At 70.6% G+C, this 55,259-nt stretch carries 59 protein-coding genes, 1 tRNA gene and 2 pseudogenes (1 of these 62 only partly in view); 30 read left to right on the top strand and 32 right to left on the bottom strand.

From position 1 onward, the window contains the following. From AB0C12_RS23070 to pdxH, 3 genes are all read right to left on the bottom strand, one after another. On the bottom strand, positions 1–761 hold the 5' portion of the coding sequence (locus AB0C12_RS23070; protein WP_360551072.1) for an aldose 1-epimerase family protein. It extends 169 nt beyond the left edge of the window; the window shows 761 of its 930 coding nt (coding positions 1–761); the start codon lies at positions 759–761; its stop codon lies off the left edge, out of view. 10 nt (positions 762–771) lie between these two features. Then, positions 772–2,019 carry an MFS transporter gene (locus AB0C12_RS23065; RefSeq protein WP_360551947.1) on the bottom strand — a complete coding sequence of 416 codons (1,248 nt, stop codon included), beginning with the start codon at positions 2,017–2,019 and terminating at the stop codon, positions 772–774. A gap of 71 nt (positions 2,020–2,090) precedes the next feature. Beyond that, positions 2,091–2,747, bottom strand: coding sequence for a pyridoxamine 5'-phosphate oxidase (gene pdxH, locus AB0C12_RS23060; protein ID WP_360551070.1), 657 nt, complete (start codon positions 2,745–2,747; stop codon positions 2,091–2,093). Between the two features lie 175 nt (positions 2,748–2,922). Here pdxH and AB0C12_RS23055 point away from each other — a divergent pair, with 175 nt between their 5' ends. From AB0C12_RS23055 to AB0C12_RS23045, 3 genes are all read left to right on the top strand, one after another. Further along, a complete protein-coding gene (locus AB0C12_RS23055) occupies positions 2,923–4,029 on the top strand; it encodes a citrate synthase 2 (protein WP_360551068.1) in 1,107 nt (368 codons plus the stop codon). A 29-nt stretch (positions 4,030–4,058) separates the two neighbouring features. Further along, on the top strand, positions 4,059–5,180 hold the full coding sequence (gene serC, locus AB0C12_RS23050; RefSeq protein ID WP_360551066.1) for a phosphoserine transaminase: 1,122 nt from the start codon (positions 4,059–4,061) through the stop codon (positions 5,178–5,180). Between the two features lie 139 nt (positions 5,181–5,319). Then, a complete protein-coding gene (locus AB0C12_RS23045; protein WP_360551064.1) occupies positions 5,320–6,501 on the top strand; it encodes a histidinol-phosphate transaminase in 1,182 nt (393 codons plus the stop codon). On the opposite strand, the gene AB0C12_RS23040 is transcribed toward AB0C12_RS23045, so the two are convergent. Beyond that, entirely contained in the window at positions 6,498–6,944 is a 447-nt protein-coding gene (locus tag AB0C12_RS23040) for a GNAT family N-acetyltransferase (protein WP_360551062.1), read from the bottom strand. The two genes, AB0C12_RS23045 and AB0C12_RS23040, sit on opposite strands and share 4 nt — an antisense overlap. 209 nt (positions 6,945–7,153) lie before the next feature. Between AB0C12_RS23040 and sepH the strand changes: the two genes are divergently transcribed. Then, a complete protein-coding gene (gene sepH, locus AB0C12_RS23035; protein WP_360551060.1) occupies positions 7,154–8,239 on the top strand; it encodes a septation protein SepH in 1,086 nt (361 codons plus the stop codon). On the opposite strand, the gene thpR is transcribed toward sepH, so the two are convergent. The 3 genes from thpR to AB0C12_RS23020 all read right to left on the bottom strand — a co-directional run bounded on the left by thpR (position 8,240) and on the right by AB0C12_RS23020 (position 10,545). Beyond that, positions 8,240–8,722 (bottom strand): RNA 2',3'-cyclic phosphodiesterase, encoded by a 483-nt coding sequence (gene thpR, locus AB0C12_RS23030; protein ID WP_360551059.1) that lies wholly within the window; start codon positions 8,720–8,722, stop codon positions 8,240–8,242. It abuts the gene before it with no gap. A 17-nt stretch (positions 8,723–8,739) separates the two neighbouring features. Then, positions 8,740–9,195 (bottom strand): hypothetical protein, encoded by a 456-nt coding sequence (locus AB0C12_RS23025; protein ID WP_360551058.1) that lies wholly within the window; start codon positions 9,193–9,195, stop codon positions 8,740–8,742. An 84-nt stretch (positions 9,196–9,279) separates the two neighbouring features. Continuing rightward, positions 9,280–10,545: an MFS transporter gene (locus AB0C12_RS23020; RefSeq protein ID WP_360551057.1), complete on the bottom strand. Its 1,266-nt coding sequence runs from the start codon at positions 10,543–10,545 to the stop codon at positions 9,280–9,282. Between the two features lie 22 nt (positions 10,546–10,567). Here AB0C12_RS23020 and AB0C12_RS23015 point away from each other — a divergent pair, with 22 nt between their 5' ends. Further along, positions 10,568–11,242: an FCD domain-containing protein gene (locus AB0C12_RS23015; RefSeq protein ID WP_360551056.1), complete on the top strand. Its 675-nt coding sequence runs from the start codon at positions 10,568–10,570 to the stop codon at positions 11,240–11,242. A 2-nt stretch (positions 11,243–11,244) separates the two neighbouring features. On the opposite strand, the gene AB0C12_RS23010 is transcribed toward AB0C12_RS23015, so the two are convergent. The 3 genes from AB0C12_RS23010 to AB0C12_RS23000 all read right to left on the bottom strand — a co-directional run bounded on the left by AB0C12_RS23010 (position 11,245) and on the right by AB0C12_RS23000 (position 14,691). After that, positions 11,245–12,561: an MFS transporter gene (locus AB0C12_RS23010; RefSeq protein ID WP_360551055.1), complete on the bottom strand. Its 1,317-nt coding sequence runs from the start codon at positions 12,559–12,561 to the stop codon at positions 11,245–11,247. Positions 12,562–12,661: 100 nt separating this feature from the next. Next, positions 12,662–13,108, bottom strand: coding sequence for a MarR family transcriptional regulator (locus AB0C12_RS23005; protein WP_360551053.1), 447 nt, complete (start codon positions 13,106–13,108; stop codon positions 12,662–12,664). A gap of 104 nt (positions 13,109–13,212) precedes the next feature. Continuing rightward, complete coding sequence (locus AB0C12_RS23000) at positions 13,213–14,691, bottom strand: NCS2 family permease (protein ID WP_360551051.1); 1,479 nt, start codon at positions 14,689–14,691, stop codon at positions 13,213–13,215. 223 nt (positions 14,692–14,914) lie between these two features. On the opposite strand from AB0C12_RS23000, the gene AB0C12_RS22995 reads away from it, so the two are divergent. Then, positions 14,915–15,127, top strand: a complete 213-nt coding sequence (locus tag AB0C12_RS22995; RefSeq protein ID WP_360551945.1) for a DUF2530 domain-containing protein — start codon at positions 14,915–14,917, stop codon at positions 15,125–15,127. On the opposite strand, the gene AB0C12_RS22990 is transcribed toward AB0C12_RS22995, so the two are convergent. Continuing rightward, positions 15,124–15,945: a DUF3027 domain-containing protein gene (locus AB0C12_RS22990; protein ID WP_360551049.1), complete on the bottom strand. Its 822-nt coding sequence runs from the start codon at positions 15,943–15,945 to the stop codon at positions 15,124–15,126. The two genes, AB0C12_RS22995 and AB0C12_RS22990, sit on opposite strands and share 4 nt — an antisense overlap. 102 nt (positions 15,946–16,047) lie before the next feature. Between AB0C12_RS22990 and AB0C12_RS22985 the strand changes: the two genes are divergently transcribed. From AB0C12_RS22985 to AB0C12_RS22975, 3 genes are all read left to right on the top strand, one after another. Beyond that, positions 16,048–18,186 (top strand): MFS transporter, encoded by a 2,139-nt coding sequence (locus tag AB0C12_RS22985; RefSeq protein WP_360551047.1) that lies wholly within the window; start codon positions 16,048–16,050, stop codon positions 18,184–18,186. Positions 18,187–18,422: 236 nt separating this feature from the next. Continuing rightward, positions 18,423–19,064 (top strand): futalosine hydrolase, encoded by a 642-nt coding sequence (locus AB0C12_RS22980; protein ID WP_360551045.1) that lies wholly within the window; start codon positions 18,423–18,425, stop codon positions 19,062–19,064. A gap of 108 nt (positions 19,065–19,172) precedes the next feature. Further along, positions 19,173–20,000 (top strand): 1,4-dihydroxy-6-naphthoate synthase, encoded by an 828-nt coding sequence (locus AB0C12_RS22975; protein ID WP_360551043.1) that lies wholly within the window; start codon positions 19,173–19,175, stop codon positions 19,998–20,000. Between the two features lie 58 nt (positions 20,001–20,058). Here the strand turns inward: AB0C12_RS22975 and AB0C12_RS22970 are convergent, their stop codons facing one another. The 3 genes from AB0C12_RS22970 to AB0C12_RS22960 are packed head-to-tail and all read right to left on the bottom strand — an operon-like array spanning position 20,059 to position 21,324. Next, complete coding sequence (locus AB0C12_RS22970) at positions 20,059–20,445, bottom strand: cold shock domain-containing protein (protein WP_360551041.1); 387 nt, start codon at positions 20,443–20,445, stop codon at positions 20,059–20,061. A 46-nt stretch (positions 20,446–20,491) separates the two neighbouring features. Next, positions 20,492–21,118 (bottom strand): HAD family hydrolase, encoded by a 627-nt coding sequence (locus AB0C12_RS22965; RefSeq protein ID WP_360551039.1) that lies wholly within the window; start codon positions 21,116–21,118, stop codon positions 20,492–20,494. Beyond that, positions 21,115–21,324: a hypothetical protein gene (locus tag AB0C12_RS22960; RefSeq protein ID WP_212991315.1), complete on the bottom strand. Its 210-nt coding sequence runs from the start codon at positions 21,322–21,324 to the stop codon at positions 21,115–21,117. The genes AB0C12_RS22965 and AB0C12_RS22960 overlap by 4 nt, the downstream gene beginning before the upstream one ends. 82 nt (positions 21,325–21,406) lie before the next feature. Here AB0C12_RS22960 and AB0C12_RS22955 point away from each other — a divergent pair, with 82 nt between their 5' ends. Together AB0C12_RS22955 and AB0C12_RS22950 are read left to right on the top strand one after the other, a co-directional pair. Next, positions 21,407–23,845: a helicase-associated domain-containing protein gene (locus AB0C12_RS22955; protein ID WP_360551036.1), complete on the top strand. Its 2,439-nt coding sequence runs from the start codon at positions 21,407–21,409 to the stop codon at positions 23,843–23,845. A 178-nt stretch (positions 23,846–24,023) separates the two neighbouring features. After that, positions 24,024–25,685, top strand: coding sequence for a DNA repair helicase XPB (locus AB0C12_RS22950; protein ID WP_360551034.1), 1,662 nt, complete (start codon positions 24,024–24,026; stop codon positions 25,683–25,685). Between the two features lie 4 nt (positions 25,686–25,689). Here AB0C12_RS22950 and AB0C12_RS22945 read toward each other — a convergent pair whose 3' ends face one another. From AB0C12_RS22945 to ligD (AB0C12_RS22930), 4 genes are read right to left on the bottom strand one after another with little or no spacing between them, the layout of a single operon-like run. Then, complete coding sequence (locus AB0C12_RS22945; protein WP_360551032.1) at positions 25,690–26,322, bottom strand: hypothetical protein; 633 nt, start codon at positions 26,320–26,322, stop codon at positions 25,690–25,692. Next, positions 26,319–26,660: a PadR family transcriptional regulator gene (locus AB0C12_RS22940; protein WP_212991311.1), complete on the bottom strand. Its 342-nt coding sequence runs from the start codon at positions 26,658–26,660 to the stop codon at positions 26,319–26,321. Before AB0C12_RS22940 ends, AB0C12_RS22945 begins: the two co-directional genes overlap by 4 nt. Before the next feature lie 32 nt (positions 26,661–26,692). Continuing rightward, positions 26,693–27,604: a non-homologous end-joining DNA ligase gene (ligD, locus tag AB0C12_RS22935; protein ID WP_360551030.1), complete on the bottom strand. Its 912-nt coding sequence runs from the start codon at positions 27,602–27,604 to the stop codon at positions 26,693–26,695. Continuing rightward, positions 27,597–28,547, bottom strand: coding sequence for a non-homologous end-joining DNA ligase (ligD, locus tag AB0C12_RS22930; protein ID WP_360551028.1), 951 nt, complete (start codon positions 28,545–28,547; stop codon positions 27,597–27,599). The genes ligD (AB0C12_RS22935) and ligD (AB0C12_RS22930) overlap by 8 nt, the downstream gene beginning before the upstream one ends. A 94-nt stretch (positions 28,548–28,641) precedes the next feature. On the opposite strand from ligD (AB0C12_RS22930), the gene AB0C12_RS22925 reads away from it, so the two are divergent. Together AB0C12_RS22925 and AB0C12_RS22920 are read left to right on the top strand one after the other, a co-directional pair. Next, positions 28,642–29,679 carry a Ku protein gene (locus AB0C12_RS22925; protein ID WP_360551026.1) on the top strand — a complete coding sequence of 346 codons (1,038 nt, stop codon included), beginning with the start codon at positions 28,642–28,644 and terminating at the stop codon, positions 29,677–29,679. A gap of 13 nt (positions 29,680–29,692) precedes the next feature. Beyond that, entirely contained in the window at positions 29,693–30,181 is a 489-nt protein-coding gene (locus tag AB0C12_RS22920) for an NUDIX domain-containing protein (protein WP_360551024.1), read from the top strand. Positions 30,182–30,278: 97 nt separating this feature from the next. On the opposite strand, the gene AB0C12_RS22915 is transcribed toward AB0C12_RS22920, so the two are convergent. Both AB0C12_RS22915 and AB0C12_RS22910 read right to left on the bottom strand, forming a co-directional pair. Next, positions 30,279–30,824 (bottom strand): type 1 glutamine amidotransferase domain-containing protein, encoded by a 546-nt coding sequence (locus AB0C12_RS22915; RefSeq protein ID WP_360551022.1) that lies wholly within the window; start codon positions 30,822–30,824, stop codon positions 30,279–30,281. Positions 30,825–30,853: 29 nt separating this feature from the next. Then, a complete protein-coding gene (locus AB0C12_RS22910; RefSeq protein WP_360551020.1) occupies positions 30,854–31,321 on the bottom strand; it encodes a DUF2231 domain-containing protein in 468 nt (155 codons plus the stop codon). A 174-nt stretch (positions 31,322–31,495) separates the two neighbouring features. Here AB0C12_RS22910 and AB0C12_RS22905 point away from each other — a divergent pair, with 174 nt between their 5' ends. The 6 genes from AB0C12_RS22905 to AB0C12_RS22880 all read left to right on the top strand — a co-directional run bounded on the left by AB0C12_RS22905 (position 31,496) and on the right by AB0C12_RS22880 (position 34,996). After that, entirely contained in the window at positions 31,496–31,849 is a 354-nt protein-coding gene (locus AB0C12_RS22905; RefSeq protein WP_360551018.1) for a DUF1304 domain-containing protein, read from the top strand. A 257-nt stretch (positions 31,850–32,106) separates the two neighbouring features. Beyond that, positions 32,107–32,547, top strand: a complete 441-nt coding sequence (locus tag AB0C12_RS22900) for a DUF6232 family protein (protein ID WP_360551016.1) — start codon at positions 32,107–32,109, stop codon at positions 32,545–32,547. Positions 32,548–32,725: 178 nt separating this feature from the next. After that, positions 32,726–33,640: a helix-turn-helix transcriptional regulator gene (locus AB0C12_RS22895; RefSeq protein ID WP_360551014.1), complete on the top strand. Its 915-nt coding sequence runs from the start codon at positions 32,726–32,728 to the stop codon at positions 33,638–33,640. A gap of 28 nt (positions 33,641–33,668) precedes the next feature. Next, positions 33,669–33,890, top strand: coding sequence for a DUF397 domain-containing protein (locus AB0C12_RS22890; RefSeq protein ID WP_360551012.1), 222 nt, complete (start codon positions 33,669–33,671; stop codon positions 33,888–33,890). 282 nt (positions 33,891–34,172) lie between these two features. Beyond that, a complete protein-coding gene (locus AB0C12_RS22885) occupies positions 34,173–34,373 on the top strand; it encodes a DUF397 domain-containing protein (RefSeq protein ID WP_360551010.1) in 201 nt (66 codons plus the stop codon). Between the two features lie 68 nt (positions 34,374–34,441). Then, positions 34,442–34,996, top strand: a complete 555-nt coding sequence (locus tag AB0C12_RS22880) for a DUF6226 family protein (RefSeq protein WP_360551008.1) — start codon at positions 34,442–34,444, stop codon at positions 34,994–34,996. A 773-nt stretch (positions 34,997–35,769) separates the two neighbouring features. Here AB0C12_RS22880 and AB0C12_RS22875 read toward each other — a convergent pair. Continuing rightward, positions 35,770–36,912, bottom strand: a complete 1,143-nt coding sequence (locus AB0C12_RS22875; protein WP_360551006.1) for a geranylgeranyl reductase family protein — start codon at positions 36,910–36,912, stop codon at positions 35,770–35,772. A 62-nt stretch (positions 36,913–36,974) separates the two neighbouring features. Here AB0C12_RS22875 and AB0C12_RS22870 point away from each other — a divergent pair, with 62 nt between their 5' ends. From AB0C12_RS22870 to AB0C12_RS22860, 3 genes are read left to right on the top strand one after another with little or no spacing between them, the layout of a single operon-like run. Further along, complete coding sequence (locus AB0C12_RS22870; RefSeq protein WP_360551004.1) at positions 36,975–37,541, top strand: sugar O-acetyltransferase; 567 nt, start codon at positions 36,975–36,977, stop codon at positions 37,539–37,541. Continuing rightward, positions 37,538–38,113, top strand: a complete 576-nt coding sequence (locus AB0C12_RS22865) for a TetR family transcriptional regulator (protein WP_360551002.1) — start codon at positions 37,538–37,540, stop codon at positions 38,111–38,113. Before AB0C12_RS22870 ends, AB0C12_RS22865 begins: the two co-directional genes overlap by 4 nt. Next, positions 38,110–39,306, top strand: a complete 1,197-nt coding sequence (locus tag AB0C12_RS22860) for an MFS transporter (protein ID WP_360551000.1) — start codon at positions 38,110–38,112, stop codon at positions 39,304–39,306. The genes AB0C12_RS22865 and AB0C12_RS22860 overlap by 4 nt, the downstream gene beginning before the upstream one ends. Positions 39,307–39,450: 144 nt before the next feature. Here the strand turns inward: AB0C12_RS22860 and AB0C12_RS22855 are convergent, their stop codons facing one another. Together AB0C12_RS22855 and AB0C12_RS22850 are read right to left on the bottom strand one after the other, a co-directional pair. After that, a complete protein-coding gene (locus AB0C12_RS22855; protein ID WP_360550998.1) occupies positions 39,451–41,964 on the bottom strand; it encodes an FtsX-like permease family protein in 2,514 nt (837 codons plus the stop codon). 3 nt (positions 41,965–41,967) lie between these two features. Beyond that, positions 41,968–42,720 (bottom strand): ABC transporter ATP-binding protein, encoded by a 753-nt coding sequence (locus AB0C12_RS22850; RefSeq protein ID WP_360550996.1) that lies wholly within the window; start codon positions 42,718–42,720, stop codon positions 41,968–41,970. A gap of 125 nt (positions 42,721–42,845) precedes the next feature. Between AB0C12_RS22850 and AB0C12_RS22845 the strand changes: the two genes are divergently transcribed. From AB0C12_RS22845 to AB0C12_RS22825, 5 genes and pseudogenes are all read left to right on the top strand, one after another. Then, on the top strand, positions 42,846–43,310 hold the full coding sequence (locus tag AB0C12_RS22845; protein WP_360550994.1) for a hypothetical protein: 465 nt from the start codon (positions 42,846–42,848) through the stop codon (positions 43,308–43,310). Further along, positions 43,219–43,620: pseudogene (locus tag AB0C12_RS22840) on the top strand (helix-turn-helix transcriptional regulator); the annotation flags it as partial. The gene AB0C12_RS22845 and the pseudogene AB0C12_RS22840, both read left to right, overlap by 92 nt. A gap of 154 nt (positions 43,621–43,774) precedes the next feature. Then, positions 43,775–44,005, top strand: coding sequence for a Scr1 family TA system antitoxin-like transcriptional regulator (locus tag AB0C12_RS22835; protein WP_360551943.1), 231 nt, complete (start codon positions 43,775–43,777; stop codon positions 44,003–44,005). A gap of 51 nt (positions 44,006–44,056) precedes the next feature. Next, positions 44,057–44,149 (top strand): annotated as a pseudogene (locus AB0C12_RS22830) (DUF397 domain-containing protein); the annotation flags it as partial. A 93-nt stretch (positions 44,150–44,242) separates the two neighbouring features. Further along, positions 44,243–44,482 carry a hypothetical protein gene (locus AB0C12_RS22825; RefSeq protein WP_360550992.1) on the top strand — a complete coding sequence of 80 codons (240 nt, stop codon included), beginning with the start codon at positions 44,243–44,245 and terminating at the stop codon, positions 44,480–44,482. Between the two features lie 226 nt (positions 44,483–44,708). On the opposite strand, the gene AB0C12_RS22820 is transcribed toward AB0C12_RS22825, so the two are convergent. Beyond that, entirely contained in the window at positions 44,709–45,377 is a 669-nt protein-coding gene (locus tag AB0C12_RS22820; RefSeq protein WP_360550990.1) for a TetR/AcrR family transcriptional regulator, read from the bottom strand. A gap of 90 nt (positions 45,378–45,467) precedes the next feature. Between AB0C12_RS22820 and AB0C12_RS22815 the strand changes: the two genes are divergently transcribed. Further along, entirely contained in the window at positions 45,468–45,845 is a 378-nt protein-coding gene (locus AB0C12_RS22815) for a VOC family protein (RefSeq protein ID WP_360550988.1), read from the top strand. A gap of 364 nt (positions 45,846–46,209) precedes the next feature. On the opposite strand, the gene AB0C12_RS22810 is transcribed toward AB0C12_RS22815, so the two are convergent. Continuing rightward, a tRNA-Thr gene (locus AB0C12_RS22810) sits at positions 46,210–46,286 on the bottom strand. Positions 46,287–46,475: 189 nt separating this feature from the next. Between AB0C12_RS22810 and AB0C12_RS22805 the strand changes: the two genes are divergently transcribed. After that, positions 46,476–48,188, top strand: a complete 1,713-nt coding sequence (locus tag AB0C12_RS22805) for a metallophosphoesterase (RefSeq protein ID WP_360551941.1) — start codon at positions 46,476–46,478, stop codon at positions 48,186–48,188. Here AB0C12_RS22805 and AB0C12_RS22800 read toward each other — a convergent pair. Then, positions 48,178–49,152: an NAD(P)-dependent oxidoreductase gene (locus tag AB0C12_RS22800; protein ID WP_360550986.1), complete on the bottom strand. Its 975-nt coding sequence runs from the start codon at positions 49,150–49,152 to the stop codon at positions 48,178–48,180. The two genes, AB0C12_RS22805 and AB0C12_RS22800, sit on opposite strands and share 11 nt — an antisense overlap. 45 nt (positions 49,153–49,197) lie before the next feature. Then, positions 49,198–50,034 carry a regulatory iron-sulfur-containing complex subunit RicT gene (ricT, locus tag AB0C12_RS22795; protein WP_360550984.1) on the bottom strand — a complete coding sequence of 279 codons (837 nt, stop codon included), beginning with the start codon at positions 50,032–50,034 and terminating at the stop codon, positions 49,198–49,200. Between the two features lie 150 nt (positions 50,035–50,184). On the opposite strand from ricT, the gene AB0C12_RS22790 reads away from it, so the two are divergent. Next, the gene (locus AB0C12_RS22790; protein WP_360550982.1) at positions 50,185–51,969 is read left to right on the top strand and encodes a hypothetical protein; all 1,785 of its coding nucleotides are present in this window, start codon (positions 50,185–50,187) and stop codon (positions 51,967–51,969) included. 189 nt (positions 51,970–52,158) lie between these two features. Here AB0C12_RS22790 and AB0C12_RS22785 read toward each other — a convergent pair whose 3' ends face one another. From AB0C12_RS22785 to AB0C12_RS22765, 5 genes are all read right to left on the bottom strand, one after another. Further along, a complete protein-coding gene (locus AB0C12_RS22785) occupies positions 52,159–52,776 on the bottom strand; it encodes a hypothetical protein (protein ID WP_360550980.1) in 618 nt (205 codons plus the stop codon). Next, positions 52,776–53,072, bottom strand: a complete 297-nt coding sequence (locus AB0C12_RS22780; protein ID WP_360550978.1) for a type VII secretion target — start codon at positions 53,070–53,072, stop codon at positions 52,776–52,778. Before AB0C12_RS22780 ends, AB0C12_RS22785 begins: the two co-directional genes overlap by 1 nt. A 1-nt stretch (position 53,073) precedes the next feature. Further along, on the bottom strand, positions 53,074–53,400 hold the full coding sequence (locus AB0C12_RS22775; RefSeq protein WP_360550976.1) for a YbaB/EbfC family DNA-binding protein: 327 nt from the start codon (positions 53,398–53,400) through the stop codon (positions 53,074–53,076). A gap of 102 nt (positions 53,401–53,502) precedes the next feature. Beyond that, on the bottom strand, positions 53,503–54,696 hold the full coding sequence (locus AB0C12_RS22770; protein ID WP_360550974.1) for a DNA polymerase III subunit delta': 1,194 nt from the start codon (positions 54,694–54,696) through the stop codon (positions 53,503–53,505). Positions 54,697–54,715: 19 nt separating this feature from the next. Further along, a complete protein-coding gene (locus AB0C12_RS22765) occupies positions 54,716–55,144 on the bottom strand; it encodes a hypothetical protein (protein ID WP_360550972.1) in 429 nt (142 codons plus the stop codon). Positions 55,145–55,259: the final 115 nt, after the last annotated feature.

The following is a 55,259-nucleotide window of genomic DNA, read 5'->3' as shown; positions in this document are numbered from 1 at the left end:
CACCAGTGGAAGTTCTCGTCGCCCCAGACCGTGACGGACTGCGAGCCGTCGGGCGCGGCGATGGTCACCGCGGAACCGCCGTCGGCCTGGCGGTCCAGGTCGCCCCAGGTGGTGTCCAGCACGGCCGAACCGACCCGGCGGGGCTCGGTGTAGTCGTACTCGGTGCCGGCCACCTTGACCGCGCCGATCGGCAGCAGCCGGGCGTCGGCCAGGACCCGGCTGCGGCCGGGCACGTGCAGCAGGATGTCGTCGACCGCGACACCGGGCAGCTGGAGGTACGGGTGCACGGAGAAGCCCCAGGGCGCGTTCTGGTCGCTCGTGTTGACGACCTCCTGCTCCGAGCGCAGCCCGTCGGCGGAGACGCTCCACCGGGTGCGCAGGGTCAGCGCCCACGGGTAGCCGATCTGCGGCGGCAGGTCGAACTCCACCGTCACCGAGTCGCCCGTCTGATCGGCGAGCTTCCACCGCGACCAGTTGGTCAGCCCGTGGATCGCGTTGTGCCGCGCGGGCTCGGTCAGCGACAGCTGGTGCGCGGTGTCCTCGAAGGTGTAATGCCCGTCGCGGATCCGGTTGGGCCAGGGGGCCAGGATCTGGCCGGCCGACGCGGGCGAGATCTCGTCCGGGCCGAAGCCGTCCAGAACCTCCCGGCCGTTCGCGGAGTAATGGCGCAGCGCGCCACCGACCTCCACGATCACGGCCCGATGGCCATCGGCCTCGATGGCCCACTGCAATCCAGATTTCGCCGCCACGACGTCAGTCATGCCGCTGACATTATCGGTTGTCCTCCCCGGCGGCGGGGGGACGGTAGCGAAGCAGGGCGGGGAAGGCCAGCGCGAGCACCACGGCGAGCCCGGCAGCGGCGAACCCGCCACCCGCCCACGAGGCCGTGGGCCCGGCCACGTCGGCGGTGGCACCGGCCCGCAGATCACCCAGCCGGGGACCGCCGGCCACCACCACGGTGAAGACGCCCTGCAGCCGGCCACGCAGCCGGTCGGGTGCGAACGTCTGCAGGATCGACTGCCGGTAGACGGCACTGACCAGGTCGGCCGCGCCGCCGACGGCGAGCAGCAGCACCATCAGCCAGAGCGAGTGGGCCAGGCCGGCCAGCCCGACCGCGATGCCCCAGCCGACGACGGCGATGACCAGGGCGACCCCCTGCCGCTTGATCCGCCCGATCCAGCCGGAGGTCAGCCCGCCGAGCACCGAGCCGATCGCGATGGCGGCGAAGAGCCAGCCCACGGCCGAGCCGCCGCCGAAACGGTCCTCGGCGATCTCCGGGAACAGCGCCCGCGGCATGGCCAGCACCATCGCGACGATGTCCACCGCGAAGGAGAGCAGCAGCACCGGCTGGCCGGCCAGGAACCGCAGGCCGTCGGCGATGCCGCGCAGACCGGCGGTGGGCCGGGCGGTGCCGCCGTCGTCATGCACCGGCGGGATCGGCGGCAGCCGGTAGGTGGCCCAGAACGAGATGGTGAACAGCACCGCGTCGACCGCGTACGCGATGGTCACGCCCGTGTCGGTGGACCAGGCGCCGAAGATCAGGCCCGCGGCCAGCGGGCCGAGGACGCCCCCGGCGGTCGTGGTCGTGTAGGCGAGGGTGTTCGCCGCCGGCACCAGCTCGCCCGGCACGATCCGCGGGATGATCGCCTGCCGGGCCGGTGAGCTCACCGCGAAGCCGGCCGACTGCACGGCGGTCAGCGCGAGCAGCACCCACGGGCTGTGCAGGCCGAGCAGCGCCTGCCCCAGCAGGCCGGCGGTGGCCACCCAGGCCAGCGTGGAACTGGCCAGCAGCAGCTTGCGGCGGTCCACCACGTCGGCGGCGGCGCCGCCCCACAACCCGAAGACCAGCAGCGGGACCAGAGCGGCGATCCCGAGCAGGCCCACCCAGGCGGAGGACCGGGTGATCGAGAACATCTCAACCGGTACGGCCACCGAGGTGAACTGGAAGCCGAAGTACGCGACACCGTTGCCGATCCACATCCGCCGGTACGCCGTCCCGCGCAGCGGCCGGACGTCGATGACCCAGCTGCGGCGCCGTTCCTTGACGGCTTCCCCGGTGACCTGACTCGCGGCCTCGACCGGCTCCTGGCTCACGGAGCGAGCCGCTCGACGACCCACCCCGTGCCCGTACGGCGGAAGCGCAGTCGGTCGTGCAGCCGGTTGCTGCGGCCCTGCCAGAACTCGACCGTCTCGGGGATCACCCGCAGCCCACCCCAGTGCGGCGGGGGCGGCACCGGCCCCTCGCTGCCGAACCGCTCGACGGCGGCGGCCAGCCCGGCCTCCACCGCGGCCCGGTCGGGCAGCACCTGACTCTGCGGGCTCGCCCACGCGCCGAGCTGCGAGCCGCGCGGCCGGGTCGCGAAGTACTCCTCGGTCTCGGTCCGGTCCACCCGCTCGACGGCGCCGGCCACCAGCACCTGCCGCTGCATCGGGAACCAGGGGAACACCAGGCTCGCCGCCGGGTTGCTCAGCGCCTCGGCGCCCTTGCGGGAGGTGTAGTTGGTGAAGAAGACGAAACCGCGGTCGTCGTAGCCCTTGAGCAGGACCGTACGGGCGCTGGGCCGGGCCGCCGGGTCGGCCGTGGCGACGATCATGGCGTTGGGCTCGGGCAGGCCGGCCGCGCTGGCCTCGGCGAACCAGTGGGCGAACTGGCTGGTCCAGTCCGCGGCCAGGTCGGACTCGAGCAGCGCGCCCCGCTCGGTGTAGTCGCGCCGCATGCCGGCGGGCGACAGGGATTCCGGGGTCACACGCTCTCCTTATCCGAGATTGACCAATCGAACCTAAGTCCCGGACGGGGGCCCGTCCCCTCGGCGAGGATAGGTGTCGCCGACAGCACATTTCCGCGGGTCGACCACCGGGTCACCCAGCGGGCAAGATGAAACACCCACGGCTTTGTCCAGCCGGGACCCCAGGAGGCGCATCGTGTCCGATTTCAAGCCGGGCCTGGAAGGCGTGATCGCCTTCGAGACGGAGATCGCCGAACCGGACAAGGCGGGCGGCGCGCTGCGCTACCGGGGCGTCGACATCGAGGATCTCATCGGTCACGTCTCGTTCGGCAACGTCTGGGCCCTGCTGGTCGACGGTCGCTTCGGTCCGGGGCTGCCGCCGGCCGAGCCGTTCCCGGTCCCGGTGCACTCCGGTGACATCCGCGTCGACGTGCAGTCCGCGGTCGCCATGCTCGCGCCGTACTGGGGGCTCAGCCAGCTGCTCGACATCGACGAAGGCCAGGTCCGCACCGACCTGGCCCGGGTCTCGGTCACCGCGCTGTCGTTCGTCGCGCAGGCCGCCCGGGGGCTGGGCCTGCCGGCCGTGCCGCAGAAGGACATCGACAAGGCGCACACGATCGTCGAGCGGTTCATGAAGCGCTGGCGCGGCGAGCCCGACCCTCGGCACGTCAAGGCGGTCGACGCGTATTTCATCTCGGCGGCCGAGCACGGCCTGAACGCCTCCACCTTCACGGCCCGGATCGTCGCCTCGACCGGCGCTGACGCGGCGGCCTGCATCTCCTCCGGCATCGGCGCGCTCTCCGGCCCGCTGCACGGCGGCGCCCCGTCCCGGGTGCTGCACATGATCGAGGCCGTCGAGCGCAGCGGCGACGCGGAGGGTTACGTCAAGGGCGTGCTCGACCGCGGTGAGCGGCTGATGGGCTTCGGCCACCGCGTCTACCGCGCCGAGGACCCGCGCGCCCGCGTGCTGCGGCGCACGGCCAAGGAGCTGGGCGCGCCCCGCTTCGAGGTCGCCGAGGCCCTGGAAAAGGCCGCCCTGGCCGAGCTGCACGCCCGTAAGCCCGACCGGGTGCTGGCCACCAACGTTGAGTTCTGGTCCGCGGTCGTGCTGGACTTCGCCGAGGTGCCGTCGCACATGTTCACCTCGATGTTCACCTGTGCCCGGGTGGCGGGCTGGAGTGCCCACATCCTCGAGCAGAAGAGGCTGGGCCGCATCGTGCGTCCCAGCGCCCTCTACGTGGGACCGGAGCCGCGCAAGCCCCAGGACGTCGAGGGCTGGGACGCGGTGCCGCATAATCTGTAACGGCTGACTGACCCTCTGGAAGGACCCCCGTGGCTGACCCGATCCGGATTCCCGACGACCTCAAACCCGTCGACGGGCGGTTCGGCTCCGGGCCGAGCAAGGTCCGTCCGGAGGGCGTCGAAGCGCTGTCCCGGGTGGCCACCAGCTACCTGGGCACGTCGCATCGCCAGCGCACGGTCAAGGACCAGGTGGCCCGGCTGCGGGCCGGCATCGCCCAGTTCTTCTCCGCCCCGGACGGCTACGAGGTGATCATCTCCAACGGTGGCACCAGCGCCTTCTGGGAGACGGCGGCGTTCGGGCTGATCCGCGACAAGGCCCAGTTCGCCGAGTTCGGCGAGTTCGGCGCCAAGTTCGCCAAGGCGGTCCGCGACGCGCCGTTCCTGGCCGAGCCGACCGTGCACAAGGCACCCGCCGGCAGCGCGGCCTACCTGACCGCCGAGGCCGGGGTGGACACCTACGCCAGCGTGCAGAACGAGACGTCCACCGGCGTGGCGGTGCCGGTGCGGCGGGTGGCCGGCGCCGACCCGGGTGCGCTGGTCCTGACCGACGCCACCTCGGGCGGCGGCAGCATCGACGTCGACCTGACCCAGACCGACGTCTACTACCTGGCCCCGCAGAAGGCATTCGGTTCGGACGGCGGCCTGTGGATCGCCCTGATGTCACCGGCCGCGATCGCCCGTGCCCACGAGATCAAGGAGTCGGGCCGCTACATCCCGCAGTTCCTGGACCTGGTCACGGCGATCGAGCAGTCCCGGCTGGAGCAGACCTACAACACCCCGGCGCTGGCCACCGTCTTCCTGGCCGCCGAGCAGGTCGACTGGATGAACGCGCAGGGCGGCCTCGGGTGGGCGGCCAAGCGCAGCGCCGAGAGCGCGGCGGCCATCTACGGCTGGGCGGACCGCTCGGAGGTGGCCAGCCCGTTCGTCACCGACCCGGCGCTGCGGTCCCACGCGGTGGCCACTATCGACTTCGCCGACAGTGTGGACGCGGCGCAGCTCGCCAAGGTGCTCCGGGCCAACGGCATCGTGGACACGGAGCCGTACCGCAAGCTCGGCCGAAACCAGCTGCGCATCGCGCTGTACCCGACCGTGGACCCGGCCGACGTGGAAGCGCTCACCCGCTGCATCGATTACGTCATCCATAAGTCCTGAACGATCCCGCGGCGTCGCCCGTACTGACGGGCGGCAATGTCGCCGGACTCGGGAGGCACGGATGGCACGGACGGGTATCGATACCTCGATCCTGCACAAGGGTGCACACAGCGCCTCTTACTTCGACCTCTCTCGTAGCATGAACGACGGCGCCGAGATCGTGGACTTCTGCATCCCGTGCAACCCGTACTTCCCCACCCCGGAGATGTTCGACGAGCTGTCCCGCGACCTGAAGAACATCCTGAAGTACTACCCGAGCGACTCGGCCAGCATCACCAACAAGCTGGCCGGGGTGCTGGGCCTGCACCCGCAGACCGTGGCGATGGCCAACGGGTCCACCGAGCTGATCACCTGGATCGACCATCTCCTGATCAAGGAGAGCGTCGCGATCCCGATCCCGACGTTCGGCCGGTGGACCGACCAGCCACTGGAGACCGGCAAGCGGGTCGACATGTTCCCGCTGCAGGAACGCGACGGCTTCCGGCTCAACCTGGAGGACTACGTCCGGTTCATCCGCGACCGCGGCTCCCGGGTCGCGGTGGTCTGCAACGTCAACAACCCGGACGGTTGCTACCTGGCCCGCCGCGACGTCATCCGTTTCATGGACGCGCTCGGCGACCTCGACCTGGTGGTCATCGACGAGTCGTTCATCGACTTCTCCGACGCCGAGCAGTACCCCTCGGTCGGGCCGGACGCGGTGATCCGGCCCAACACCGTCGTGCTCAAGAGCCTCGGCAAGAACTTCGGCCTGCACGGCATCCGCTTCGGCTATCTGATGGCCAACCCGGCGATCGCCGGCAAGATCGCCAAGGTGCTGCCCAAGTGGAACCTGAACTCGCTGGCCGAGAAGGTCGTCTACATGATCGAGGACCACCAGGACGAGTACGAGGACAGCCTGCGCCTGCTCAGCCGCGACCGCCGCGCGATGGCCGCCGAGCTGACCCGCATCCCGGGGCTGACCGTCTTCCCGTCGCAGGGCAACTTCATCCTGGTCAAGTTGCCGACCGAGTGGTCCGGCGTGGCCCTGCGCGACTACCTGGTCGCCAACCACGGCGTCTACACCCGCGAGTGCGGCAACAAGCTGGGCATGATTAGCCAGTTCATGCGCCTGGTGGTGCGACCGACCCGCGACGTGGACCGGCTCATCGACGGCATGCTCGACTACGGCCGGCAGTTCCGAAGCCGGCTCATGTACGAGGAGGACCCGCTGGAGCCGGCCCGCCGCTGGGCCAGCACCGTGGAGGAGGAACCGGACAACTTGATCCAGTACCCGGCCCACCGCACCACGGAGTACGCCGGCCGCCGCGCGGCGAACGGCTAGCTCGAGCGGACCATGACGAGTTCGCCGTGGTCCAGCTCACCGGTCTCGACGAAGCCGGCGGAACGGTAGAGCTTGCGGGCGCTCTCGTTGGACGGCACGACACTCAGGCGGACCCGGTCCACGCCGCGCTCGCGGTGGATCCACGCCACGGCGGCCTCGAGCGCTTCACGACCCAGCCCGCGGCCCTGGAACTGGTGGGCGATCATCAGGCGCACGATGCAGTGCCCCTCGGCGGGCTTGTCCTTGTCGATCGGGTGGAACAGCACGAAACCGACCGCCTCGTCGCCGGAGTACACCGCCCGGGGGTCCGCGTCGGGGTAGACGTAGGTCTCGGCGATGCTCCGGACGTTGGGCGCCACGAAGTCCGACTGATCCGGGCGTACCTCCAGCTTGATGACGGTCCGGAAGTTCTCCGCGGTGATCGGGCGCAACTCGACGGTCATGCCGTCTTTGTAGGCCTGCCCCACGCCGACCGCAACGCCTTATCGCCGCCGGAGATCGTTGAAGATCATCTCTGCAGGTCAATGACTTTGACGGCGTGGCATACCCCCATCGAGTGACCGGGGCGCGTACCGTGTTCCGAAACGCGCCCGGGTGGCTGACTCTCGGGAGCACAGGCCAGACAGCGGCGAGCACGGGACGGAGGCAACGCATGCGGCCGGTACGCTTCGTGGCCCTCTCCGAAGATGGTCAGGCCCTGGTGCTCGCCGACGAGGTCGGCCGGCTCCTGGCACTCCCGATCGACGACCGGATCAGCGGTGCGCTGCAGGCCGACGGCACCCCGCACCCGGTCGGCACGGCCGTGGCGGTGGCGAACGCCGAGGTGATGGCGTCCCTGTCCCCCCGCGACATCCAGGCCCGGATCCGTTCCGGCGAATCGGCCGAGGACGTCGCCCGGGTGGCCGGGGTCCCGGTCGATCGCGTCCTGCGCTACGCGGGTCCGGTGCTGCAGGAGCGGGCCATGCTGGCCCAGCACGCGCGCCGCACCCGCCTCAAGACCTCCGACTCCGGTGCCCCGCTGGCCGAGGTCGTCGACAGCCGGCTCGCCCAGCACGGCATCGACACCGAGAAGATCTCCTGGGACGCGTTCCGCCGTGAGGACGGCACCTGGCGCATCGTCGCCACGTGGCCGTCCGGCAAGGCGACCGCCCAGGCGATGTGGGATCTCGACAAGGGCCGCCAGGTGGTGGCCCCGCACGACGACATGGCGCAATACCTGTGCGCCGAGCGCCCGACCCAGATCCTGGGCCAGGAGCCGGTGCCGGAGCGCACCCCGCACGAGCGCGGCGGCCACGGCCTGCCGGGTCCGTCGCGGATCAACGAGCCGGCCCGCGGTGGCCGGGGCCTGCCCGCCGCGTCCGACGCGCCGCGGCAGACCCGTGACCCGATCCGGGCCGGTCGCGACGCCCTGCTGGCCTCGCTGGACCGTCCGCTCAGTGGCCAGGGCTCAGGCCGCGGCCTGGAGCCGGCCGCGCAGGAGTCGCGCCGGCCGGTCGCCGGTGGCGCGGCGGCCTTGCTGGGTGGCGGCGCCGGTTCCGCGTTCGACGACGACGCCGACCTGCCCAAGGAGGTCCCGGCCGTGCCGAGCCTCGCGGTTCTGCGCCCCCGCCGCACGGTGGGCCAGTCCCAGGGCGGCGACTCGACCGACTCCGAGGAGACGGCGAAGCCCCGCAAGCGCCTGCCGAGCTGGGACGACGTCCTGTTCGGGGGCGGCCCGGCGGCCCGCGAAAGCTCCTGATCACCAGCTCTTCAGCGTGACGTAGCCCTCGCCCGGAACACTGTGGACGAGGGCTATCTCATGCAGCGGCCACGACGGGCCCGCATAACCGTCGAGGGCCAGCCTGACCACGGGATCATCCCGGTACGCCACAGTGAGATGCGGCGTGAACTCCCGCTCCACCAGTCCGAGCCGTCCCGAGACGTCCCGGTGCAGCGCTGCCAGGTCCCCCTCGACGCCGGCCCACAGCACGGTCGACCTGCCTCTACCGAAGCGCCCACCACCTCGCAGCCGCAGCACGACACCGCGGGGCACAGTGACCCCGTCGAGCGCCCGCTCCACGTCGGGCAGCCGTTCCTCCGCGACCTCACCGAGGAACGCCACCGTGATGTGCCAGCGCTCGATCGGCGTGAGCCGCACGGGCCGGTCGCCGCCGCCGGTCAGGCGATGGCGCAGGTCCCGGCACACGTTTTCGGGTGGATAGATCGCCACGAAGAGCCGCACGCTGCGACTCTAAACGTCTAGACGGCGCGCAACCGCAGACCCGCGGCGTGCAGCAGGCCCTCCACCCGGACGCGTTCGATCTCGCGGTCCATCCCGTCGAGCTGGGCGAGATGCTCGGTGAGCCCGAGGGACCGGCTGGCCATGGCGAGCCGCTGATCGTAGGCCCGCAGCACCGCGGTGAGCCAGGCGACCGAGTCGATGGTGGGGGAACTGCGCCGCTGCCGGTCCAGCCGGCGCAAATCGGCGACGAGCTCATCCATGCTCGGCGCAAAGTCGGGCGGCCGCAGCTCCAGCTCCGCGACGGAAAGCTCCCGCTCCAGACACCGCAGGGCGCGAACATCCCGCCGCCCGCCCCGGCTCCAGAAACGACGGGCGACCAGCTCGTCGGCGCAGACCACGACCGCGACGGCACACGGCAGACACAGCAGCGCGAGCAGCGCCGTCGCGAGCACAGCTATGTGCGTGATTGCCACGGTCTGACGCTAAGGCAGCCGTTGAGGAAACGGAGAGGGCCGTTCGGATGACCCGGTCTGCCATACATATCCACAGGTTTGTCCTCAGCCGATCTGCCGGTCCCGGCCGGCCAGCACCCCGGCGATCATCTGCGGCACCATGAGAAACGTCAGCAGGGCCAGCGGAATCCGCCAGCTGCCGGTGTGGTCGTAGAGCACGCCGACCACGATGGGCCCGGGAACGGACAGCAGATAACCGGTGCTCTGCGCGAAAGCGGACAGCCGCGAAACGGTGGCGGCATCCCGGCCCCGCAACGCGATCATGGTGAGGACCAGCGGGAACGAGCAGTTGGCCACGCCCAGCAGGACAACCCACAGCCAGGGGGCGGCGGCCGGGTCGAACCACAGGCCGGCGTAACCGGCGATGCCGAAGAGCCCGATGAGGACCGCAATCCCGCTCTGCCGGGGCAGCCGGCCGGCGAGGGTGGAAAGAACAAAAGACAGCGGTACGCCGAGCAGCGCGGTGACCGCGAAGAGCAGACCGGCGGTACGCGCGGAGAGCCCGGCATCCCGGAAGATCTGCGGCAACCAACCCATGATCACGTACGCGACGGTCGACTGCAGCCCGAAGTAGACGGCGAGCGCCCACGCGATCGGCTGCCGCCGCAGTTGCAGGGTCCCCCCGCCAACCCCGGCCACCGGCGTTGTGGCCTCCGCGGCAGCGGGATCCAACGTGACCTCACCCGACGCGGACCCGGCCGGCGCGGGCTGGCTCGGGGTGCGGTCGCGGGCGAGCAGAATCCAGGCCGGCAGCGCCGCTGCCGCGATCACGGCCCACACCCCCAGCCCGAGCCGCCAGTCACCGCCGAAGACCCCGGCGGTCAGCGGAACCGTCACCGCCGCCGCGGTCGAGGCGCCGAGGTTGAGCGCGACCGAGTACAGCCCGGTCATCGCACCCACCCGGTCCGGGAAGCGCTGCTTGACCACCACCGGAAGCAGGACGTTGGCCAGCGCGATGCCGGCCAGGGCCAACGCGGTCAGCGCGAGGAACGAGCCGGTCCCCCCGGCAAAGGGCCGCACCGCCAGGCCGAGCGCCAGCGCGGTGGTGCCGAGCGCGATCACCCCGCCGGTCCCCCATCGCCGGGCCAGCAGTGGCGCAGTCGAGCCGACCAGCGCAAAACAGACCGCCGGCACCGACGTGAGCAGGCCGGCCACAGCCGCACTCATGCCGAGACTGGCCCGCACCTCCTCCAGCACCGGCCCGAGACTGGTCACGGCGGGACGCAGGTTGATGGCCACCAGCACCAGCCCGACGACCGCGAGCGGACGGATCTTCACGCCGGTACGCGGCTCGGTGCTGGTGCTCGTCATGGACCCATCATAGAATCATGGGATGAATCTGAGTCCAGTGTCGCGGGGCACAGCTCTCTCCGACCAGGTGATCGCGCGGCTGCGGATGCAGATCACCTCGGGTGCCTGGCCGGTCGGCTCCCGCATCCCGACGGAGCCGGAGCTGGTGGCTCAGCTCGGCGTCGCGCGCAACACTGTTCGCGAGGCGGTCCGCGCGCTCGCCCACAACGGCCTGCTCGACATCCGCCAGGGCTCGGGCACCTGGGTGATCGCCACCAGCGAACTGGCCGGAGTCATGCAGCGCCGCTTCGCGGCCGCGAACCCGGCCGACGTGACCGAGCTCCGCGGCACGCTGGAGGCCGCTGCAGCCGGCTTCGCGGCCCGCCGTCGCACCGACGAGGACCTGCTCCGGCTCGACGACCTGCTGGCCCAGCGCGAACAGGCCTGGACGTCCGGCGACCGCGACGCCTTCGTCGACGCCGACACGGCATTCCACCAGGCGGTGGTCGCGGCTTCGCACAACGAGGTCCTGATGGAGCTGTACGCCGACCTGGGCCAGGTGATCCGCGATTCCCTCCGGGACCACTTCGGCGCCCGGCTGAGCCCGGAGGAGTACATGGACCACACCCGCCTGCTCGCGGCAATCCGCGCCGAGGATCCCGCGCTGGCCACCACCGAAGCGGCCGCCCACACCGGAAGCTGCGAAGCCGCCCGCTGATCTCAGGCGGCGACCGTGCGGGCCGGCTCGACCGGCGCCGGCTGCTGCACCGGCTCGTCGATCTCCTCGTTCTCGTCCGGCGTCGTCCGGACCAGCGTCAGCCCCGGCCTGGAGCCACCGTGCAGCGACAGCCGGTCCCCGCTGGTGCGGAGCTGCCAGACCAGCGCCACGACCGCCGCGACCAGGCAGAAGATCCCAGCCGCCCAGATGCTCGACGGGACGCCGAAGTGCTCGCCCCACCACCCGGCCAGCGACGCGCCGATCGGGGTCGTGCCCAGGAAGACCAGCACGTACAGGGCCATCACGCGGCCGCGGTAAGCCGAGTGCAGGCCCATCTGGACCCGGTGGTTGGCCGCCTGGGCCAGGTAGATCGAGAAGAACCCGGTCGGCACCAGCAGGATCATCGCCACGATGAAGTTGGGGGCGAAGCCGACCGCCACCTCGAAGACCGCGAACGCCAGCGCCGCGCCCAGGACGACGTACACCCCGGGCCGGCTGCGGCGGCCGCTGCCCGCCAGCGCGCCGCCGAGCGCGCCCACCGCCAGGGCCGTGGTCAGCAGGCCGAAGGTCGACGGGCCGGCGTGGAAGTTGATTTTGGCCAGGGCGGCCAGGGTGACCGGGAAGTTGAAGCCGATCATGCCGACCGCGGCCATCAGGGCGATCGGGAGCAGCAGGTCGTGCCGCTTCCAGACGTAGCGCAGGCCGTCGGCGATGCGGGTGTCGTCCGCGGACGGGCGGGTCATGGAGCGGTGCAGTTCCTGCGGGCGCATGGCCAGATAGCTGAAGATCGGCGCGACGGCGAGGGCGGTGGCGATCAGGAAGACCGGGCCGGTGTCCAGCAGAGCCAGAGCCACGCCGGCCAGGGCCGGGCCGCCGATGCGGGCGGTGTTGAACGTCGCGGCCGACAGGGCGAGGGCGTTCGGCAGCAACGGCAGCTCGACCAGTTCCGAGACGAAGGACTGGCGCACCGGGGTTTCGATGGCGTTCGCGATGCCGAGCAGGGAGGCGAACAGGAACACGTGCCAGAGCACCACGACGCCGCTGGCCACCAGGATCGCGAAGAGGATCGCGGTAACCGCGAAAGCGGCGTTTGCGCTGATCAGGAGCTTGCGCTTGTCGAAGCGGTCGGCGAGCTTGCCGGCCCACAGGGTCAGCAGCAGGACGGGCAGGAACTGCAGGGCGGTCACTATGCCGAGGGCGCCGGGCGAGTTGTTGGACAGGTTGAGCACCAGCCAGTCCTGCGCGGTGAACATCATCCACACGCCGACGAGCTTGACCAGCTGCCCGGTCGAGAACAGCCGGTAGTTTCGGACCTGCATGGACCGGAATGTCGTGCTCAGCACTGCCCGCACTCGGGTTGCGCCTCCTCATCAGCCGTACGCGTCATCGCGGTGTGACGGAGGCTGCGGGTGCGCTCGCTCAGTTGCGGGCGACCTGCCGCAGGATCTGCGCGGCCCGCTCGAGCGTGTCGCGTTCGTCCTCGGTGAGCTCGGCCAGCTGAAGGGCCAGCCATTCGTTGCGCGCCTTCTCGAACTGGGCGTAGACGGCCCGGCCCTCCTCGGTCGCCGCCAGGATCACCTGGCGGCGGTCGGTCGGGTGCGGCGTCCGCGCGACCAGTCCGCGCTCCTCCAGCTTGCCGACGATCTTGGTCATCGTCGGTGGTTGCACCCGCTCGACGTCGGCCAGCTCCCGTGGGGTCAGCGCGCCGGCCAGTTGCAGGCTGGTCAGTGCCGAGAGCTGGCTGAACGTGAGGTCGCCGACCGCGCGGGCCTGCCGCAACCGCCGGTTGAGCCGCATGATCGCTTCGCGCAGCGAAATGGCCAGTTGCTCGGCTGTAACCCGCTCCGCCACCGACCGCTCCATCACGTTTCTTAGCCTAGCTAATGAGCTTGGCTAACGACATGCCAACGGCTATGACCGTGGTCACCGGGCACGCTAGCGCACCCGGTGACCACTCCGGGCCGCCGCCGTCAGAGCAGGATCGACTCCAGCGGACCCCGCAGGAAGTACAGGACGAACAGCACCGCGACGCCGTACAGCAGGGGGTGGACCTCCCAGGCCTTGCCGACCGCCACCTTGATCACGACGTAGGAGATGACCCCGGCGCCGATGCCGTTGGAGATCGAGTACGTGAACGGCATCAGCGTGATCGCCAGGAACGCCGGGATGGCGATCTCGTAGTCCGTCCAGTCGATCTGCCGGACCGCCATCATCATCAGGAAGCCGACCACCACCAGCGCCGTCGACGCCGCCTCGAACGGCACCACCGTGACCAGCGGGGCCAGGAACATGGCCAGCAGGAACAGCACGCCGGTGACCAGGTTGGCCACGCCCGTACGGGCACCCTCGGCGACACCGGACGCGCTCTCGATGAACGAGGTGTTGCTCGACACGCTGGCCGCGCCCCCGGCCGCCGCGGCAACCGAGTCGACGAGCAGGATCTCCCGCGTACGCGGGGGCATGCCCTCCTCGTCCAGCAGGCCACCCTCCTGGCCGACCGCGACCATCGTGCCCATGGTGTCGAAGAAGTCGGTGATCAGCAGGGTGAAGATGAACATCAGCACGACCAGCCAACCGGCCCGGCCCCACGAGTCGAAGACGTTGAACTTGCCCAGCAGCGACAGATCGGGCGTGTCCACGATCTTGTCGGGCAGCGCGGGCACGTTCAGCGACCAACCGCTCGGGTTGGGCTTGCCGTCGACGAATGACGGGCCGACCTTGGCGATCGCCTCGACGATGATCGCCAGCACCGTGGTGACCAGGATGCCGATCAGGATCGCGCCCTTGACCTTGCGGACGAAGAGCACCAGCGTGATCAGCAGGCCGATGCAGAAGACGAACAGCGGCCAGGTCGCCAGCTTGCCGCCGAGGCCGAGCTCGACCGGGACGGTGGTGCCGGCGGCGTCCGGGATGCGCCGCACGAAGCCCGCGTCGACCAGGCCGATGATCATGAGGAACAGGCCGATGCCGACGCCGATGGCCGTCTTCAGCTGGGTGGGCACGGCCCGGAAGACCGCGGTACGCAGCCCGGTCAGCACCAGGACGGCGATGATCACACCCTCGATGAAGACCAGGCCCATCGCGTCGGCCCAGGTCATCTCGGGCGCGATCTCGTACGCGACCAGGGCGTTCACGCCGAGGCCGGCCGCCAGCGCCAACGGGAAACGCGCCACGACGCCCATCAGGATCGTCATCACGCCGGCCACGAGTGCCGTACCGGCCGCCAGGGCCGCGACGGGCAGCTTGCCACCGACCGCGTCCACGCCCGCCGCCAGGATCAGCGGGTTGAGCACCACGATGTAGGCCATCGTGAAGAAGGTGGCGAGACCACCGCGAACCTCCCGGCCGACGGTCGAGCCGCGGGCCGAGATCTCAAAAAATCGATCAAAACCGTTCTTCGGGGTACGCCCGGACGCGTCAGCATCCGTCTCGGCAGCAGCAGTGGACATTCGCGCCTCTCCACAGGACCTACAGGGGTCGATGGGCGCATCAAATCAGAACGCTGACCTCGGCAAAAGTCAGGAACTGTTACAACTGTCACGAGGGCCCACGAAGGATCTCCGCGGCCGTAGTCTGATGGTCGTGGCCGACCTGTCCCCCGCACCCGAACACCCGCACGGCCTCGAGGCAGTGACGGGCACCAAGCCGCGCCCCGAGCCGCTGGATCCGCCGATGGTCCCGTTCGCCCTGGCCGGCATCGCCGCCTTCACCGTGGCGGGAGTGATCCTGTTGCTGGCCGGCGCGCCGGAGAGCTGGCTGTGGACGTGCCTGGCCGGTGTGCTGTGCGGCATCCCGGGCCTGCTGACCATGCTGCGCCACGACGCCAACCGCAAACGCCGGCGTGCGCTCTCGCACCCCGAGTTCAAGGTGACCGAAACGGCCTAGCTGTGGCCGTACGGCTCCGCGGGCTCGCCGGCCTCGACCGAGCCGGGGGCGCGGCTGACCGCGACCGCCTCGACCTCGCTGTCGTCGTAGACCGTCGGCAGCTCCTCGACCGGCTGCTCCGTCGCGCCGAGCAGCGCCTCGGAGTGGGCGCCGCAGCCGTGGTCGGCACTGACCGCCTTGGCGTCGTCGGGGGCGTACAGGTTGCCGCACACGCCGAACATGCGGCGCAGCGAACCGGCCAGCGGCAGGTAGAAGCCGCAGGTGCCGCAGCGGGCGTTGCGCGGGGCGGCGGTGGAGATGGGCGCCTCGGGGCCGGCGTCGCCGTCGTACCAGCGCTGAGCGGTCTCGATCCGGCCCTCGCGGGACATCACGCGCGAGCGGCCCAGGCCGAGCTCCCAGGAGACCTCCTCGACGGCCGGGTCGTCGCTGAGCACGTACCCGGGGGCGAGCCGCTCGTCGTCCGGCGCGGTCGGCATGAGGTCGCCGACGCCCAGGTCGCCCGCCTGCACCCGCTCGTTCCAGGGCACCCAGGCCGGGGCGAGCATCGCCTCGGGGCCCGGCAGCAGCACGGTCTCGCAGACGGTGACGTGCCGCGAACGCGGCACCCGGGTGACGGTGACGGCCCAGCGCCAGCCCTTGTAACCGGCCAGGTGGCTCTCGAAGAAGTGCGTCACGACCCGGTCGCCCTCGGCCACCGCTTCGAGATGGTCACCGATGTCACTCGGCTCCACTTCGGTGATGGCACCCCGCGCAACCCCGACAGCATCGGCACAGACCTGGTCGAGTCGGGCAGCACGCACTGAGGTCCTGGTCGTCACGTCTCCATTGTCCCCTACTCGTGGACGGCCGACGCAGCGACTCCCCCAGATCTCCGCGCCCGGGAGGGGACGGAAGTCGCCTCGATGCGACAGGATGGGGCGATGCCGCTGCTTCCCACCATCGGACGCACCGTCGGCACCGGCGTCAAGGCCCTGCGGATGCTGGTGCGGGGATCCCTGCGCGGCAGCGCCTGGGCCACCCGCCGGGTCGGCGACGCCCGGGCCCGCGGCGCGGCCAACGAGGTCGGCATGGTCCGGCTCTTCGACCTGCACGCTGTCTCCTGCGCGGGCGACACGCTCATCGCGATCGGCCTGGCCGGCACGATCTTCTTCAACGTGCCGCTGGGCGAGGCCCGCAGCAAGGTCGCCCTCTATCTGCTGATCACGATGGTGCCGTTCGCCCTGCTGGCCCCGGTGGTGGGCCCGCTGCTGGACCACTTCCGGCACGGCCGCCGGTACGCCCTGGCGGTGACGATGCTGGGCCGGGCGTTCCTGGCGTACGTGATCTCCGACAACCTGCTGGGCTGGGGCCTGTACCCGGCGGCGTTCGGCGTGCTGGCGCTGTCCCGCGCGTACGGGGTGGCCCGCTCCGCCGCTGTGCCCCGGCTCCTGCCCAAGGACATCGGTCTGTCCCAGGTGGGCGCCCGAGCGAGTGTCTACGGCACCTTCGCGGGGGCGGTGGTCGCACCGATCGGGCTGGCCGCGTTCTGGTTCGGTCCGCAGTGGCCGCTGCGGGTGGCGTTCCTGATCTTCCTGGTCGGCGTGGTGATCTCCCTGCGCCTGCCCCCACGCGCCGACTCCGACCCGCCGGAGGCGGTGCCCAGGCCGTTCCGCACGATGCTGCGGCTGCGCCGCGGCGAGGACCGCCCGCTGTCGGGCAAGCTGGTGATCGCCACCCTGATCGGCAGCGCAAGCTTCAGATGCCTGTACGGCTTCCTGCTGCTCTACTTCGCCTTCGCGGTCAAAGCAGGCTCCCTGGGCACGACGTTCTTCGGCCGCGATATCGGCAGCCAAGGCGCGGTGGCCCTGGTCGGCGGCTCACTGGCGGTCGGCACGTTCCTGGCGACAGCGGTCGGCACCCGCCTCCGCATCCGCCGACCAACAGCTCTGCAGTCGAGCGGCCTGACGATCACGGCCGGAGTGGCGGTCCTCACAGCGATCTTCTTCACACTGCCGATGGTGGCGCTGCTGTCCCTGGTGGCCTCGATCTTCAGCGGCATCTCCAAGCTGACGGTCGACGCGAGCATCCAGGAACGCGTCCCGGAACGGCTGCGGGCGAGTGCTTTCGCGCACTCGGAGACGGTGCTGATGATCGCCTGGGTGGTGGGCGGCGCGGTCGGCATCATCCCGCTGAACGGCCGGCTGGGCGTGTCGGTCATGGCGGCATTCGCGGTGGTGGCGGCGGTACGCGGAACGATCGTGGCCGGGCGCCTGCACAAGGAGCGGCTGCACGGGCGGCCGGAGGTGGCGATGGAGGAGCCGGGGGTCGAGGGTGGTTCGCCGGCTGAGGTGATTCCGACGTCGCCGGCTCCGGCTGGGGCCTCGACCGGCCGGCCACCGGGAGGCACCGGGGCGCGGGGCCGACCGGCTCCTGGCCCGCATTCGGCCACGCCGGCCGGCCCGGGTTCCGCTGCGCCGGCCAGCCGCGGTTCGGCCACGTCGGCGGGCTCGGGTTCGGCCGCGTCGGCGGGCTCGGGTTCGGCCGCGTCGGCGGGCTCGGGTTCCGCCACATCTGCGGGCTCGGGTTCGGCCGCGTCGGCGGGCTCGGGTTCCGCCACATCTGCGGGCTCGGGTTCGGCCGCGTCGGCGGGCTCGGGTTCCGCCGGGTCGGCGTCGGCGGCGGCTGCGGAGTCGTCGGCTGAGGCGGCGTCCGGCCGATCCACGTCGCAACGGACGGCCGGCGGCCAGTCCGGCGACGGGAAGGCGGAAGCGAGCCCGGCGAGGCGTCGCCTCTTCTCGCGATCCAGCTCTCGGAAGGCTCCGACGGTCACGCCCTCCTCACCCGCGTCGCCGTCCGGAGCAGTGGCGGGGGCGGACGCAGGCCCGACCGTGCCGAGCCGGCCGGGTTCCGTGGACAAGACGGGGTCCACCCTCGGAGCCGGGTCCCGCCGCGGCAAGGGAGTGGGTGGGGAAGGCGGCCCGGAAGAGCCCAAGGACGATCTGGCACCACCCGGCTTCCACATCTACCGGCCGTCATCGGCCACGAACGGCAACGGCTCCCGCGACGAGCCCACCCCGTGACGCCAGACCAACCGGCCCAGCCAAGCCGGCCCGCGCAGGCCGCCCGATCAAGCCAGTCCGGCCAACCAGGCCGATCCGGGCAGCCAGGCCGACCCGCGCAACCAAACCACCCCGCGCAGCCAAACCAGCCCGCCGAGCCAAGCCACCCCACCGAGCCAAGCCACCCCGCGCAGCCCAACCACCCCGCGCAGCCAGACCACCCCAGCGAGCCAAGCCGGCCCGCGCAGCCGGGTCGCTTGCTCATCGTCACCGCCGTGGCAGCCGAGGCCGCAGCGGTCCAAGCCGGCGTCGAAACATCCGGCACCGACCCCGCCACGGTCGTCGTCGCCCCCGTAGGCGTCGGCCCGGCCGCCGCTGCCGCCGGCACAGCCCGCCTGCTCACGCTGGCCGAGGCCGCCGGCACCCCGTACCGCGCCGTCATCAGCGCCGGCATCGCCGGTGGTTTCCCCGGCCGCGCCGCCGTCGGAGCGACTGTCCTCGGTGCCCGGACGATCGCCGCCGATCTGGGCGCGGAATCCCCGGACGGCTTCCTCCCGGTCGATCAGCTCGGCTTCGGCAGCAACCTCATCGAAGCCGACCCGGCCCTGCTCAAGGCCCTGACCGCGGCCCGGCCGACCGCTATCGTGGGCGACATCCTCACCCTTGCCACGGTGACCGGCACCAACCAGACCGCCGCCACCTTGCAGGCCCGCCACCCGTTGGCTGTGGCCGAGGCCATGGAGGGTTACGGCGTTGCCTGCGCCGCGCTGCTCGCCGGTGTCCCGTTCATCGAGCTGCGCACCATCTCCAATCCCATCGGCCCGCGAGATCGGGCTGCCTGGCGCCTCCGGGAAGCATTCTCCGCGCTGTCCGAGGCCGCCGCCGCAGCCTGTGGATAACTCTGTGGAAAACGGCCGGGGCACGGCGGTGTGGGCGAAACTACGTGTGGCAATGCAGACACCGTTCGTTGCGGGTGTCGGGGGTCCGGCGTCGTTACCGTGAGGGGCGTGGCGCTTTCTCTGGCGGTTTCGCCCTGTCCCAACGACACGTTCGTCTTCCATGCTCTTGTGCACGGTCTGATCCCCGGTGCCGAGCCGGTGGAGTTGACCTTCGCCGACGTGGACGTCACGAACACCGCAGCCGAGCGCGGCGCGTTCGACCTGGTCAAGGTCAGCTTTGCGGCGCTGCCGTGGCTGCTCGACGACTACGACCTGTTGCCCTGCGGCGGTGCGCTGGGCCGGGGCTGTGGCCCCCTGGTCCTGACCCGCGGCGACGGCCGATTCGCCGACGGCGACCTGTCCGGCGCGACGGTCGCTGTGCCCGGCGACCGCACCACGGCGTACCTGTTGTTCCGCCTCTGGTCGGAGAAGCACCCGCCCGCGCGCATCGAGGTCGTCCCTTTCCACCAGATCATGCCCGGGGTCGCCGAGGGCCGGTTCGACGCCGGCCTGGTGATCCACGAGGCCCGCTTCACCTACCCGCGGCACGGGCTGACCGCGCTGGTCGACCTCGGCGAGTGGTGGGAGGGCGACACCGGCCTGCCGATTCCGCTGGGTGCGATCCTGGCGCGCAAGGGTGCCGTGGATCCGGCCGAGGCGGCGGAGTGGATCCGCAAGTCGGTCAGCATGGCCTGGGCCGATCCCGACGCGAGCCGCGAGTTCGTGCTGAGCAACGCGCAGGAGATGGAGCCGGAGGTCGTCCAGCAGCACATCGGGCTCTATGTCAACGAGTTCACGCTCGACCTGGGCCAGGAGGGATTCGCCGCGGCTGACGCCCTGCTCGGCCGGGCGTCCGCGGCGGGCATCACTCCGGCGGTCAAGCCGCTGGCCGGCTAGGCACAGGCAAAAGCCGGGCCGAGCAGAAGCCCGGCCCGGCAAAAGCCCGCTGACAAACCTAGATCTCCAGCTCCCGAGCCACCGCATGGACCAGCTGCGCGACCTTCTCAGCCGTCCGCTTGTCCGGGTACTTCCCCCGCCGCAGATCAGGCTGGATCTTCGCCTCGATCACCTTGATCATGTCTTCGACCATGCCGTGCAGCTCGTCGGCGGGCCGGCGGCGCAACTGGGCCATCGACGGTGGCGCGTCCAGCACCTTGACGCCCATCGCCTGGGCGCCCTTGCGGCTGTCCACCACACCGAATTCCAGCCGCTGACCCGCTTTCAGGTCCGCGGTCCCGGTGGGCAGGGCGCCCTTGGGCAGGAACACGTCCCCGCCCTCGTCACTGGTGACGAACCCGAAACCCTTCGCCGCGTCGTACCACTTCACTCGACCCGTGGGCACCGCTGACCTCGACTTCACTCATTGGACTCGATTGCTCACGGCAAGGTTATCCAGCGCCTGTGCCGGGCCCAACCGTTATCTTTCGCAGCAGCGCCGGGAAGGCGGTCAAGTCGGACAGCACGTGTGCCGCGCCGGCCTCTTTGAGCTCGTCCGCGCTGCATGGGCCGGTGGCGACGCCGATGCCCGGGATTCCGGCCGTCCGGGCCGCCACCATGTCCGCGACGTGGTCGCCCACGTACCAGTCGACTCCGTGGGCCGTCAGAGCCGCCGCTTTGCCCTCGGCGAACAGGTCGCCGGCCAATTCGTCGGCTTGCAGGCCCAGGTGCGCCAGGTGCAGGGCGGCGAGCCGGCCCAGCTTGGACGTGACAACCACCACACGAAAACCTTGATCCCGTACGGCGGCCAGCGCGTCGACGGCTCCCGGGGTCGGGACCGTCGGCGTGATCGCGTAGTCCGGGTACAGGGCCCGGTACGTGGTGACCGCTTCCTCGACCTCCGCGGGCGGGAACCATTCGCTCAGTTCCGTCCGCAGTGGCGGGCCCAGCCGGGTGACGGCCAGGTCGGCGTCGACCCACACGCCGGTCTTGGCCGTCAGGGCCCGGTAGGCCTCGCGGATCCCCGGCCGGGAGTCGATCAGGGTCATGTCCAGGTCGAACCCGACCGCCGGGGTCACGGCGTGGTGGTGGGGGTGTACGTCAGCTGGTCCACCGGCAGCGGGAACTCCTGGTCGTCACCGAACGGCGACGGCGCGGCCGGACGGTCGGCGATCAGCTCGGAGACGGGCAGGTGCCCCTCCTTGATGCTGGACTCCCGGCCCGGCTTCTGGGTGGCGTGACCCTCCGCGACCGACGTGCCCGGCATCTTGTTGTCTGCCCCCACGGTTACTCCCCTTGGTATTCGCCGGGTCCGGCCAAGCCCCGGACCCCTCACCATGCTCCCATGGCGGCTAGCGTTGAGAACGATGGCCACCGCATTCGCCGACCAGCTCCGGTCGCTCACCGATGACGCCCTGGGCGCGCTGATCCAGCTGCGCCCGGATCTCGTCGTGCCCGTGCCGTCCGACGTCTCCGCGCTGGCCGTACGCGCCCAGTCCCGGGGCTCGGTGGCCCGCTGCCTCGACGCGCTGGACGAGTTCACCCTCGCCGTGCTCGACGCCGCGCGGCTCAGCCGGGCCGAGGAGACCGCGCTGACCTCGGTCGCGGCCATCGTCGAGCTGGCCGCCGCCACGGTCGCCCCGGCGGACGTACGGGTCGCGATCGACCGGCTCCGCGCCCGGTTCCTGCTGCACGGCCCCGAGGACGCGCTGCAGATCGTCGGTGCGGTTGATGAGGTCACTTCGCCGTACCCCGCCGGCCTGGGCCGTCCCGCCGACTACCTGGACCCGCAGGCGGCGGTCCTGTGCGCGGACCGCGCGAAGCTGCGCCGGGCCGTGCTGGCCGCGCCGCCGGGCGCCCGGGCGGTGCTCGACCGGCTCGCGGCCGGGCCGCCGGTCGGCGCGCTGAGCTCGGGCGGCTCGGTCGCCGAGCCGGTGCAGTGGCTGATCGACCAGCACATCCTGGTGCCGGTCTCGGAGGCCGGCCGCGCGCCGCGGGCCGACGGTGAGCTCGTCGAGCTGCCGCGTGAGGTGGGCCTGCTGCTGCGTCGTGACTCCGGGCCGCTGGGCACGCTGCGGCCGCTGCCACCGACACCCGAGGGTCCGGTACGCGATCCCAAGTCGGTCGATTCCGCCGGGGCCGGGCAGGCCATGGAGGCGGTCCGGCACGTCGAGACCCTGCTGGAGGCACTGTCGGCCGAGCCCGCCGCCGTGCTCAAGACCGGCGGGCTGGGTGTCCGCGACCTGAAGCGACTGGCCCGTTCCGCGAATCTGGACGAGCCCTCGGCCGCGCTGCTGATCGAGGTGGCGTACGCGGCGGGCCTGCTCGGCGAGGCGGACGCGGCCGGCACCGGCCGGGGCGTCACCGCCAGCCGGGCGTCCGGGCTGGTCGACGAGATCTTCCTGCCGACCGGCGGTTACGACCTGTGGCGGGCGTTGAGCATCGCGCAGCGCTGGGAGGCGCTGGCGAACTCGTGGCTGGCGATGACCCGGCAGCCCGGCCTGATCGGCCAGCGTGACGACCGCGACCGGCCGATCAATCCGCTGGCCCCGGACGCCGAGCGGGCCGGCGCACCGCAGGCCCGCCGGGAGGTGCTGGCCGCCCTGGCCACGCTCGCGCCCGGCACCGCGCCGAAGGCCGACGAGGTGCTCGAGCTGCTGGCCTGGCAGGCCCCGCGCCGCGCTCGCGGCCGGGAAGCGGCCCACCGTGATGCCCTGACGGGGGCGGCCACGCTCGGCGTGACCGGCCTGGGCGCGCTCACCTCGTACGGGCGGCTGCTGCAGAACGAGGATGTGCCGACGACCGACACCGATCCGCTGGGTGCCGGTCCGGGTGGCGGACGGGTGCCGGGCGCTTCCGACACCGTCCGCACGCTTGACGCGCTGCTGCCCGCGCCCGTCGATCACGTGCTGGTCCAGGCCGACCTGTCGGTCGTGGTGCCCGGACCGCCCGAGCCGGAGCTGGCCGCCGAGCTGGACGTCGTCGCCGAGCCCGAGTCCGCCGGCGGCGCGAGCGTCTACCGGGTCACCACGGCGAGTGTGCGCCGCGCCCTGGACGTCGGCTACAGCGCCGGTGACCTGCACGCGCTCTTCCGGCGCCGGTCGCGCACCCCGGTGCCGCAGGCGATGACCTATCTGATCGACGACTCCGCCCGCAAGCACGGTGGCCTGCGCGCCGGCTCGGCCGGTTCCTACCTGCGCAGCGACGACGAGGCGCTGATCGCCGAGGTGCTGACGGACAAGCGGCTGGGCACGCTGGCTCTGCGGCGGCTGGCTCCCACGGTGCTGTGCAGCCCGGTGCAGATCGCCCGGCTGCTGGGGGCGCTGCGGGACGCCGGTTTCGCCCCGGTCGCCGAGGACGCCGCCGGGTCGGCCGTGCTGGCCCGGCCGAAGGTGCGCCGCGCGGTGACCCGTACCCCGGTCTCGTCGCGGCTCGGTGAGCAGGCCGGACCCCCGATCCTGGCCGGCCCGCGGCTGGCCGGGGTGGTCGAGCAGATCCGGCGCGGGGACGTCGCGACCCGCGCGGCCCGCCGCGCGCCGGTCACCGTGCGGGCCGCGAACGGCCAGCAGGTGCCCGGGCTGACCTCGGTGCAGGCACATACGCAGGCGATGGCGGTGCTGCAGCAGGCGGTACGCGACAAAGCCCGCGTCTGGGTCGGTTACGTGGACTCGCACGGCGCGACGCTGTCGCGGCTGGTGCGGCCGGTGTCCCTGAGCGCGGGCTATCTGCGCGCCGAGGACGAACGGACGGAGACGTTGCACACCTTCGCGCTGCACCGGATCACAGCCGCGGTCGTGGAGGACTGACGGCCGGGACCGCGCGCCCCCGTTGCCCTGCTCGCGCGCGACCCGCCCGCCGTCCGATGGTGCTTCTTGCTCAAACGCCCGGCCTGACCGAAGCGTTGCACATGGGATCAACCTTCTTCGCTGGGTCGAACCCCGTGTCACACTGGAGGGTCTTCTCTCGCTCGTCGAAGGGCACCTGGTGACCGGCGGACCACTGATCGTCCAGTCCGACAAGACTCTGCTGCTGGAAGTCGACCACCCGGACGCGCAGGCGTGCCGGATGGCGATCGCCCCGTTCGCGGAGCTGGAGCGCTCCCCCGAGCACGTGCACACCTACCGGCTGACGCCGCTGGGCCTGTGGAACGCGCGCGCCGCCGGGCACGACGCCGAAAGCGTGGTCGACTCCCTGATCAAGTTCTCCCGCTATCCGGTGCCGCACGCGCTGCTGGTCGACGTGGCCGACACCATGGACCGCTACGGCCGGTTGCAGCTGATCAACGACCCGTCGCACGGGCTGGTCCTGCGCGGGCTGGACAAGATCGTGCTGGTCGAGGTGGCCAAGAGCAAAAAGCTGGCCGGCATGCTCGGCGCGCGGCTCGACGACGAGACGATCGCGGTGCACGCCTCGGAGCGGGGCCGGCTCAAGCAGGCGCTGCTCAAGCTGGGCTGGCCGGCCGAGGATCTGGCCGGTTACGTGGACGGCGAGGCGCACGAGATCGGCCTGGCCCAGGACGGCTGGACGCTGCGGTCGTACCAGCAGGAGGCGGTGGACGGCTTCTGGGCCGGTGGCTCCGGCGTGGTCGTGCTGCCCTGTGGCGCCGGCAAGACGCTGGTCGGCGCGGCCGCGATGGCCACCGCCAAGGCGACCACGCTGATCCTGGTGACCAACACGGTCGCCGGCCGGCAGTGGAAGCGCGAGCTGGTCGCCCGCACGTCGCTGACCGAGGACGAGATCGGCGAGTACAGCGGCGAGCGCAAGGAGATCCGCCCGGTCACCATCGCGACGTACCAGGTGCTGACCTCGCGGCGCGGCGGCGCGTTCACCCACCTCGACCTGTTCGGCGCGCGCGACTGGGGCCTGGTCATCTACGACGAGGTGCACCTGTTGCCGGCGCCGATCTTCCGTTTCACCGCCGACCTGCAGGCCCGCCGCCGGCTGGGCCTGACCGCGACGCTGGTCCGCGAGGACGGCCGCGAGGGCGACGTGTTCTCGCTGATCGGCCCGAAGCGCTACGACGCGCCCTGGAAGGACATCGAGGCGCAGGGCTGGATCGCCCCGGCCGAGTGCACCGAGGTCCGGGTCACCCTCACCGACGCCGAGCGCATGACGTACGCGGTGACCGAGGCCGAGGAGCGTTACCGGGTGGCCGCGACCGCCCGCACCAAGCTCCCGGTGGTCCGCGCGCTGGTCGAGAAGCACCCGAATGAGCAGGTGCTGGTGATCGGCGGTTACATCGACCAGCTGCACCAGCTCGGCGAATATCTCGACGCCCCGATCGTGCAGGGCTCGACGACCAACAAGGAACGCGAGCGGCTGTTCGACGAGTTCCGCTCGGGCTCGCTGAAGACGCTGGTGATCTCCAAGGTCGGCAACTTCAGCATCGACCTGCCCGAGGCGGCCGTGGCGATCCAGGTCTCCGGTACGTTCGGCTCCCGGCAGGAGGAGGCTCAGCGCCTCGGCCGGGTGCTGCGCCCGAAGGCCGACGGCCGCCAGGCGCACTTCTACACGGTGGTGTCCCGCGACACGATCGACACCGAGTACGCCGCGCACCGCCAGCGCTTCCTGGCCGAGCAGGGCTACGCGTACACGATCGTCGACGCCGACGACGTGCTCGGCCCGCCGTTGCCGCAGGTCGACTGACCGGTCACTCGACGGTCGGCGGCACCGGGACGACGTCCGGCGCCTCGGGCTCCAGCGGGGCCTCGGTGCCTGGCACCACGCTCACCGCGGGGCCTTCGACGGAGGCGCTCTGGGTCAGGAAGAGAGCCCCGGCCACGCAGCCGATCAGGGCCATGACCACAGCGACGATTCCGGCCGCGACCACCGCCCGCAGCCCACTGTTGCCGTCCGGCCTGGGGGTCGGGGGCGGCGGCGCGAACGGCGGCCCGGCCACCGGCGGCGGCGCGTACGACGCGCGGGCGAAGCCGGGGTCGGGCGGGAACGGGCCGGCGTAGGCGGGCGGCGGCGAGTCCGGCGGCGGTGCGACAGCCGGCAGCGGCCGTCGCGCCGCGCTGGTCGCCCCGGCGTAGGACAGCACCGGCTCGGCCATGCCGGCCTCCTCGTACGCCGCGGCCGCGACGACCTCCGGGCTGCCGAGCCGTTCCAGCAGCTCCAGGAGCTCGCCCTCGGAGGTCACGCCCCGTTCCACGCGTTCGTTGCTGATGTGCGCCGCGATCTCCGCGAGCAGTTCGCGGCGCTGGAGCACCGGCAGGCCGGTGAGCCGCAGCTCCAGCTCGTGCAGATACTCCGCGACGGCGTCGTTGGTCTTGTCGCTCATGCCCCACCGGTCCCTACGAGACGGTCGACGGTCTGTCGAAAGGAAACCCACTCCGAGCGGAAGTGCTCGAGTGCCGACCGCCCGCTGTCGGTGAGCGCGTAGTAGCGCCGCGGCGGCCCGGACGGCGACTCGCTCCACTTGCTGTCCAGCCAACCCACCCGGCGCAAGCGGGACAGCAGCGGATAGATCGTGCCCTCGGAGGCGGCGAGGTTCCGTTCCTCACCGAAGCGCCGGACGATCTCCGTGCCGTAGCGGTCCTCGTGCTCGACCATGGCGAGCACACAGAACTCGAGCGTCCCGCGCCGGAGGCTGGTGGAGAGTTGCGCGACGTCGGCCATGCGCCACACGGTACCTTGCCACGCAAGGTAGCTCAACGAGTCGGTACGGCCGGCCCGGGTTCCAGCAGGTCAACCAGCAGATCACCGTGGATTTCCACGCGCTCCAGCACCTCGGCGGCGCCGAACTGCCGGGCCGCCCCGGAGCCCAGCGCCATCTCCGCGACCTCGTCCCAGGTCAGCGGCGTCGAGGCGGTCGGGCTGTCCTGGGCCCGCAGCGAGTACGGCGCCACCGTGGTCTTGGCCGCGTTGTTCTGGCTCCAGTCGATGAACACCTTGCCGGGCCGGACCGCCTTGGCCATTTTGGCCGTGATCGACCCGGGCACCTGCGCGGACAACTCCTCGGCCACCCGCTTGGTATAACCCGAGACCGTCTCGGCGTCCTGGGTCCCGGAGATCGGCACGCAGAGCTGCATGCCCTTCTTGCCCGAGGTCTTGGGATAGGCGGCGAGGCCGTCGTCGGCGAGCCGGTCGCGCATCAACATGGCGACGCCGCAGCACTCCTTGAGCGCGGCCGGTGCGCCCGGGTCCAGATCGACCACCAGCAGATCGGGATCCGCGCCGATCCGCCACTGCGGGGTGTGCAGCTCCAGCGAGGCGAGATTGGCCACCCAGACCAGGGTGGCCAGCTCGTCGACGACCACGAAGTCGATGGTCTCGCGGTCCTTGGTCGAGCCGGGCACGGGCAACGTCTCCAGCCGTACCCAGGACGGGGTCCCGCCGGGGGCGTTCTTCTCGAAGAAGTGCATGCCGTCGACGCCGTTCGGATAGCGGATCCGGGTCAGCGCGCGGTCCTTGAGATGGGGCAGCAGCACGGGCGCGATCCGGGTGTAGTAGTCGATCACCTCACCCTTGGTGAAGCCGACCGCCGGGTACATCACCTTGTCGAGGTTGGACACCTCGAGGTCGCGGCCCTCGATCTGCACCGCATACCGCTGTCTAACCATCCTCGTCCTCCTCGGCGCACTCGTCCGGAGACTTATCCGGGCGCAGCCGCAGGAAACGCGGGAACCGCAGCCGGCCGTCCGGGGTCCGGTTGCCGTACCGCACCTCGGTGACCAGCTCCGGTCGCACCCAGTGCGCACCCCGGGAGTCCTCGCGGGGCACCGCGCCGGGCAGGAACGGCGACTCCCGGGTCTCCAGCGGCGCCAGCACCGACAACAGCTCCCGCTCGGCAGCCGCACCGATGCCACCGCCGACCCGGCCACGGAACCGCAGCTGCCCGTCCGGACCCGGTACGCCCACCAGCAGGCCGCCGAGCTTGCGCACCCCGGCCCGCCAGCCACCGATGACGTAGTCCCCGGTCCGGTCGAACTTGACCTTGATCCAGTCCGGTGACCGGGCTCCCGGCAGATACGCCGAGTCCAGCCGCTTGGCCACGACACCCTCGAGGCGGTTCTCCCGCGCGGCGGCCTCGGTGGCCGCCCCGTCCGTGAACGCCGGGGGCACCATCCACGATCCGCTGCCCAGGTCAAGGCTCTCCAGATGCCCCCGCCGCTCCACGTAGGGGACGTCGAGCAGGGACTGGTCGCCGTACCGGAGCAGGTCGAAGATCATGTAGGTGACCGGCAGGGTCACCGCCAGCCGGGCCGCCCGGCCGGGATCACGGACGTGCATCCGCTCGGCCAGCGCGGTGAACGACGGCCGCCCGGCCGCGTCGAGCACGACCATCTCGCCGTCCAGCAGTGATCCGGACGGCAGCGACAGGCCGGTGACCTCGGGATATGCCAGCGTCACGGCGGCACCGGAGCGCGCCCACAGCTGCGGCGGCCCCTCGGTGAACGACGACAGCACGCGCACGCCGTCCCACTTGAACTCGTAGCTCCAGCCCGGCCCACGGGGCAGCGTGCCCGCGGTAGCGAGCATCGGCGAGAGCGGCGCACCCGGCACCTGATCACCATAGGCACCAGCGAACACCTTACGCAGGCGTCTCTCTGATGCCATCCTTGATCCGGGGACTGCTCACGGGTGGGTTGGAGACGAAATGCGAGCGATCTGGAAGGGCGCGGTCTCGTTCGGCCTGGTGTCGATCGCCGTGAAGCTCTTCTCCGCGACGGAGGAGAAGGACATCCGGTTCCACCAGGTGCACCGCACCGACGGCGGCCGGATCAAATACAAGCGCACCTGCTCGATCGACGGCGAGGAGGTGACCTACGACGACATCGCCAAGGGTTACGACCTCGGCGGGGGCGAGATGGTCATCCTGACCGACGAGGACTTCGCCGAGCTCCCGCTGACCACCTCGCGGGCGATCGACGTGCTGCAGTTCGTGCCGGCCGAGCAGATCGACCCGCTGCTGTTCGCCAAGGCCTACTACCTCGAGCCCGAGGGCCAGGCCGCCAAGCCGTACGTGCTGCTCAGGGACGCGCTGACCGAGTCCGACCGGGTCGCGATCGTCAAGGTCGCGCTGCGCCAGCGCGAGCAGCTGGCCACCCTGCGGGTGCACGACGACGTGCTGGTGCTCAACACGATGCTCTGGCCCGACGAGGTCCGCACGCCCGACTTCGGCTTCCTGGACGAGGACATCGAGACCCGCCCGGCCGAGCTGGCGATGGCCAGCTCGCTGATCGACTCGATGGCCGGCAGTTTCAAGGCCGAGGAGTTCACCGACAACTACCGGGCCGCGTTGCAGGAGGTCATCGACGCCAAGGTCGAGGGCCGCGAAATCGTCGCGCCCGAGGAGGCCGAGGAGGCGCCGGCCGCCGCCGTCGACCTGATGGCCGCGCTCAAGGCAAGCGTCGAACGCGCCAAGAAGGCCCGCGGCGAGGCCCCGGAGGAACGGGCCCGGGAAATCGGGGCCACCCCGATCGGCGCGGCCAAGTCGGCCGCCAAGAAAACCTCATCCGGTACGGCTACCAAGTCGGCAACCGCAAAGAAGGCCGCCCCGGCGAAGAAGTCGGCAGCGGCCAAGAAAACTCCAGCCGCGAAGGCGACTGCCGCGCCGTCCAAGACCGCAGCCGCGAAGAAGGCTCCGGCCAAGAAGACCGGCACCGCTACGAAAGCGGCGAAGAAGTCCGCCTAGTTAGTCTTGTCCCGTGGCATTGACGTGGGCTGAGTCTTATCTGGGTCGGGTCCGTTCGAGCGTGGGCGACACCGACACGATCCTGTTCGTGGGAGCGCGGGGTGTGATCCTCGACGAGCAGAACAGACTGCTGCTGATCCAGCGTTCCGACAATCACCGCTGGGCGATCCCGGCGGGTGCGATGGAGCTGGGCGAGAGCATGGAGGACTGTGCGATCCGTGAGGTCTGGGAGGAGACCGGCCTGCGCGCGACCTCGCTGACGCCGTTCGCTTTCCACACGTCGTACACGTACACCAATGAGTGGGGCCACACCTACCAGCAGATCCTGATGTCGTTCCGGATCCACACCTGGGAGGGCGAGCTGCTCAAGGTCACCGAGGAGTCGGTCGACGCCGGTTTCTTCCCGCTGGACGCGCTGCCCGGACCCAAGTCCACGGTCATCGACGAGGTGCTGGCCGACCTCGCGTCTTTCGAGGCCACCGGCCGGATGGTGCTGAAGTAGGCGTTTCCCGCCGGGTCAGCCCGGCGGCCGCCCGGCAAGGCCGTGGCGCACCGGCCTCCGCCTGTGCGCCACTGGGCCCGCTGCGGCCGTACCGTGGTTATTTGGTGTTGCTGATCTGTTCGAGGAGCTTGTCGCAGAAGGCCGGGAGGTCATCGGGCTTGCGGCTGGTCACCAGGCCGTCGTCGACGAAGACCTGCTCGTCCACCCAGGTCGCGCCGGCGTTGGCCAGGTCGGTGCGCAGGCTCGGCCAGCTGGTCAGGGTGCGGCCGTCGACGACACCGGCCTCGATGAGGGTCCAGGGGCCATGGCAGATCGCCGCCACCGGCTTGCCCGCACTGAAGAAGTCGCGCACGAAGCGCACCGCCTCCGGATCGGTCCGCAGGAAGTCCGGGTTGGCCACGCCGCCGGGCAGCACCAGCGCGTCGTAGTCGGTCGCCGAAGCGTCCTTGGCCTGCTTGTCCACCGGGTACGTGCCGGCTTTGTCCATGTGGTTGACGGCCTGGATCTCGCCGTCCTTGATCGAGACGAGTTCCGCCGTGCCGCCGGCCTCCTCGACCGCCTTCCGGGGCTGGGTGTACTCGACCTCTTCCACGCCGTCGGTCGCGAGGAACGCGACCCGCTTGCCACTGATCGATGTCGCCATCGTCCGCGCCTTTCTCCGTCTCCGCTCTGTCAGAGAATGCGGTTCCCGGCTTCCGCGCGGGCAAACGCCGGGGTGCGCCGGCGGCGGTTGACCAGCTCGCCGCCGTACCAGGCTCCGAACACGGCCCCGGCCAGGGCGAGCAGCTCGATCGCGACCAGGCCGCCGCCGGCCACCCGGTCGGGGGTGCGCATGCGGACCATCAGGATGACGGTGAAGATCAGCAGGACACCCATGTTGACCAGGCCCTGGAGCACGCCGCGCCGCTTCGCGGGGGTGCCGTTGGGGATGAACATCAGATCGATGGCGGAGGCGGCCGCGGCGAGGACACCGCCGATCAGGCCGGCGACCAGGTTCCAGTAAGCGAGCGCGCCGAGGATGTCGGGACCGCCGAACACGTTGCCCAGGTCGAACAGGACGGCCATCGCGAACAGGCCGAGGGGGAACATCACCAGGACCGGCTGGACGGCCTGATTGGCGATCCGGAGTCTGCTGTCCATGCGGGCTGTACCCTCCCCTACCTGCTCGTTCATCAACGTCGAGAGTTCGGCTACCCGGGGACCGCGGCGGCGAAACGCACCGTGTCGCTGGTTACGTCCATCGATGAACCTTCATGTCCTATCGTTGGCCAAGATCCGGTTGCGACCTGCTCGCCGGCAGCGGAGGGAATTGCCATGGAATGGGCAGCACGGATCCTGGTCGGCCTGGTGGCCGCGATCCACATTTACATCCTCGTCCTCGAGATGTTCCTGTGGCGGACAGATCGGGTGCGTGCCACGTTCGGTACCACCGCGGAGTTCGCCGAACAGACCGCGACCCTGGCGGCGAACCAGGGCCTTTACAACGGATTCCTGGCGACCGGCCTGATCTATGGTCTCATCTCGGACGACCTGACGTTCCAGGTATTTTTCCTGTCCTGCGTGATCGTCGCGGGCATCTACGGCGCCCTGACAGCGACGACCCGGATCCTGTTCGTGCAGGCCATCCCGGGCGCGGCGGCCCTGCTGCTGGTGCTGCTGGCCGCCTGATCCACGAGTCGGCTTGTACGCAATCTGCAACATGGCAGGTTGAGTGGTAGCGAGCAGCGCCATGGCCATGCTGTACTGAGGGCAGGCATTGAAGGGCGGATCTGGAGGGAAACAAGGAACGGCACCCGGCGGCAACCGGGTGCCGTTGTCGCCTCCAGGGCGTCGTGCGATGCGACGCGCGAGGCGGGGTCGACTCTCTACGCCAATGGTGGCCCGCACTTCCCCTCCTCGCAAGGAGTCGTGGAGAGGAGTTCGCCATGCGCATCTACTACCGTGGACCCGACGCAGTGGTGACCGACGGACAATTTGCCTGGCTCGGGGACCCCGTGAGAATGGTGCTGATCCGGGACCTGCGAAACGTCCGGCGGGCGCACACCGACGCGCGCCGCGGAAACCCCCGGGCCATGCAGGTCGGCCTGGCCGCCCTGCTCGTGACAGCAGCGGGGTGGAGCACCCTCGGCACCACCGCCGTCCTCGTGTCGGCCCCGCTCTGCGCCGCCATCGCCGGCATCAGCACGGCGGCGTACTGGCGGCTGCGGCCTCAGCGGTGGGAGCTGCTGGCCACGTACAAGGGCAGCAACGTGACCCTCTACGCGACCTCGGACGTGCGGGTCTTCAACCAGGTTGCCAGGGCCCTGCGCCGCGCGGTCGAGGACTCCCGGCCGGCCACCGATGGGTACGACCTGGTCGCCGCATGACGGACAAACCATGTCACGCAGTGCTCCTATCGGGTGACAACTAACAGTTTGATCAATACCAGAGACGCGGTGATTCGTTCTCAGTACGATTTGGTCGCAACCTCGCTGTCTGCAAGATAGCCACCAGCGAGGTTGCGATCGCCTCGTCCGACGTACTCCTCGCGCTGATGAAGGACTCATGACTGAAGGTGATTCGCCGACAGTCGCGCGCCGCCGCATACGCCTAGCGTTGCGCGAAGCCCGCGACGCGGCCGGCCTCACCCAACTTCAGGTCGCCGAGGAGATGGAGTGGTCCCTGTCGAAGGTGATCCGCATCGAGAACGGCGATGTGACCATCGCACCCAATGACCTACGGCCGCTTCTGTCCTTCTATGGGATCAAGGACCGGAAGCAGGTCAGTGATCTGCTGACGTCGGCGCGGATCGCTCGTGCGCGGCAGCGCCAAGCCTGGTACCAAGCTCCGGAGTTCCGTGAGCTGCTCTCGGACGCCACGCGTCGGCACATCGAATACGAGTCCGAGGCGGTTGCCGTCCGATCGTATTCCATCTATTACCTGCCTGGTTACCTGCAGACAGAGCAGTATGCCGCCGCCCTGACGGGGACCTTCGACCCGGAGGACATCGGCTCCCTCGAGCGGATCCAGCTCCTCATCCGGGCGCGCCGGACGCGTCAGGAAACTCTGTTCGCCCGGGCCGGCAACGTTCAGGTCTTCGTTCTTCTGGATGAGTCCGTCTTCATGCGGCCCATCGGCGGGGCACAGGTGTTCGCGGAGCAGTTGTCAGAGATACGACGACGGGCCGGCGACGGACTCATACACCTGCGGATGCTGCCCTTCAACCTGGACCGCCCCATCGCGAACAACGGCAGCTATGAGCTGCTCGCCTTGCGCGATCGCGGCGCGGACAGCGAGATCCTGTACCGCGAGAACGGCATCTCGGACGAGATCATCGAGGACCGCGCGACCACCGGTCGCCACCGCAGACGTTTCGAACAGCTTTGGCACTTATCGAATGACGAGCCGGACACGATCCGATTCCTCGACACTCGCATCAAGGATCTGGAGACACAATCGCAGAGCCGCCAAAGATCATGATCAACTTGCACCCGGTACACCAGCGTCGGTGTACGAACGAATCGGAGATATTGTGTCAATTCTAGAGCAGCCCGAATGGCGTAAGAGCAGCTACTGTTCCGCAGGCAACTGCGTCGAGGTCGCCCAGGTGGCGGAACAAGTGCTGGTCCGCGACTCCAAGAATCCGGCCGCGGCGCCCCTGGCTTTCACCGCCGAAGAATGGTCGGCATTCGTCCGCGGTGTCAACGACGGGCAGTTCCTTTTCAATTAGCATGCTCGTCCGTTCCGGGTGCAGTCGACGTGAAGGCACGCGTCAAGTGCTCGCGGAACGGGCGTACAAAGTGGCCGGCGACGCCAGACTCATTGACGCCGTAGGACCGCGCTGCGCCCGGAAGACATGCCAAAACATGCGCATTAGGACAAACCCGCGCCGTATAGCGTGACATTAGCCGCATTCGTCGCACAGTTCGAGGTTTCACTCACTACAGACTCCTCCCGCACCTGTCGGGCGTCGCTTACCGTGTTACACGGGAACCGTCACGGAGGAGTAAGCATGATGAACTCGACGGAACAACCTGCTTGGCGCAGCAGCAGTAAGTGCTCGGACGGAGCCTGCGTGGAGATCGCCGCGGTCGACGGCGGATACCTGGTCCGGGACAGCAAGCGTCGCGAGCAGCAGCCGATGTTCTTCACCGAGGAAGAGCTGTCCGTCTTCGCGGCGGCATTCGTGGCCGGGGAGTTTCAGCCCGAGTGAGCATTTCCGGTCGCTGATCTTCTGGCGTTCCCGGCTGTGCCCCGGGCCGAGCGGGGCATAATTCGCTGGTGGGCGACACCGGATCGCGACCGGACAGCTTCTCTTCCCGGGTCTCTGACGCGGGGCGGTTCCTCGTGCTGCACGAGGCGGCCGAGGACGTTCTCGATGAGCTGACCGAGCGTTACGTCGTCGACCGGCGCGAGAGCAAGGAGCCGGTCGGGCCCGCGCCGGGTGCTGAGGTCGTGCGCACCGTCCGGCTCATGCCTCGCAGCCCGGCCGCCGGCCCGCTGTCGATCGCCTTCACCGACTTTCCGGGTGTTGTGCTGCGCTTGGGCCGGTGGTTCTTCGAGGCGTTGCCCGACTGCGGCTGCGACGACTGCGCCGAGGACCCGGCCGCTCTGGTCGAGGACCTGCGAGCCCGGGTGTCCGCGCACGTCGAGGGCGGGCTGTGGGAGCGCGTCCGGCGTGGGGTCACCGGGTCGTGGCTCGAGACGCGGCTCATCGGGCCCGGACTGCGGACCACCCGGCAGGCACCGATCGACCCCACCGAGGCGCGAGCCGCCCGACGCGAGGGCTTCGCCGCCGCCGTGCAGTGGGCCCCGTGGATCCGTCGCGCGCCCTGAGCCAGGACAGAGCCCGAGCTGGGCATTCGCCGTGCAGGTGGCCGCTCGGGATCCGCGGCAAGGGCGACGGTCTGTTCGACGCGGCGATGCCGTCGAAGGTCAGGCGACAGCGCCCACAGCTCCCCGAGTGTGTATTGGATTTCAGCTCAACCAGTGCCATCTCTGGGCACCGGGAGCAGGCCTCACGGGCGTTAGCGGTGGTAGGGACGCCGTTCCAGCGGAGTCCCTACCACCATCAGTTCCGATGCTCACCCAGTCCAAAGGCAGCACGGAGCTTCGCCCTCATTACTGAGGACGAAATCCCCCTGTCAACGCACGTCGGTCGAGGTGGTAACGGCGGGACCGCATCGTTCAGCCTTCCGTACACCTTCGGAGGACAGGTAGTAACCGCGACCCGCTGGATCCTGTTACCCCCGCGACAGTTCGTCGCGCCTGGGCAGTTCCAGCTGGTCAGCAAGCGGCACGACGGGCCAGACATCGCAAGACCGTTTGCCTCACCCAGTCCAAGCAGGGAGTTGCTCATGAACCGCTGTGTGATCTCCGTACCGTTGCCCCGCGATCAGTATCTGATCATCCTCGTACTGGTCCTGGTCATCGTTTTCACCCGGTAGCCGAAACGGCCAGCGCCCGCGGATCTCGTCTGCCGGCGCTGGCCACCGACCGGCGTGCCGCTGCGGCATCCGCAGGGTGCGCGTCCCCTCGGTTTATCCGCAGCGTTGGTGCAGGCTGGAGCGCTTGGTCAAATGACTGCGGAGTGATCGCCGCGGGAGCTCTCAGGCGGCGCGGCCGCCGAGCACGTTGATCGCCGTGCTGATGGAGGGGCGGCGGACCACGTTCGCCATGGAGAGTTCGCCGCGGCAGAAGGCTTCGAAGGCGCGCCAGCCCATGGGGGTCGCGAAGGCCGCGTGCATCAGCCGGGGGTGCTTGGCGAAGACCCGTAGCAGCCGCCGGCCGGCCGCCATCTCGGGCGCCAGCTCGCCCTCCACCTGCTGATCGTATTCGGCCAACTCGGCCGGCGTCCGGGCCCGTGCAGCCACCTCACCGGCCCACGTTCCCGACCGTAGGGCGTAGCTGATCCCTTCCCGGGTCCACGGCTCCAGGAGCCCGGCGGCATCGCCGACGACCAGCACCCTGCCCTTGCGCAGCGGCGCGTCCGTCCGGCGGCAGCGCGTCAGATGCCCCGAGTCGCGGACCACCCGCCGGTCGGCCAGCCCGAGCTGGGCCAGCAGGTCAGCCAGGTACTTCTTGGTCTCGGCTCCCCGCCCCTTCTCCATGATCACGCCGACGGTGAGCTCGTCGTCCTTCGGGAACACCCAGCCGTACGAGCCGGGCACCGGCCCCCAGTCCAGCAGCACCCGCCCCCGGTACGCCGCGCGGTCGGCCTCGGTCGCGGCCACCTCGACCTCCAGGCCCAGGTCCTGTTGGTCGAACGTGACCCCCACGTGCCGGGAGCTGATCGCCGCTGAGCCGTCCGCGCCGATGACGAAGCGTGCGGTGATCACTTCGCCGTCGGCCAGGGTCACAGTGGCTTCGTCGGCGTCCTGGTCGAGCGTGCGGACCTGGGCGTTCTGGCGTACCTCGGCGCCGGCCGCGCGGGCTGCCTCGTACCAGGCGTAGTCGAAGTCGGTGCGCCGTACCATCGTCAGCACCGGGTGTCCCGGTGACCTGCGGGTGAATGGCCGGCGGCCGTTCTCGGTGAAGGTTATGGCCGCGACCGTGTCGCGGGCCGGGACCGTGATCCGCGGGGCCGCTATCGCCAGCGAGGTGCCGATCAGGCCGCCGCCGCAGGTCTTGTAGCGCGGGTGCTCCGCGCGTTCGAGCACGATCGTCCGGGCCCCCGCCGTGGCCGCGGCGTGTGCCGCCGCCAGACCGCCCGGGCCGGCGCCGATCACGGCGACATCCCACTGCGTTGTCACCTGCCGGATTCTAGCGATCATCGCTGTGTACAAACGTACACATGATATGTACGGTTGTACGCATGGGCGAACGGACGATGCGCGAGCGAATGCTCGCCGGTGAGCTGTACATCGCGGATGACCCGGAGCTCGGGCGTGAGCTCGACCGGGCCGCCGCGCTGAGCCATCGGCTCAACACCATGGACCCCACCGACGGTGCCGCCCGGCGTGCTCTGCTCACGGAGCTGCTCGGCGCTTTCGGTACGGACAGCGAGATCCGTCCGCCCTTCCACTGCGACTACGGCTATCAGACGTTCGTCGGCGCGCGGACCTTCGTGAACTTCGGGCTCGTCAGCCTCGACGTCGCGACCGTGACCATCGGCGACGACGTGCAGATCGGCCCGCACGTGCAGCTGCTCACCGCCACCCACCCGGTCGCGGCCGGCCCGCGCCGCGACAAGTGGGAGGCGGCGTTGCCCATCACCATCGGTGACAACGTCTGGCTGGGCGGGGGTGTCATCGTGCTGCCCGGCGTCACCATCGGCGACAACACGGTGGTCGGGGCGGGCGCGGTCGTCACCCGTGACCTTCCCGCCGACGTGGTCGCAGTCGGCAACCCGGCCCGGGTCATCCGGCCGGTGGAGCCGTGAGCACCGAGACCGGCGCGGCCCGCTCGGCCCGCCGGTACGACCCCGATCGCAAGATGCGGATCATCGACGTCACGGTCGACGTCATCGCCGAGCACGGCGTCGCCGGCACCACCCATCGGCGGATCGCGGCGGCTGCTGACGTACCCCTGGGGTCTTTGACCTATCACTTCGACGGCCTGGTGGATCTGCTGGCGCAGGCGTTCCGCCGGCATGCGGAACGCATGTCGCGGTCCTACGAGGCCGCGTTCGACGGCGTCTCGACCACCGCCCAGCTGATCGACGCCATCACCGACCTGATCCACGGCGACGCGGACGCCGACCCGCGTGACTGGGCGGTGGCCTACGAGCTGTATCTCGCGGCGCTGCGGGATCCGGCGCTGCGCACCGTCACGGAGTCGTGGATGCGGACCAGCCGCGCCGTGCTCGAACGTTTCATGGATCCGACCACCGCACGGGGCATCGACGCCCTCATCGAAGGCCTGGTCATGCACAAGACCCTGGCCACCACCCCCGGCGCGACCCGCGCCGAGACCCGCGAGATCGTCGCCCGTCAGCTTGGAGCCACCGCATGACCACCACCCTCGTCGCACCCACCGTCGAGGTCCTCGCGGCCCGGCGCGCGGTCTACATCGCGTTCACCGGCTGCGGATTCGCCATGGCCTCCTGGGCCACGCGCATCCCGCAGGTCCGCGACGGGCTCGGCCTGACCCCGTCGCGGCTCGGCCTGGTGCTGCTGGCCATCGCGGCCGGCTCGATCGTGTCCCTGGTGCTCGCCGGGCACATCGTCGCCCGCTTCGGATCGCGGGCCACGGTGGCCACGATGGCGGGATTGCTGCTGGTCGCGCTGAGTGCGGTCGGCATCGGCTACCCGTACGGCATCACGCCGGTGGTGGTCGGGCTGTTCCTCTTCGGCTTCGCCAACGGCGCCTGGGACGTGGCCATGAACGTCCAGGGCGCGGTGGTGGAAGGCCGCCTGGGCAAGGCGATCATGCCCCGCTTCCACGCCGGCTACAGCGTCGGCACGGTTGCCGGCGCCCTGACCGGGGCCGGGGCGGTGGCGTTGCGCGTACCGGTCACCGCGCATCTGATCTTCTCAGCCGTCCTGATCGGAGTGATCGTGATCCTGGCGGTCCGCAGCTTCGGCCCGGACGACGCGCACCCGCCCACCGCGGACGAGGGTGGGGGCCTGCGCCGCACGCTGGCCACCTGGCGCGAGCCGCGGACGCTGCTGATCGGCCTGTTCGTGCTGGCCTTCGCCTTCGCCGAGGGAGCCGGCATCGACTGGATCAGCGTCGCGGTGATCGACGGCTACGGCGCCGAGGCGACGATCGGCACCCTCGCCTTCGCCACGTTCCTGACGGCGATGACGGTCGGCCGGTGGTTCGGGCCGGCGCTGCTGGACCGCTACGGCCGGGTGGCGGTGGTGCGGATGCTCGCGGTGCTGAGCCTGGCCGGACTGATGCTCTTCGTCTTCGGCCCGAACGTGGTGACCGCCTTCGTGGGGGCGCTGCTGTGGGGTGTCGGGGCCTCGCTCGGCTTCCCGGTCGGCATGAGCGCGGCGGCGGACGATCCGGCGAAGGCCGCGGCCCGGGTGAGTGTGGTCGCCACGATCGGCTACTGCGCGTTCCTGGGCGGGCCGCCGCTGATCGGCTTCCTGGGAGATCACATCTCCGTGCTGAAGGGGCTGGGCGCGGTGGCGGTGCTGCTCGCCGTCGCCACAGCGGCCGCCGGAGCACTGCGGCCGCTGCGGCCCACCGAAGACTGACGAGAAGAACGGCACCCGGTTGCCGCCGGGTGCCGTGTGGTGTTTCCCCTCGGACTCCGCCCTTTCTTGTTCCAGTGAAGCATGGCCAGTGCGCTGATCGCTACTACTCAGACTGCTACATCGCAGATTGGGTAGTCCGGAGATCTACTCACGCAGGCCGATGCCCTCGATTGGTGGTGTACGCAGTACCCGGCCGATCGGCAGCATCGTCGCGACCAGGGCCAGGGCGACCGTGCCGCCGAGGATCGTCGCCGCACCGAGGGCCGGCACGTACGGGATCAGTACCCCCGAGACCGCGTGCACGACCGACGACAAGGTGATCGCCGCGATCGCCGTACCGATCGCCAGGGCCACGCCCAGCAGGCCGGCCTGTTCGGCGTGCACCATCCGCTTGATCTGGCCGCGGGTCACTCCGACCAGGCGCAGCAGGGACAGCTCACGGACCCGGGCCAGCGCCGCCATGATCAGGGTGTTCGCCGCCGCGAGGACCGCGTACCCGACCAGGACCGTGATGAGCAGCTTGTTGAGCCAGGCGCTGATCGCCAGATCCTGGGCCAGCTCACCGGTCAGCTGCTCGGTGCCGACCACGGTGCTCAGGGGGTAGGCGCTCGCCAGGTCGGCCAGGCCGGCGGTGACATCCGCCCCCGGCGCGGTACGGATCAGGATGTGGTCGTCGAGGCCGGTCGCGGTGTGGCCGGTGAGCGTCTCGGTGTCCAGGGTGACGTCGCCGAAACCCCAGCCGCGGTGGTACAGCGCGACGATCCGCAAGGTCACCGGCACGCCGTCACCGAGCCACAGCCGGGCGTCGTCGCCGAGCTCCCAGCCGGCCGAGTCCGCCAGCGTCGTCGACACGGCCACTGTGGAGACCCGCAGCTCGGCGAGGCTTCCCGCCCGTACCCCCAGGTCCAGGGTCTGATCCGCACCCACCGGGTCGATGCCCTGGGCCGCGACCGCCTGGGCCTCGAGCTGGTTGGGGACGATCACCGACGTGCGGCGTACCCCCGTCGCCGCGACCACCCCAGGGATCTTGCGGGCCTTGGCCGCGGCCGTCGCGGGCAGGCCGGCCCCGCCGGTCAGCGCGTGCTGGGCGAGCGTGCCGTCGTGGCTCTGGACCACCGTCTGGCGTTGCAGGTTGTCCTGCAGGAACCACACCGTGCCGCCGAAGCCGACCGAGAGCACCAGCGCGCTCAGCACCGCGACCATGCCCCGGGCGTTCGCCCGCAGGTTCGCCGCCGCCAGATAGCCGCTGTTGCCCCAGACGGTCCGCAGGACCGGCGTGAGCAGCCGGGCCGCGGCCTGGTTGATCCACGGTGCGAGCAGGGCGATGGCCAGCACGAACGTGTAGAGCATGCCGGTCGCGGCGCCCAGCGCGGTCGTGCCGTCGGTGGCCCCGGTGAGGCCGATGAGCGACACCCCGCCGGCCAGGAACACCAGGCCGGAGACGATGCGGACCCGGCCGCCGAGGGCGGGTTCCACGGCCGCCTCACCCAGCGCCTCGGTCGGGCGGATCCGGGTGGTGCGCAGGGCCGCGATCCAGGCGGAGCTCAGCGCGACGACGGCCACTGCCACGGTGACGGCCGCCGCGGACAGGGCGCCCCCGCTCAGCGCGAACGTGTCGGGGACGAATCCGCGGGTCACGAGCTGGTTCCTGGTCCAGGCGGTCGCGGCCAGGCCCGCCGGGACGCCGACCACCGCGGCGAGCAGGCTGAGCAGGCCGACCTCGGCCAGGATCATCGTGCGTACCTGGCCCGGCGTGGCCGCGATCGCCCGCAACAGGGCGAGGTCACGGCGGCGGTGCCGGACCGAGAGCCCGACCGTGCCGGCCACCACGAAGATGATGATCATCGCCGCATAGCCCCCGAACGCGGCGCCGGCCTGCACGGTCAGCGCCCGCGCGGCCACTGCCTCGGGCTGCTCGACGAGCCCCCGCTCGCCGTCCACAAAGGTCCTGGCGTTCGGCGCGGCCTTGCGGACCGCGGCCACCACGGCCTGCTTGTCGGCGCCGGGCTCGGCGAGCACGCCGATCGCGGAGAAGCTGCCCGGATTGGGATCCAGCCGGGCCGCCTGCGCATCGGTGAAGAACACGGCGGCCTGCGAGCCGAGCGGGTCGACGACACCGCTCACCCGGAACTTGCGCTCGGTGCCACCCACGACGATGGAGGTGGAGTCGCCGGGCTGCAGCTTTCCGCCTGCGGCGAGCCGGGCGTCGACGGCGATCTCACCGTCGGCCTGCGGCTGGGTGCCGGCCACCATCCGGTACGGGGCCAGCGCGGCACTCCCCCAACCGTGACCGGTGGTCCGCACCCCCGGCGCCGCCACCGGCGTGACCGCGATCGAGTGGTCGCCCACGGCATCTGCCACGCCCGGCACCGCAGCGATCGTCGCCACCAGCGCCTCCGGGACCCGGCCGCCCTCGGGCAGCGACACAGTGGTGGACTCGGTCTCGCCGAAGATCTCCGGTCCGGCGATGGTGCGGTCGCGGTCGGCCACGACGGCGACCGTCGCGGCGTACCGCTGGGGTGAGCCCTGATAGCGCAGGCCGGACTCGACGAGCAGCCCGCAGGTCATCAGGATCATGACGCCGGCGGCGAGCGCGACGAACGTCGCCACGAAAGTGCCCTTACGGAAGCGCAGCATCTGCGCGGCCAGTCCCAGCACGGCTCAGCCCTCCCGGCTCGCGACGGGCTGCCGGCGGCCGAGCCGGGCCAGCTGCTCGGCGATGCGCTCGGCCCCCGGCTGCGGCATGTCCTGCACGATCCGGCCGTCCGCGAGCACCATGACCCGGTCGGCGTACGAGGCGGCGACCGGGTCATGGGTCACCATGATCACGGTCTGCCCGGTGTCGTCGACCACCGACCGCAGCAGGCTCAGCACCTCGGCCGCGGTCTGAATGTCGAGCGCCCCGGTGGGCTCGTCGCAGAAGATCACCTCGGGCCGGGTGACCAGCGCCCGGGCGATCGCCACCCGCTGCTGCTGACCACCGGAGAGCTCCGACGGCCGGTGCCCCAGCCGGTCGCCCAGCCCGACCCGGTCGACAACCTCGGCGAGCCAGGCCCGGTCCGGGCGCGTGCCGGAGAGCCGGGACGGCAACAGGATGTTCTGCTCGACGGTCAGGGCGCCGACCAGGTTGAACGCCTGGAACACAAAACCGATCCGATCACGGCGCAGCTTGGTGAGCGCCTTCTCCGACATCGACGAAAGGTCGGTGTCCCCGATCCGCACCCGCCCCGAGGACGGCCGGTCGAGCCCGGCGGCGCAGTGCAGCAGCGTGCTCTTACCGGAGCCGGACGGCCCCATGACGGCGGTGGCGGTCCCCTTGAGGAACCAGGCGTCGACGTCGGCGAGGGCAACTACGGGCTGCTCACCGCCGTACGTCTTGCTGACACCTTCGACGGTGACGGCGATATCTGACATGGCTGGGCCTTCCGAAGCGATCTTCTGTGGTCCCCTCCGACGCTAGGGAGATCGCGGCTCAGCTTCGATGAAGCAGGCTGCCGACCGGGGGTACAGCAGGCGCTACTGCCCCATATCGTGGCGCGGTGACTTCGTACCCGCCTCCGGCCTTCGCTCCCGCTCCCACGCCCCCGCCGCGTAAGCGCCGCACCTGGCTCATCGTCCTGGCGACGGTCGGCATCCTGACGGTGCTGGTGTGCGCGCTGGGACTCGGCCGGCTCTTCTTCCGGCTCAAGCACGTGACCGACATCGAGAAAGAGGTCGAGAAGACGACGGCGGCCTTCATCGAGGACCGCCGGGACGGGCTGAGCCAGGCCGGGTACGACGGGCTGTGCGCGGAGGCCAAGGAGGAGTTCCGCGCGCAGGACCTCGCCGGGCCGCCGGAGAAGCCGGTCACGGATTTCCAGATCCTGTTGACGGATGTGGAGCACGCGCGCGGGCAGGCGACGGTCAGTGTCGATGTGCAGCGTGAGGACGGGACCCGGGAAAAGGAGGTCTACATCCTTGATGAGGACGGGGAACGGTGGAAGATGTGCGCGTTCCCCAGCTGAGCTCGTCAGGGCTTGCCCACCAGTCGCTGCCGAGGCCTTCCTCTTCGGGCGCGGCGAGCGCGGCGAGTTTCTATGGCGGAGCCCTCCTTTCGAGAGCGGAGGCCGGGCGAAATTCGGCTCCCACCGCCTCGTCCGACGTACTCCTCGCGCTGATGAAGGACTCATGACTGAAGGTGATTCGCCGACAGTCGCGCGCCGCCGCATACGCCTGGCGTTGCGCGAAGCCCGCGACGCGGCCGGCCTCACCCAACTTCAGGTCGCCGAGGAGATGGAGTGGTCCCTGTCCAAGGTGATCCGCATCGAGAACGGCGATGTGACCATCGCACCCAATGACCTTCGGCCGCTTCTGTCCTTCTATGGGATCAAGGACCGGAAGCAGGTCAGTGATCTGCTGACGTCGGCGCGGATCGCTCGGGCCCGGCAGAGGCAGGCGTGGTACCACGCCCCGGAGTCTTCCCCATGCGCTGGACTATCCGATCGCAAACAACGGCAGCTACGACCTCCTGGCGCTGAGCGACAGCGATACCGACAGCGAGATTCTGTACCGCGAGAACGGCGTGACGGGCGAGATCATCGAGGACAAGGCGACGACGGCCCGCCACCGCAAACGTTTTGAACAGCTTTGGTATGGGTCGAATGACGAGACGGACACGATCCAATTTCTGGACACGCGCATCAAGGATCTGGAGAACTAAGCACAGAGCCGCTAAAGATCCTGAACTCCAGGACAGCCCGAGTGGCGCAAGAGCAGCTACTGCGCTGCGGGTGTCTACGTCGAGGTGGCGGAGCAGGCGCTGGTCCGCGACTCCAAGATTCCCGGCTGCGGCCTTCACCACTGAACGTTTACAGAAGCGAGGACGGCCCGCCTGCCAGCGGGCCGTCGTGTCGCAGCTCTCCAGGTACCGGTCAAAGTTCCATCAGAAAGGCGAGACATGGCCACTGTAACGAGCAATTCCCGACCAGACCAAGACGATCCCGATCACCGCGCGGGTGTCGTCAAGGCCGCGCTGCTTGCCGCAGCCAGCTTCATCACCGCGGTCGGCACCCTCCTGGCAGTCGCCGGGGAGTGGCGCACGCCGGATGAAACCGTCCGGTACGCCATCACGGTCGCCGGCGTCATCACGGCGTTCGCGCTCGGTATCGCGGCCATTTACGTCTGGCCGCGGAAGTAAAGCGTCCGGGGTGGCCCGGTCCCGCACCGGTCCACCCAGCTCCCCACTCCCCGCCCCGGATTATCGCCAGGCTCGACGTTCCCGCCGGCGAGCTCGACGCAATCGGAAGCCTGTCCGTAGTCATCCTCGTGTCAGGTGCGATCGGACTGGTGCGTTTCCTGTCACTACGGTTGCTGTTCGCTTCTCGAATCCATTTCGACAGCGCCGCCGGCGGCCAGCCCGATAGTCACGCCCGGTCCCAGTGCAACGCCGCGTTCCCAGCAGTTGCGGGCGGGGCACCCGCTGCGGCGCCCGAGCCCGGCTGGACGCGGACATGGTCGAGGCAGTCCTGGATGACACGTTCGACGAACGCCGCGTCGAGTGGCTCGCGGGAGAACCAGCGGCGGTAGAACAGCGGGCCGGTGACGGCCGCGACCACGTCGGCCGGCCGGCGATCCCCCGCGAGTTCGCCCCTCGCTTCCGCGCGTTCAGCCACCGTGACGAACGGAGCCATGAGCCGGGCGTGCAGATCCGCGTGAAGCCCGGCCAATTCCGGCTCCCGCTCGGCGGCATCCACGATGGAGGGCAACACCGAGGCCCATCGCGCCGTCCGAAGTTGCTCGGCCAGGTCGAAAACAAGAGCGGTCAGGTCACCGTCGAAACCACCCGTGTCGGGAACCGCCGACGCCGACCCGACGGTCGAGCACGCCTCGACCAGCAGCGCCGCCCGCGACGGCCAATGCCGGTAGATCGTCGTCTTCGCCACGCCGGAACGCCGCGACACCTCGTCGATGCTGACACCGCCGATGCCGCCCGCCGACAGCAGTTCATAGGTTTGCGCGAGCACCGCGGCCTTCGACCGCTTGACTCGGGCGTCGACGAAATCCTCTGATCGAGCCACCTGGTTGATCTCCATAGTTCGTCACTCGGAAAACACTACGCTACTGTAGCGTAGCGTTTCAGATGCCGGATCCCCCGGTCCCGCCTGACTCAGTCGGAGGATGTCGTGAAACTTGCCTCGATCCGTCTCGTAACCGACGACCTGCCCGCCCTGACCGCGTTTTACTCCGTACTCACCGGCACCGAGCCGATGGCCCCGTTCGGTCCGGACGACTACGCCGAACTGCACACCGAGGGCAGCATCATTGCCCTGGTCAGCAGCGCTGGGATCGAGCGTTACAACAACACGGCGGCAACGGCGGCCGCCAACCGATCCGCGATCCTCGAATTCGAGGTGGACGACGTCGACGACGAACGCGCGCGCCTGGACGGCTACATCACCGACTGGGTTCAGGAGCCGACCACTCAGCCGTGGGGCAACCGATCAATGCTGTTCCGCGACCCCGACGGCACCCTCATCAACGTTTACTCCGCCAGTCGATGACCGGCACTGAGCCCTCGAACTCAGACGCTGAGCGACTGGGCCAGGAGGTGCTTCCGGCCGACTGTCAGATCCGCGCTCTGAATACTCTGCTCGACTGGGCGACCGCCTGGAGCACCGCGCTCGCCCGCTCCGCGCCACCATCCCGTAGGCAAGATCTGGGGTGCCGCGTGTGTTCCGGTTCAGTCCATAGACCTGGCACTCGGCTGCGACCAGCGCCGTGACTGTCAACGCCATCCCAGCGCACGCCAGGCCGGTCGGATTCGATTCCTCCAGTCGATGTTCCGGAGGTCTCGGGAATGCAACTCAAAACTTCATCAACAAGAATGAGGCCCTGACCAGCACTTCCGCTGGTCAGGGCCTCAACTGGAGCCGCCTGACGGAATCGAACCGTCGACCTACGCATTACGAGTGCGTCGCTCTAGCCGACTGAGCTAAGGCGGCAACGATCGTTGAGTCTACTGCATCGGTCGTCGTACTCCGGAACGGGTCCGGCCGCGACGCGCCGGAAGCGGACGGCGGGTGTCATACCCCCGGACTAGTCTGCCTCTCGTGACCGATCAACAGCCGCCCTCGCGGCATCGACGACGGTCCGCCGAGGCTGAGCCCTCGGTGGCGCGGCGGCCGGTGAGCATGGATCCGCAGCAGCTCGGGTTCACGCCTCAGCGACCAGTCGGCTGGCTCGCTCCGTTGCTGCTGCTCAACACCGGTCTGCGCACGCTGATGGCCACCCTGTTCGGCGCTTATCTCGACAAGCGAGAGCTGCAGAACGCCCTCGCCGGCGACTCCTTCCAGCAGCCGGGCACCGACGGTGAGCTGTGGCTCGACTATGTGGCCGATCTGGGCGACGGCTTCCACGCGACCTACTCGGTGGCGTACCTGTTGGCGCAGCCACAGCTGGAGGTCGACGGCCGGGTCCTGCCCCGCGGCCAGGTGCTGCTCATGGGCGGCGATCAGGTCTATCCGCTCGCCAACGGCGACGGTTACGAGAACCGGATGAAAGGGCCGTACCGCGCGGCTCTGCCGGAGGCGCCGGCCGGCGGGCCGCGACCCACTCTCTTCGCCCTGCCGGGCAACCACGACTGGTACGACGGCCTGACCGCATTCCTGCGCCTCTTCGCACGCCGCAAGGACGGGCACATCGGCGGCTGGCGCACCCAGCAGCGCCGTTCCTACTTCGCCGTGGAGCTGCCGGCCAACTGGTGGCTGTTCGCGATCGACGAGCAGTTCGGCGCGTACATCGACGACCCACAGCTGCTCTACTTCGAGAAGGCCGCCCGCAACCTCGGTCCCGACGACCGGATCATCCTGATGACGCCGTCGCCGACCTGGGTCAAGGCCGCCAAGAAGCCCGAGGCGTACGACGCGGTCGACTACTTCATCCGCACCATTCTCGCGCCGACCGGAGCCCAGGTTCGCCTGCTCGTCTCCGGCGACCTGCACCACTACGCGCGCTACACCGGCGAGGACCGTGAGCTGATCACGTGCGGTGGCGGCGGCGCCTACCTGCTGGGCACACACCAGCTGCCGGAGACGCTGACCGTGCCGCCGAAGGAGACGCTGACCCGCAGCGCCAGCCGCAGCCGGGAGTATTCGCTGGCGTCCCGCTTCCCCAGCGCCACTCAGTCCCGGCGGATGGGCTGGGGAGTCTTCGGCAAGCTTCCGGCCCGCAACACCGGTTTCGCGACGATGCTCGGCATCATCCACACCCTGACCATGCTGGCCATGGCGGGCGCGGCCAGCCAGGGCGGCACGATCCAGCGGCTGTTCAGCATCCCGCTGGTCTTCATGCTGGTGCTGATCCTGACCGGCACGGTGCTGTTCGCGCAGCCGCCGGGAGCCAGCTCCGACAAACACGCCCGGCATTGGCTCCTCGGCCTGGCTCACGGGTTCGCCCAGATCGCGCTCGCGGCGGGCGGCACCTGGGTGTGGCTGCAACTGCCGTTCCGAGATTGGGCGTGGCCGGGGCCGCTGGCGGTGGCGGCGGTGCTCTACGGGCCGTTGATCGCTTACCTGGCGACGCAGCTGCTGGCGCTGTATCTGCTGATCGCGAGTTATTTCGACGTCAATGTCAACGAGCTGTTCGCGGGCCAGGGCATCGAGGACGCCAAAAGCTTCCTCCGCCTGCATATCGCGGCGGACGGCACGCTCACCGTGCACCCGATCGGCGTCGAGAAGATCTGCCGGCAGTGGACGGCCGACCCGCACGGGGCGCCGGACAGTTCGTGGCTGCGCCCGGAGAAGCCGCTGCGGACGCACCTGATCGAGCCGCCGATCGTGGTTGACGGCCCGGTCCACCCGGCCCAGCCCGGCCCGGCGGAGCCGGCGGAGGTGATCACACCTTGAGCGGGCCGGCCACGGGGAGCTGGTCATGGTCGATGAGCCAGCGCACCGATTCCAGGACGGCATCCTCCGGCTCGTAGCGCGGTGTGTGTCCGAGAAGCGTGCGGGCTTTGTCGATGCTGAAGTAGTGGCTGCGGGAAAGGTGTTCCCAGCTGGCTTCGGCGGCCTCGGCGGAGCTGGAGCTGCTGCGGAACTGCTCCCAGGTCACCGTGCGCAGCTGCGCCGTCCGGCCGAACCAGGACGCGGCGATCTCGGCGTAGCCGCGAACGTTGAGCGCTGAGGGCGCGACGACGGTGAAGTCCTGCCCGGCCGCGGCAGTCCGGTGCTCGACGGCCGCCTCGAAGGCCTGGGCCACGTCATCGGCGTGCACGTGGTGCATGAACTCGGCACCGATCCCCGGCACGTCGATCGGTTCGCCCGCGGAAAGCCTGGCCCAGACCCCGGGGTCGAGGTTGCCGAGCGGGCCGATCGGGTGCCAGCCCGGCCCGACGATGTGGCCGGGGTGCAGCGACGTGGTGACCAATCCGCCGGACCTGGTCTCGGCCTGCAGCAGGTCGGCGATGGCGGCCTTGGCAATGCCGTACTCGCCGACCGGCGGGGCCGCGTTGTCCTCGGTGACCGGGAACTTCCCGCTCGGGCCGGCGCGCCAGATCGAGCCGCAGTGCAGCAGATGGCCGGTCTCGCCGCGCAGCCGCTCGACGAGGGCAGTCGCGGAGTCGAGGGTGAAGCAGATGAGGTCGATGACGACGTCGGGGTGAAGGCCGGCGACACGATCCCCGAAGGTGCCCGCCCGGTCCTCGGCCTCCCGGTCCGCGCTGACCTGCCGCACCTGCTGCCAGGCCGGATCGTCGGTGTAGCTGGAACTCTGCCCACGGCTGATGCTGATCACCTCGTGACCGGCGCGAACCAGTCGCGGGATCAGGAACGTGCCGATGTGCCCGCTGCCGCCGATGACCACAACCCTCATGACGTCAGGCTATGCCGGGCCGCCGGGCACCGCCGGATGAGCAGCTCAGGAGTACTGCTCGTCGTGGGCCTGGCGCGGGCCGCAGACCGAGGCCCGGCTGCACGAGCAGCGGGAGCCGTCCGCGTCCATCCGGACCACGACCGCGTCCTTCGGGACGCTGTGGGCGACCACCCTGCCGTCGCCCTCCGGGGTCGTCACCCGGCTGCCCACGGCCGGCGCCGACGCCTGGAACTTCTGGTACAGGGGGTGTTCGTACTTGAGGCAGCACATCAGGCGACCGCACGCGCCGGAGATGCGCAACGGGTTCAGGGGGAGGTCCTGGTCCTTGGCCATCCGGATCGTCACCGGCTCGAAGTCCGTCAGGAACGTCGCGCAACACAGATCCCGGCCGCAGGAGCCGATGCCGCCCTGGACCCGGGCCGAGTCGCGGGCCGACAGCTGGCGCAGCTCCACCCGGCAGTGCAGGGTCGCTCCGAGGTCGCGGACCAGGGAACGGAAGTCGACCCGGTGCGGGGCCGTGAAGTAGATCGTGGTGCGGGCGCCGCCCGTACCGGCCTGCTCCAGGACGTGGTCCACGGCCACGACCTTCATCGGGAGCTCGTGGGCCTTGATCAGTTTCTTGGCCGCGACCTTCGCCTCGGCCTTGCGTTTGCGCAGCAGCTCGTCGCGGCGCAGGTCGCGGTCGTCGGCGAGGCCGGCGACCTTGGGGAAACCGTCCGTGTCCTCGCTGACCCACTGCGCCGCCCAGACGCATTCCGCCACCTCGGGCCCGTCGTCGGTCGGGACCAGCACGCGGTCACCCACCTGGGGCGAGAACTCACCCGGGTCGAGGTAGTAGAGACGGCCGTAGCGGTTGAAGCTGACGGCGCACAGCATGCCCATGACCCCACCCTACGGCGACGGACCGGCGGTGCGAAACAGCGCAGAACTACATAGATCAGCGCAACCCCCGGCATTGACTCTCGTTGGGCCATCCCGTAGACGCCGCTCGTTGCGGTGATCCTTGGGGGAGGACTTTTCATGATGCCCGCCGTGCCAGCACGGGTTGATCTTGTGACACCCGCCAAGCCCGACCAGGGCGTTCCCAGCACCACCCGGGCCCGGCTCAGAGCCGCCGCGCTCGGGGTGGTCGGGGCCCTGCTCGTGCCGCTGCCCGCGGCCGCCGCGCCCGCACCCTGCGAACAAGCCCTGCGGTACGCCGCCCAGTCCGGCACCCAGCTCATGCGTATCGCCGACCTCGACCTCGGCCCGGCCGGCCGCGACGACCAGCCGATCAAGGACCTCGGCGTGGGCGACGCCAAATCCGCCCTGGTCGCCCAGGCCCCCGTCAACGCCGCGGCGCTGGGCCGGGTCCTCGACGGCGGACCGGCGGACCAGAAGGCGCTCGCCGAGGTGCTGCAGCAGACGGCTCCGCCCAGCCACAAGAAGCCCGAGCAGCGCAGGCACGAGGCCACCGAGGTGGGCCCGTTCCGGCTCGGTGCGAGTGAGCTGAGCGTGCACGCCCAGTGGGACCCCAGGATGGCCTGCGGCAACGTTGCCGGTGAGGCGACCCGGGCGGAAGCGGTGCTGCGGCGGGCGGGGGTGCTCGACGGCGGGGATGCCGCACTGGTTCGCGTACCCGGAAAGGTCTCGGGCCTGAGCACGACGGCGATGGAGCGGCGCGGGCCGGCCGCGCGGGCTGTCGCGGCGGCCTCCATGGCCGGCGGCAAGGTGCAGCTGCTCGGCGGGATCACGGTCAAGGTGGTCAAGCCGCCGTCGCTGCTGGCCTCGATGTCGGCCGCGGACGGCGGCGAGGTGCGGTACGAGCCGGCCGTGATCGAGGTGTCCGGGGAGGGGTTCGAGACCACTCGGCTGGACACCGCGGGCGACAACGTGGAGCTGCGGCTGGACGAGAACGGCGAGGCGGCCGCCGGGCAGGGCGGGGCGGCCACGGGCGGCGCCGGCAAGAAGGGTGGAGGCCACGCGTCGCGGGACGCTGGGACCGCTGACGATGAGGGCCGCGGCGGCACAAACAAGCGGAAGCCGGTCCTGAACGGCGAGACCGAGAGCGGCACGGACGACAGCGGCGCGGCCTACAAGGGCGTGACCCGCAACGGCGCGGCTTTCGGCGGCAGTCCGGCCTACCGCCTCGCGGCTCAGCGCGACCCTGACAACGGCAAGGCCCACCACCCCGGCGACCCTGCCGACAAGGGTGGCAACAGAGGCAACAGCAAGGCGGAGCCCGACGACAAGCGCGTGCACAAGGGCGGGAGCGAGGCACCCGGCGCGAGCAACGACCACATTCGCAAGCCCGGTGCGCCCGCCAGCGATCACGACAAAAACGGCAAGGGACTCTTCTCCGGCCTCCCTGGAACCGGCGCGCTCAATCCCGCCTCGCCGCTCCCCCTGCCGACCATCCCCGGTGTCCCGCCGATCGCCGACCCCGGCCAGGGCACCGAGGCCGCGCCGGCATCCGGTCCCGGCACGACCGTCGCGATCTCGCTCGGCGACGTGCGCCAGGCCGTCTCCGGTCACGCCATTGCCGCGAAGGCCACCGCGATGACCATCGCTATCACCAAGGGGCCGGACCGCCAGGCGTACGGCGACAGCACCCCCAACCGCACCGGCGTAGTCCTGGACCTCGACATGGGACTGCTCGAAGTGGCCGCCGTTGCCCCCGAACCAGCAGCCGGCCCATCGGGCGCGGTCAGCGGCGACGGCGGTGGTCTGCCGATCACCGGTCCGCGGGTGGACGTGCTGGCGCTGGCCGGCGTCGCACTGCTGATCGCGGGCGCGGCAGCTCTGATCTTCGGTATGCGCGGCCGCCCTCGCCCCTGACCTGCGGCCTCAGCCACAAGGTGACACCTGCCGTCCGCACGTGCTGTTCTGCCCGGACGAGCGGCTCGTTCCCCGGGTGCCCGGGCGACAAAGGTCCACCGCAGGCGTTGAGTGTGACGTGGACCTGCGGGGGGTGCAGGGGACGCGGCGCCGCGCTCGGAACCGGCTATCCGAGCGTGGCGCCCGTCGTCACCGCACCGCCACCAGTGGCTCGACCAGGTGGGCCGAGGTGTGCAACAGTTCCGCGCCCGGCTCGTACGCGTCGGCGACCGCCTGCAGCACCTTCACCGCGATGTCCGCCGCCGCTTCCTGCTCGCGGGGCGTGGCAAGGTCCATTTCGGTCGCGGCCAAGGTCACCGCCTCGGCGGAGCTGAGCACCTCGGTCAGGACCTCCGTCAGGGAGTCGCGGGCCGACCGCATCCAGGTGACCAGGGACTCCGCCAGGTCCGCCGACCCCTGCAACCGTTCGTCGAGGCTTTCCGGGCCGCCGCTGAGGTGTGCTGCCGCGCGCTGCCGGGCCACGTCGTACGCCTCGGCCGCCGCCCCGGTCCACTCCCCCGGCCCCGGCAGGGAGGCGGCGAGCACCGCATAGGCCCGGGCGTCCGCGCGCAGCTCGGGCGCTGCCTCCCCGAGCTCGTCGGGTCGCAGCACTGCCACTGCCCGCGCCGCGTCGCCCGGGAGCAGGCGCACCCGGCGCAACTGGATCCACACCCGATGCTCCGGTGGCGCGCCGACCGTGGCCAGGACGTCGTCGACCCGGTGCAGCAGCGGTCCGGCCGTGGCCAGCAGTCGGTCCAACCGGTCCATCACATGCTCCGGCGGATTCGGCGGCCGACCTCGTCGTCCGTCTCGGTGTAGGCCTTGGCGGTCAGCCGTACGTCGGCCGCCAGCGTGGTCAGGTGAGCCGCCGCAGCCGCCGCCTCCCGGGAGCGGGCGCCGAGCACCTCGAGCCACCGGTCGTGCAGCTGGCGGCCCAGCCGGCCCGGCACTCCCTCGTCGTCGGCGCCGAACGCACCCGGCGACGAGGCATGGGCCGGCAGTGAGCGGTCCACTGTGGTCAGCGCGTCGGCCGCGGACTCCAGGCGTTCGGCCAGCTTGTCCATGTCAGCGGTCTCCCAGCGATCGGAACGCCCCGAACACCTCGTCGTGCAGCTTCTCCCGGGCCCAGCGGGCCGCTTCGGTCGCGGTGGTCACCACTGCCTGCACCTCCCGGGCCAGGTCGGCCGCCGTGCGGTGCTGCAGGCTGCCACGGATGTGTACGTCGGTGATGTCGCCCGCCGCGGTGACCAGAACCTCGATCGAGTTGTCCGGCGAGTGCACCGACACCACGTGGCCGGCGACCGCTTTCTCGAACTCGGCCCGCAGCACGTCGAGGCGGCGGTAACGTTCGATCGCCTCGTCGATCCATGCCTCGTCGATCTCGCGGGGCATCCACAGGCTCCTTACCGGGCGTACCGCCTTGGTTGCTTTACGGCACCGCGACCGTACCCGGTTGCCCGACCGTCGCGCATCCCCCGGCGCGTCCCTTGTGGATTACCCGCGCCAGAGATTGAGCATCATCGCTTCCACGGCGATCTTCGGCTTCACGTTCTGCTCGATGGCTTCGCGGCAGGCCAGCACGGCCTCCAGCCGGCGCAGCGTGCTCTCCGGCGTCCACTTGCCCGCGGCCGCGGCCGCCTGCTCGGCGGTGTCCCGATGCACCACGGCGACCGGCGCCTGCAGGCCCGTGACCAGCACGTCCCGGTAGAACGCGGCGAGATCCACCAGCGCCCGGTCCAGCGCGTCGCGCTGCGAGCGGGTCGACCGGGACTTCTGCTTCTTCTCCAGCTCCTTGAGCTGACCGGCGGCGCCCCGCATCGCTCCGGCCGCGCCCCGGCCCGTACCGCCGGCACCGAGCGCCTGCTCCAGCGCCGCGCGTTCCGTGCTGTCGTTGTCGGAGAACGCGGTCGCCGCCTCCGCCTCCGCGGCCTCGATCAGCGCGGAGGCCGCGTCGAAGCAGGCACCGACGCTGGACAGCCGGCGCGGCACCGCGAGCACGGCCTCCCGGCGGGCGCGGGCCTCGGGATCGTTGGCCAGCCGCTTGGCCCGGCCGACGTGGCCCTGCGCGGCAGCCGCGGCCCAGGCCGCGACGTCGGGCGCGATACCGTCCCGGCGGACCAGGACCTCGGCCACGGCCTCGGCGGGCGGCTGCCGCAACGGCACGACCCGGCACCGCGAGCGGATGGTCACCGAGATGTCGTCCGGGTGCGTCGACGGGGTGCAGAGCAGGAAAACGGTACGCGGGGGAGGCTCCTCGATGGCCTTGAGCAGCGCGTTCCCGGCCGCCTCGGTGAGCCGGTCGGCGTCCTCGATGACCACGGCCTGCCACTTGCCGCCGGAGGGAGCACTGCTGGCCCGCAGCACCAGCGCGCGCATCTCGTTGACGCCGATCGACAGGCCCTCGGGCACCACAAAACGCACGTCGGCGTGGGTGGCACCGAGCACGGTGTGGCAGCCGTGGCACTCACCGCAGCCGACGCCGTCGCGCTCGCACTGCAGGGCGGCGGCGAGGGCCCGGGCGGCGACCGAGCGTCCCGATCCGGGCGGACCGGTGAAGATCCACGCGTGGGTCATGGCGCCGTTTCCGCCGTCGGCGCCACCGGCCACGATCCGGGCGGCGGCCGCGGCGGCCCGGCGCAGCGTCTCGACGGCCTCGTCCTGCCCGACCAGGTCGGCGAACACACTCATGGCGTCGATTCTCGCTCGCTCACGCCTTGCTGCCCACCTGCGGCGGCGAGTCGTCATCGGCGGCTCGGGCCCGGTTGCCGGTGAGGTCCTCGAGCACCTCGATCGGCGTCTCTTCGTCCTCGTCGCCGTCGCCGGCGTGGGCGTCGGCGTCCGCGTCGGCGTCGGCGTCGGCGTCGGCGTCCTTGGTGGCGGAGACCGCCCCCGCGTCCCGGACCACCATCGTCTCGTCCGACTCGCTGCCGGACGAGGCCGGCCGCACGACCACCGTCTCGTCCGAGCCTCCGGCCGGGAAAGCCGTCGTGGCGCTCGGATCACCGGAATCCGGCTGGCGCACCACCACGGTGGCATTCGGGTCGTCCGAAGCCGGCCGAGAGACCATCGCCGTCGCGTTCGGGTCATCCGACACCGGCCGGGACACCATCACGGTCGCGTTCGGGTCATCTGACACCGGCCGAGAGACCATCACGGTCGCGTTCGGGTCATCCGACACCGGCCGGGACACCATCACGGTCGCGTTCGGGTCATCTGACACCGGCCGAGAGACCATCACGGTCGCGTTCGGG

Source organism: Actinoplanes sp. NPDC048967 (assembly GCF_040649415.1).
In the GTDB taxonomy this organism is placed as follows: domain Bacteria; phylum Actinomycetota; class Actinomycetes; order Mycobacteriales; family Micromonosporaceae; genus Actinoplanes.
Note: the sequence above shows the minus strand (reverse complement) of the source record. Positions and strands in the feature narration are given on the sequence as shown.

Bases quoted from the DNA above. Each gene is read 5' to 3' on its own strand.
- AB0C12_RS23040 (WP_360551062.1), bottom strand. From the start codon at position 6,944: ATGACCGTCGAGTTGCGCCCGATCACCGCGGAGAACTTCCGGACCGTC.
- ligD (WP_360551030.1), bottom strand. From the start codon at position 27,604: ATGGTTAGACAGCGGTATGCGGTGCAGATCGAGGGCCGCGACCTCGAG.
- AB0C12_RS22985 (WP_360551047.1), top strand. From the start codon at position 16,048: ATGCCGCTGCTTCCCACCATCGGACGCACCGTCGGCACCGGCGTCAAG.
- AB0C12_RS22900 (WP_360551016.1), top strand. From the start codon at position 32,107: ATGCGCATCTACTACCGTGGACCCGACGCAGTGGTGACCGACGGACAA.
- AB0C12_RS22955 (WP_360551036.1), top strand. From the start codon at position 21,407: ATGGCCACCGCATTCGCCGACCAGCTCCGGTCGCTCACCGATGACGCC.
- sepH (WP_360551060.1), top strand. From the start codon at position 7,154: ATGCGGCCGGTACGCTTCGTGGCCCTCTCCGAAGATGGTCAGGCCCTG.
- AB0C12_RS23010 (WP_360551055.1), bottom strand. From the start codon at position 12,561: ATGCAGGTCCGAAACTACCGGCTGTTCTCGACCGGGCAGCTGGTCAAG.
- AB0C12_RS22915 (WP_360551022.1), bottom strand. From the start codon at position 30,824: ATGGCGACATCGATCAGTGGCAAGCGGGTCGCGTTCCTCGCGACCGAC.
- AB0C12_RS22805 (WP_360551941.1), top strand. From the start codon at position 46,476: ATGGATCCGCAGCAGCTCGGGTTCACGCCTCAGCGACCAGTCGGCTGG.
- AB0C12_RS22910 (WP_360551020.1), bottom strand. From the start codon at position 31,321: ATGGACAGCAGACTCCGGATCGCCAATCAGGCCGTCCAGCCGGTCCTG.
- AB0C12_RS22800 (WP_360550986.1), bottom strand. From the start codon at position 49,152: ATGAGGGTTGTGGTCATCGGCGGCAGCGGGCACATCGGCACGTTCCTG.
- AB0C12_RS22895 (WP_360551014.1), top strand. From the start codon at position 32,726: ATGACTGAAGGTGATTCGCCGACAGTCGCGCGCCGCCGCATACGCCTA.
- AB0C12_RS22780 (WP_360550978.1), bottom strand. From the start codon at position 53,072: ATGGACAAGCTGGCCGAACGCCTGGAGTCCGCGGCCGACGCGCTGACC.
- AB0C12_RS22870 (WP_360551004.1), top strand. From the start codon at position 36,975: ATGGGCGAACGGACGATGCGCGAGCGAATGCTCGCCGGTGAGCTGTAC.
- AB0C12_RS23015 (WP_360551056.1), top strand. From the start codon at position 10,568: ATGAATCTGAGTCCAGTGTCGCGGGGCACAGCTCTCTCCGACCAGGTG.
- AB0C12_RS22940 (WP_212991311.1), bottom strand. From the start codon at position 26,660: ATGGCCGACGTCGCGCAACTCTCCACCAGCCTCCGGCGCGGGACGCTC.
- AB0C12_RS22905 (WP_360551018.1), top strand. From the start codon at position 31,496: ATGGAATGGGCAGCACGGATCCTGGTCGGCCTGGTGGCCGCGATCCAC.
- AB0C12_RS22925 (WP_360551026.1), top strand. From the start codon at position 28,642: ATGCGAGCGATCTGGAAGGGCGCGGTCTCGTTCGGCCTGGTGTCGATC.
- AB0C12_RS22775 (WP_360550976.1), bottom strand. From the start codon at position 53,400: ATGCCCCGCGAGATCGACGAGGCATGGATCGACGAGGCGATCGAACGT.
- AB0C12_RS23045 (WP_360551064.1), top strand. From the start codon at position 5,320: ATGAACGACGGCGCCGAGATCGTGGACTTCTGCATCCCGTGCAACCCG.
- AB0C12_RS22995 (WP_360551945.1), top strand. From the start codon at position 14,915: ATGGTCCCGTTCGCCCTGGCCGGCATCGCCGCCTTCACCGTGGCGGGA.
- AB0C12_RS23020 (WP_360551057.1), bottom strand. From the start codon at position 10,545: ATGACGAGCACCAGCACCGAGCCGCGTACCGGCGTGAAGATCCGTCCG.
- AB0C12_RS22825 (WP_360550992.1), top strand. From the start codon at position 44,243: ATGGCCACTGTAACGAGCAATTCCCGACCAGACCAAGACGATCCCGAT.
- AB0C12_RS22850 (WP_360550996.1), bottom strand. From the start codon at position 42,720: ATGTCAGATATCGCCGTCACCGTCGAAGGTGTCAGCAAGACGTACGGC.
- AB0C12_RS22820 (WP_360550990.1), bottom strand. From the start codon at position 45,377: ATGGAGATCAACCAGGTGGCTCGATCAGAGGATTTCGTCGACGCCCGA.
- AB0C12_RS22885 (WP_360551010.1), top strand. From the start codon at position 34,173: ATGATGAACTCGACGGAACAACCTGCTTGGCGCAGCAGCAGTAAGTGC.
- AB0C12_RS22770 (WP_360550974.1), bottom strand. From the start codon at position 54,696: ATGAGTGTGTTCGCCGACCTGGTCGGGCAGGACGAGGCCGTCGAGACG.
- ricT (WP_360550984.1), bottom strand. From the start codon at position 50,034: ATGGGCATGCTGTGCGCCGTCAGCTTCAACCGCTACGGCCGTCTCTAC.
- AB0C12_RS22860 (WP_360551000.1), top strand. From the start codon at position 38,110: ATGACCACCACCCTCGTCGCACCCACCGTCGAGGTCCTCGCGGCCCGG.
- AB0C12_RS23000 (WP_360551051.1), bottom strand. From the start codon at position 14,691: ATGTCCACTGCTGCTGCCGAGACGGATGCTGACGCGTCCGGGCGTACC.
- AB0C12_RS22785 (WP_360550980.1), bottom strand. From the start codon at position 52,776: ATGGACCGGTTGGACCGACTGCTGGCCACGGCCGGACCGCTGCTGCAC.
- AB0C12_RS22945 (WP_360551032.1), bottom strand. From the start codon at position 26,322: ATGAGCGACAAGACCAACGACGCCGTCGCGGAGTATCTGCACGAGCTG.